The organism is Kutzneria chonburiensis (assembly GCF_028622115.1).
In the GTDB taxonomy this organism is placed as follows: domain Bacteria; phylum Actinomycetota; class Actinomycetes; order Mycobacteriales; family Pseudonocardiaceae; genus Kutzneria; species Kutzneria chonburiensis.
Window position 1 is genome coordinate 3,708,615 of the sequence record NZ_CP097263.1, and the last position, 56,898, is coordinate 3,765,512.

The 56,898-nt window shown below is 69.8% G+C and carries 54 protein-coding genes and 1 pseudogene (2 of these 55 running past the window's edge); 25 read left to right on the forward strand and 30 right to left on the reverse strand.

The window, feature by feature from the left end:
• Positions 1–913, forward strand: the 3' portion of a protein-coding gene (locus M3Q35_RS16555; RefSeq protein ID WP_273942699.1) for a family 2 encapsulin nanocompartment cargo protein terpene cyclase. 311 nt of this gene lie to the left of the window's left edge; 913 of the gene's 1,224 nt are visible here — the last part of the coding sequence; the start codon falls outside the window, past its left edge; the stop codon is at positions 911–913.
• 93 nt (positions 914–1,006) lie between these two features.
• Here the strand turns inward: M3Q35_RS16555 and M3Q35_RS16560 are convergent, their stop codons facing one another.
• The 3 genes from M3Q35_RS16560 to M3Q35_RS16570 form a co-directional block, all read right to left on the reverse strand.
• Positions 1,007–1,855, reverse strand: coding sequence for a geranyl diphosphate 2-C-methyltransferase (locus tag M3Q35_RS16560; RefSeq protein ID WP_273942700.1), 849 nt, complete (start codon positions 1,853–1,855; stop codon positions 1,007–1,009).
• 463 nt (positions 1,856–2,318) lie between these two features.
• The gene (locus M3Q35_RS16565) at positions 2,319–4,085 is read right to left on the reverse strand and encodes an HSP90 family protein (RefSeq protein WP_273942701.1); all 1,767 of its coding nucleotides are present in this window, start codon (positions 4,083–4,085) and stop codon (positions 2,319–2,321) included.
• A gap of 47 nt (positions 4,086–4,132) precedes the next feature.
• A complete protein-coding gene (locus tag M3Q35_RS16570; RefSeq protein WP_273942702.1) occupies positions 4,133–4,687 on the reverse strand; it encodes a TetR/AcrR family transcriptional regulator in 555 nt (184 codons plus the stop codon).
• 74 nt (positions 4,688–4,761) lie between these two features.
• On the opposite strand from M3Q35_RS16570, the gene M3Q35_RS16575 reads away from it, so the two are divergent.
• Genes M3Q35_RS16575 through M3Q35_RS16585 form a run of 3 tightly spaced genes read left to right on the forward strand, consistent with a single transcriptional unit; the run spans position 4,762 to position 7,729 of the window.
• Positions 4,762–5,889 (forward strand): FAD-dependent oxidoreductase, encoded by a 1,128-nt coding sequence (locus M3Q35_RS16575; protein ID WP_273942703.1) that lies wholly within the window; start codon positions 4,762–4,764, stop codon positions 5,887–5,889.
• A gap of 1 nt (position 5,890) precedes the next feature.
• Positions 5,891–6,589 carry an SDR family NAD(P)-dependent oxidoreductase gene (locus M3Q35_RS16580; protein ID WP_273942704.1) on the forward strand — a complete coding sequence of 233 codons (699 nt, stop codon included), beginning with the start codon at positions 5,891–5,893 and terminating at the stop codon, positions 6,587–6,589.
• Between the two features lie 21 nt (positions 6,590–6,610).
• On the forward strand, positions 6,611–7,729 hold the full coding sequence (locus M3Q35_RS16585) for a glycosyltransferase family 2 protein (protein WP_273942706.1): 1,119 nt from the start codon (positions 6,611–6,613) through the stop codon (positions 7,727–7,729).
• On the opposite strand, the gene M3Q35_RS16590 is transcribed toward M3Q35_RS16585, so the two are convergent.
• Positions 7,726–8,610, reverse strand: coding sequence for a hypothetical protein (locus M3Q35_RS16590; RefSeq protein ID WP_273942707.1), 885 nt, complete (start codon positions 8,608–8,610; stop codon positions 7,726–7,728). The genes M3Q35_RS16585 and M3Q35_RS16590 overlap by 4 nt on opposite strands.
• A 105-nt stretch (positions 8,611–8,715) precedes the next feature.
• Here M3Q35_RS16590 and M3Q35_RS16595 point away from each other — a divergent pair, with 105 nt between their 5' ends.
• Complete coding sequence (locus M3Q35_RS16595) at positions 8,716–10,377, forward strand: acetolactate synthase large subunit (protein WP_273942708.1); 1,662 nt, start codon at positions 8,716–8,718, stop codon at positions 10,375–10,377.
• Positions 10,378–10,384: 7 nt separating this feature from the next.
• Here the strand turns inward: M3Q35_RS16595 and M3Q35_RS16600 are convergent, their stop codons facing one another.
• From M3Q35_RS16600 to M3Q35_RS16610, 3 genes are read right to left on the reverse strand one after another with little or no spacing between them, the layout of a single operon-like run.
• Positions 10,385–11,680 carry a dihydrolipoamide acetyltransferase family protein gene (locus M3Q35_RS16600; RefSeq protein ID WP_273942709.1) on the reverse strand — a complete coding sequence of 432 codons (1,296 nt, stop codon included), beginning with the start codon at positions 11,678–11,680 and terminating at the stop codon, positions 10,385–10,387.
• The gene (locus tag M3Q35_RS16605; RefSeq protein ID WP_273942710.1) at positions 11,680–13,344 is read right to left on the reverse strand and encodes an alpha-ketoacid dehydrogenase subunit alpha/beta; all 1,665 of its coding nucleotides are present in this window, start codon (positions 13,342–13,344) and stop codon (positions 11,680–11,682) included. Before M3Q35_RS16605 ends, M3Q35_RS16600 begins: the two co-directional genes overlap by 1 nt.
• Positions 13,257–13,829: a thiamine pyrophosphate-dependent enzyme gene (locus tag M3Q35_RS16610; protein WP_273942712.1), complete on the reverse strand. Its 573-nt coding sequence runs from the start codon at positions 13,827–13,829 to the stop codon at positions 13,257–13,259. The genes M3Q35_RS16605 and M3Q35_RS16610 overlap by 88 nt, the downstream gene beginning before the upstream one ends.
• Positions 13,830–13,925: 96 nt before the next feature.
• On the opposite strand from M3Q35_RS16610, the gene M3Q35_RS16615 reads away from it, so the two are divergent.
• From M3Q35_RS16615 to M3Q35_RS16625, 3 genes are all read left to right on the forward strand, one after another.
• Positions 13,926–14,426 (forward strand): VOC family protein, encoded by a 501-nt coding sequence (locus M3Q35_RS16615; protein WP_273942713.1) that lies wholly within the window; start codon positions 13,926–13,928, stop codon positions 14,424–14,426.
• 13 nt (positions 14,427–14,439) lie between these two features.
• Positions 14,440–15,093, forward strand: coding sequence for a GntR family transcriptional regulator (locus tag M3Q35_RS16620; protein WP_273942715.1), 654 nt, complete (start codon positions 14,440–14,442; stop codon positions 15,091–15,093).
• A 75-nt stretch (positions 15,094–15,168) separates the two neighbouring features.
• Positions 15,169–16,059, forward strand: a complete 891-nt coding sequence (locus M3Q35_RS16625; RefSeq protein WP_273942716.1) for a substrate-binding domain-containing protein — start codon at positions 15,169–15,171, stop codon at positions 16,057–16,059.
• Between the two features lie 30 nt (positions 16,060–16,089).
• Here the strand turns inward: M3Q35_RS16625 and M3Q35_RS16630 are convergent, their stop codons facing one another.
• The 4 genes from M3Q35_RS16630 to M3Q35_RS16645 form a co-directional block, all read right to left on the reverse strand.
• Positions 16,090–18,327 (reverse strand): exo-beta-d-1,3/1,6-glucosidase, encoded by a 2,238-nt coding sequence (locus tag M3Q35_RS16630; protein WP_273942718.1) that lies wholly within the window; start codon positions 18,325–18,327, stop codon positions 16,090–16,092.
• Positions 18,305–19,576 (reverse strand): MFS transporter, encoded by a 1,272-nt coding sequence (locus M3Q35_RS16635; RefSeq protein WP_273942719.1) that lies wholly within the window; start codon positions 19,574–19,576, stop codon positions 18,305–18,307. Before M3Q35_RS16635 ends, M3Q35_RS16630 begins: the two co-directional genes overlap by 23 nt.
• A 332-nt stretch (positions 19,577–19,908) precedes the next feature.
• Positions 19,909–20,418, reverse strand: coding sequence for a DinB family protein (locus M3Q35_RS16640; RefSeq protein WP_273942720.1), 510 nt, complete (start codon positions 20,416–20,418; stop codon positions 19,909–19,911).
• Positions 20,419–20,433: 15 nt separating this feature from the next.
• A complete protein-coding gene (locus M3Q35_RS16645; protein ID WP_273942721.1) occupies positions 20,434–21,393 on the reverse strand; it encodes an SDR family NAD(P)-dependent oxidoreductase in 960 nt (319 codons plus the stop codon).
• Between the two features lie 64 nt (positions 21,394–21,457).
• Here M3Q35_RS16645 and M3Q35_RS16650 point away from each other — a divergent pair, with 64 nt between their 5' ends.
• Positions 21,458–21,658 (forward strand): GNAT family N-acetyltransferase, encoded by a 201-nt coding sequence (locus M3Q35_RS16650; protein WP_273942723.1) that lies wholly within the window; start codon positions 21,458–21,460, stop codon positions 21,656–21,658.
• 16 nt (positions 21,659–21,674) lie between these two features.
• Positions 21,675–21,836: pseudogene (locus M3Q35_RS48900) on the forward strand (GNAT family N-acetyltransferase); the annotation flags it as partial.
• A gap of 138 nt (positions 21,837–21,974) precedes the next feature.
• Here the strand turns inward: M3Q35_RS48900 and M3Q35_RS16655 are convergent.
• Positions 21,975–23,120, reverse strand: a complete 1,146-nt coding sequence (locus M3Q35_RS16655) for a RidA family protein (RefSeq protein ID WP_273942724.1) — start codon at positions 23,118–23,120, stop codon at positions 21,975–21,977.
• Positions 23,114–23,875, reverse strand: coding sequence for an SDR family NAD(P)-dependent oxidoreductase (locus tag M3Q35_RS16660; protein WP_273942725.1), 762 nt, complete (start codon positions 23,873–23,875; stop codon positions 23,114–23,116). Before M3Q35_RS16660 ends, M3Q35_RS16655 begins: the two co-directional genes overlap by 7 nt.
• Positions 23,876–24,041: 166 nt before the next feature.
• On the opposite strand from M3Q35_RS16660, the gene M3Q35_RS16665 reads away from it, so the two are divergent.
• The gene (locus M3Q35_RS16665) at positions 24,042–25,106 is read left to right on the forward strand and encodes an alkene reductase (RefSeq protein ID WP_273942726.1); all 1,065 of its coding nucleotides are present in this window, start codon (positions 24,042–24,044) and stop codon (positions 25,104–25,106) included.
• A gap of 471 nt (positions 25,107–25,577) precedes the next feature.
• Here the strand turns inward: M3Q35_RS16665 and M3Q35_RS16670 are convergent, their stop codons facing one another.
• Genes M3Q35_RS16670 through M3Q35_RS16680 form a run of 3 tightly spaced genes read right to left on the reverse strand, consistent with a single transcriptional unit; the run spans position 25,578 to position 28,942 of the window.
• The gene (locus M3Q35_RS16670) at positions 25,578–26,909 is read right to left on the reverse strand and encodes a M24 family metallopeptidase (RefSeq protein ID WP_273942727.1); all 1,332 of its coding nucleotides are present in this window, start codon (positions 26,907–26,909) and stop codon (positions 25,578–25,580) included.
• Between the two features lie 30 nt (positions 26,910–26,939).
• Positions 26,940–27,989: a sugar ABC transporter substrate-binding protein gene (locus M3Q35_RS16675; RefSeq protein WP_273942728.1), complete on the reverse strand. Its 1,050-nt coding sequence runs from the start codon at positions 27,987–27,989 to the stop codon at positions 26,940–26,942.
• Positions 27,986–28,942, reverse strand: a complete 957-nt coding sequence (locus M3Q35_RS16680; RefSeq protein WP_273942729.1) for an ABC transporter permease — start codon at positions 28,940–28,942, stop codon at positions 27,986–27,988. The genes M3Q35_RS16675 and M3Q35_RS16680 overlap by 4 nt, the downstream gene beginning before the upstream one ends.
• 169 nt (positions 28,943–29,111) lie before the next feature.
• Between M3Q35_RS16680 and M3Q35_RS16685 the strand changes: the two genes are divergently transcribed.
• Complete coding sequence (locus tag M3Q35_RS16685; protein ID WP_273942730.1) at positions 29,112–29,801, forward strand: helix-turn-helix domain-containing protein; 690 nt, start codon at positions 29,112–29,114, stop codon at positions 29,799–29,801.
• A gap of 4 nt (positions 29,802–29,805) precedes the next feature.
• Here M3Q35_RS16685 and M3Q35_RS16690 read toward each other — a convergent pair whose 3' ends face one another.
• Positions 29,806–31,284, reverse strand: a complete 1,479-nt coding sequence (locus M3Q35_RS16690) for a sugar ABC transporter ATP-binding protein (protein WP_273942731.1) — start codon at positions 31,282–31,284, stop codon at positions 29,806–29,808.
• Positions 31,285–31,396: 112 nt separating this feature from the next.
• Between M3Q35_RS16690 and M3Q35_RS16695 the strand changes: the two genes are divergently transcribed.
• The 6 genes from M3Q35_RS16695 (at position 31,397) to M3Q35_RS16720 (ending at position 36,903) form a co-directional block, all read left to right on the forward strand.
• Entirely contained in the window at positions 31,397–32,308 is a 912-nt protein-coding gene (locus M3Q35_RS16695; protein ID WP_273942732.1) for a class I SAM-dependent methyltransferase, read from the forward strand.
• A gap of 71 nt (positions 32,309–32,379) precedes the next feature.
• Positions 32,380–33,063: a hypothetical protein gene (locus tag M3Q35_RS16700; RefSeq protein ID WP_273942733.1), complete on the forward strand. Its 684-nt coding sequence runs from the start codon at positions 32,380–32,382 to the stop codon at positions 33,061–33,063.
• A 175-nt stretch (positions 33,064–33,238) separates the two neighbouring features.
• Positions 33,239–33,910, forward strand: coding sequence for a DUF4166 domain-containing protein (locus tag M3Q35_RS16705; protein WP_273942735.1), 672 nt, complete (start codon positions 33,239–33,241; stop codon positions 33,908–33,910).
• Between the two features lie 69 nt (positions 33,911–33,979).
• The gene (locus M3Q35_RS16710; protein ID WP_273942736.1) at positions 33,980–34,969 is read left to right on the forward strand and encodes an aldo/keto reductase; all 990 of its coding nucleotides are present in this window, start codon (positions 33,980–33,982) and stop codon (positions 34,967–34,969) included.
• A gap of 211 nt (positions 34,970–35,180) precedes the next feature.
• Entirely contained in the window at positions 35,181–35,999 is an 819-nt protein-coding gene (locus M3Q35_RS16715; RefSeq protein WP_273944365.1) for a helix-turn-helix transcriptional regulator, read from the forward strand.
• 19 nt (positions 36,000–36,018) lie between these two features.
• Positions 36,019–36,903: an SDR family NAD(P)-dependent oxidoreductase gene (locus M3Q35_RS16720; protein WP_273942738.1), complete on the forward strand. Its 885-nt coding sequence runs from the start codon at positions 36,019–36,021 to the stop codon at positions 36,901–36,903.
• A 44-nt stretch (positions 36,904–36,947) separates the two neighbouring features.
• On the opposite strand, the gene M3Q35_RS16725 is transcribed toward M3Q35_RS16720, so the two are convergent.
• Positions 36,948–37,832, reverse strand: coding sequence for an aminoglycoside phosphotransferase family protein (locus M3Q35_RS16725; RefSeq protein ID WP_273942739.1), 885 nt, complete (start codon positions 37,830–37,832; stop codon positions 36,948–36,950).
• 267 nt (positions 37,833–38,099) lie between these two features.
• On the opposite strand from M3Q35_RS16725, the gene M3Q35_RS16730 reads away from it, so the two are divergent.
• A complete protein-coding gene (locus M3Q35_RS16730; RefSeq protein WP_273942740.1) occupies positions 38,100–38,936 on the forward strand; it encodes a glycosyl hydrolase 2 galactose-binding domain-containing protein in 837 nt (278 codons plus the stop codon).
• Positions 38,933–40,858: an FxLYD domain-containing protein gene (locus tag M3Q35_RS16735; protein ID WP_273942741.1), complete on the forward strand. Its 1,926-nt coding sequence runs from the start codon at positions 38,933–38,935 to the stop codon at positions 40,856–40,858. Before M3Q35_RS16730 ends, M3Q35_RS16735 begins: the two co-directional genes overlap by 4 nt.
• Before the next feature lie 3 nt (positions 40,859–40,861).
• On the opposite strand, the gene M3Q35_RS16740 is transcribed toward M3Q35_RS16735, so the two are convergent.
• Together M3Q35_RS16740 and M3Q35_RS16745 are read right to left on the reverse strand one after the other, a co-directional pair.
• A complete protein-coding gene (locus M3Q35_RS16740) occupies positions 40,862–41,704 on the reverse strand; it encodes a class I SAM-dependent methyltransferase (protein WP_273942742.1) in 843 nt (280 codons plus the stop codon).
• A 13-nt stretch (positions 41,705–41,717) separates the two neighbouring features.
• The gene (locus M3Q35_RS16745; protein WP_273942743.1) at positions 41,718–42,371 is read right to left on the reverse strand and encodes an HAD family hydrolase; all 654 of its coding nucleotides are present in this window, start codon (positions 42,369–42,371) and stop codon (positions 41,718–41,720) included.
• A gap of 119 nt (positions 42,372–42,490) precedes the next feature.
• Between M3Q35_RS16745 and M3Q35_RS16750 the strand changes: the two genes are divergently transcribed.
• Positions 42,491–42,646: a hypothetical protein gene (locus M3Q35_RS16750; RefSeq protein WP_116180367.1), complete on the forward strand. Its 156-nt coding sequence runs from the start codon at positions 42,491–42,493 to the stop codon at positions 42,644–42,646.
• A gap of 37 nt (positions 42,647–42,683) precedes the next feature.
• Positions 42,684–42,944: a DUF4235 domain-containing protein gene (locus M3Q35_RS16755; RefSeq protein WP_273942745.1), complete on the forward strand. Its 261-nt coding sequence runs from the start codon at positions 42,684–42,686 to the stop codon at positions 42,942–42,944.
• A gap of 3 nt (positions 42,945–42,947) precedes the next feature.
• On the opposite strand, the gene M3Q35_RS16760 is transcribed toward M3Q35_RS16755, so the two are convergent.
• Both M3Q35_RS16760 and M3Q35_RS16765 read right to left on the reverse strand, forming a co-directional pair.
• Positions 42,948–44,003 (reverse strand): alpha/beta hydrolase, encoded by a 1,056-nt coding sequence (locus M3Q35_RS16760; protein WP_273942746.1) that lies wholly within the window; start codon positions 44,001–44,003, stop codon positions 42,948–42,950.
• A gap of 9 nt (positions 44,004–44,012) precedes the next feature.
• Entirely contained in the window at positions 44,013–45,284 is a 1,272-nt protein-coding gene (locus tag M3Q35_RS16765) for a cytochrome P450 (protein ID WP_273944366.1), read from the reverse strand.
• A 239-nt stretch (positions 45,285–45,523) separates the two neighbouring features.
• Here M3Q35_RS16765 and M3Q35_RS16770 point away from each other — a divergent pair, with 239 nt between their 5' ends.
• Positions 45,524–46,339 (forward strand): SAM-dependent methyltransferase, encoded by an 816-nt coding sequence (locus tag M3Q35_RS16770; RefSeq protein WP_273942747.1) that lies wholly within the window; start codon positions 45,524–45,526, stop codon positions 46,337–46,339.
• On the opposite strand, the gene M3Q35_RS16775 is transcribed toward M3Q35_RS16770, so the two are convergent.
• From M3Q35_RS16775 to M3Q35_RS16790, 4 genes are read right to left on the reverse strand one after another with little or no spacing between them, the layout of a single operon-like run.
• Entirely contained in the window at positions 46,336–47,250 is a 915-nt protein-coding gene (locus M3Q35_RS16775; protein WP_273942749.1) for an NlpC/P60 family protein, read from the reverse strand. The two genes, M3Q35_RS16770 and M3Q35_RS16775, sit on opposite strands and share 4 nt — an antisense overlap.
• Positions 47,251–47,260: 10 nt before the next feature.
• The gene (locus M3Q35_RS16780; RefSeq protein WP_273942750.1) at positions 47,261–47,743 is read right to left on the reverse strand and encodes a poly-gamma-glutamate biosynthesis protein PgsC/CapC; all 483 of its coding nucleotides are present in this window, start codon (positions 47,741–47,743) and stop codon (positions 47,261–47,263) included.
• Entirely contained in the window at positions 47,740–48,915 is a 1,176-nt protein-coding gene (gene pgsB / locus M3Q35_RS16785) for a poly-gamma-glutamate synthase PgsB (RefSeq protein WP_273942752.1), read from the reverse strand. The genes M3Q35_RS16780 and pgsB overlap by 4 nt, the downstream gene beginning before the upstream one ends.
• A gap of 8 nt (positions 48,916–48,923) precedes the next feature.
• Positions 48,924–50,981 (reverse strand): HAMP domain-containing protein, encoded by a 2,058-nt coding sequence (locus M3Q35_RS16790; RefSeq protein ID WP_273942753.1) that lies wholly within the window; start codon positions 50,979–50,981, stop codon positions 48,924–48,926.
• Positions 50,982–51,168: 187 nt separating this feature from the next.
• On the opposite strand from M3Q35_RS16790, the gene M3Q35_RS16795 reads away from it, so the two are divergent.
• Complete coding sequence (locus tag M3Q35_RS16795; RefSeq protein ID WP_273942754.1) at positions 51,169–52,062, forward strand: hypothetical protein; 894 nt, start codon at positions 51,169–51,171, stop codon at positions 52,060–52,062.
• Here the strand turns inward: M3Q35_RS16795 and M3Q35_RS16800 are convergent.
• Together M3Q35_RS16800 and M3Q35_RS16805 are read right to left on the reverse strand one after the other, a co-directional pair.
• Positions 52,046–53,221: a CU044_5270 family protein gene (locus M3Q35_RS16800; RefSeq protein ID WP_273942756.1), complete on the reverse strand. Its 1,176-nt coding sequence runs from the start codon at positions 53,219–53,221 to the stop codon at positions 52,046–52,048. The two genes, M3Q35_RS16795 and M3Q35_RS16800, sit on opposite strands and share 17 nt — an antisense overlap.
• The gene (locus M3Q35_RS16805) at positions 53,214–53,795 is read right to left on the reverse strand and encodes an RNA polymerase sigma factor (protein WP_273942757.1); all 582 of its coding nucleotides are present in this window, start codon (positions 53,793–53,795) and stop codon (positions 53,214–53,216) included. The genes M3Q35_RS16800 and M3Q35_RS16805 overlap by 8 nt, the downstream gene beginning before the upstream one ends.
• A gap of 49 nt (positions 53,796–53,844) precedes the next feature.
• On the opposite strand from M3Q35_RS16805, the gene M3Q35_RS16810 reads away from it, so the two are divergent.
• Complete coding sequence (locus tag M3Q35_RS16810; protein WP_273942758.1) at positions 53,845–54,336, forward strand: pyridoxamine 5'-phosphate oxidase family protein; 492 nt, start codon at positions 53,845–53,847, stop codon at positions 54,334–54,336.
• 71 nt (positions 54,337–54,407) lie between these two features.
• Here the strand turns inward: M3Q35_RS16810 and M3Q35_RS16815 are convergent, their stop codons facing one another.
• Together M3Q35_RS16815 and M3Q35_RS16820 are read right to left on the reverse strand one after the other, a co-directional pair.
• Entirely contained in the window at positions 54,408–54,851 is a 444-nt protein-coding gene (locus M3Q35_RS16815) for a GNAT family N-acetyltransferase (protein ID WP_273942759.1), read from the reverse strand.
• A protein-coding gene (locus M3Q35_RS16820) for an AfsR/SARP family transcriptional regulator (RefSeq protein ID WP_273942760.1) crosses the window boundary here: on the reverse strand, positions 54,848–56,898 show its 3' portion. 655 nt of this gene lie beyond the right edge of the window; 2,051 of the gene's 2,706 nt are visible here — the last part of the coding sequence; its start codon lies off the right edge, out of view; it ends in the stop codon at positions 54,848–54,850. The genes M3Q35_RS16815 and M3Q35_RS16820 overlap by 4 nt, the downstream gene beginning before the upstream one ends.

The following is a 56,898-nucleotide window of genomic DNA, read 5'->3' on the forward strand; positions in this document are numbered from 1 at the left end:
CAACCCGGCGCTCGGCGAGGAGGTCAACGAGCGCATGGTGCAGTGGGCCGGCGAGGTCGGCATCTACGAGGGCCGGCTGGACCACCTGCGCTCGTGCGGCTTCGGCCGGCTGATCATGCTCACCCATCCCGGCACCGACGACGCCGACCGGCTGCTGGCCGCGGCCAAGGTGGTGGTGGCCGAGTGGGCCTCCGACGACTACTACCTTGACGAGGAGGAAATGGGCGCGGACCCGGCGATGGCCGCGGCCCGTTTCGGCGTCCTGTACGGCGTCGTGGACCCGGTGACACTGCCGCAGCGCTACCGGCACGAGCTGGAGCGGTTCATCAAGGAAGAGCCGATCGCGCTGGCCTTCCGCACCGGCATGGAGCACCTGGCCCAGTACACGACCGTGGCGCAGATGGCCCGGTTCCAGCACCAGATGGCCATCCTGTTCCAGGCGCTGGACCAGAACGCCAGCTGGCGGCAGACCGGGCGGCGGCCCGCGGTGTGGGAGTACTACATGCACCGCTACCACAACAGCTATCTGCCGCCGATGATCCTGGTCGACGCGGTCGCCGGCTACGAGCTGCCGGCGCAGGAGTTCTACCACCCGCGCCTGCGCCGGGCGTTCTGCATGGCCGGCATGGCCGCCGTGCTGATCAACGACCTGCACTCCATGGACAAGGAGGCCGATGACGACATCAGCCTGCCGATCGCGCTGATGGAGGAGGAGGGCCTGTCCCGGCAGCAGGCGGTGAAGCGCACGGTCGAGATCCACAACGAGCTGATGCACGGTTTCGTGACCGAGGCGGCGGGCATGTACCTGGAGGGAACGCCCATGCTGCAACGGTTCCTGGCCGACACCTGGGCCTGGTGCGGCGGCAGCCGCGAGTGGCACGCCACCAGTCTTCGTTACCACAAGGGCGAATGACGGATGAGGCCCACACCCCAACGGGGTGTGGGCCTTTTCCATGCCTGAAGGCCCGTGCCCCGGCGGGGCACGGGCCTCGATTCCCTTGCGGGGCTAGGCGATACGGTCCGCGGCGATCAGCAGGTAGTGGAAGCTGCCCTCGCGATAGGCCTGAAGGAACGGCGCCTCGACGCCGGTGGCGACCGAGGAACGCTCACGCAGCTCCCAGTACGGGATGGTGTCGGCGGTCAGGTCGACCACCGCGATCGGCACGAGCTTGTTGGCCGCCATGGCCTTGAAGTACTCGCTGCGCGGGTGGATGTTGCACGTGTAGTGCTGGTCGATCTGGCTGACCGCCTTGGACCGGCCACCGGTGACGTCGTTGTAGCAACCGGTGATCGTGACATAGCGGCCGCCGATCTCCAGCTGCCGGGAGTGTTCGGCGAACAGCTGGTGCAGATCGACGTACATGGTGCTCTCGTTGTTCCAGATGGCCTTGCGGCTGGCGTCCTCGAAGCCGGTGTCGAGCATGTTGCGGAAGTGGTAGCGCACCTTGTCCGAGACGCCGCGGCGGCGGGCCTGCTCGTTGGCGAACTCCATCTGGGTCTCGGAGATCGTCACCCCGTCGGCGTAGCAGCCGAACCGCTGGTTGGCCATGATGCTGCTGCCGCCGCGTCCGCAGCCGGCGTCCAGCACCGCGTCGTTGGGACCGACATCACCTAGATGGTCGAGCAGGACCTCGGCCTGGGCTGTCTCCAGCCGGTGCATCTCCGCGATCACGGCCTCGTCCGGCCCGTCCAGCACGGCCGGGTCGTAGGCGCCGAGCCCGTAGTGGTGGTGGTAGAGGCCGTCGACGTCACCGAGCCGCAGGTTGACCGGATCCTTCTCGTTGTTCCAGTACTCAGCGACGGAACGCTGGTAGTCGCTGCGAAGAACCGGCCGTGCGCGGTGGGTTGTCGTCATTGCGCGAGCTCCTTCAACCGTGCGGACGTGCGCCATCGTTGATCGGTGGCAGAAGAGGACTTCCCGGAGTCGGGCCCGTGGTGGAGAGTCGGACCTGGGTCGACGTCAGCGGGAACCGTGCGGTGGCCGGCCGGCCCAGCCGAGGCTAGCACCGGTTTTCGCGGCCTCCACAGTCCCTCAACAGGGTGGTGTGCCTGCACTCCGTAGTGGACACGCGCTGCGTAGAACTCGTTGCTCCGTGCGGGTGATAAGCCCTGACCCGGACGTGCGGCGGTCGATGAGCGTTGCTCCAAAAGGGAAAACCCGCGTCCCCGATCGACTGGTCCGATCAGTGTGTTGCCGGACAAGGGAAAACCGCGCTGTCGCACCAATGGAGCAAGGGGCATGGCCCGTGCCGACCGACCCCTCCGGCGGCCGGCGCGGGCCATGCGCCCACAGTGCTCCCATCATCCGATGGAAGCCGTTATCCTCGGTCTTCGACCAGACCGAGGACGACGTCGTCGAGCAGGCTGAGCTCGCGGTCGTGCAGCGGGTGGTGCCCGAGCAGCAGCGCCTGCACGTACAGCAGCTCGACCGCCCGCCGGACCCGCATGATCTGCCCCTGCCGGGCCTGCCGGGCCAGCTCCCGCACGGCGGCGTTGGCGAAGTTGAGGCACAGCTGGGCAGCCGGTGCCGCGGCCACGGGACCGTCCACAATGGACCCGGTGAACTGTCGGCGAACTCGGCAGTCCTCGCCGGCGATGAAGGTGGCGTGCATCACGGTCGGCGCGAACGCCCGGATCTGCACGCCGACACCGTGGTGGCGCAACGCGCTCTCCGCGAGCCGGACCAGGTCGGCGACCTCGGCCCGCTCGGCCACGGTCAGGTCGGCGAACGAGTCGACCACCTCGGTCGGGTCCAGCTCGGCGATGTCGCGCTCCGGGCGCAGCCCGGCCAGCCGGTCCAGCAATGTGGACACATTGGCCGGGCCGCCGTTGACCACGCACCGGCCCTGCGCGGCGGCGATCGGCGCCACCTGGCGGAAATCGTCGCAGCGGCGCACGAAACGCAGCTCGCCGAAGCGGCGGGCGTGCTCCCCCAGCGTCATCCGGCCGAGCGAGGTGTCAACCGGCAGCCAGTCGGCGAACAGCAGCAGGCACTGTTCGTCGTGGACGGCCAGCGCGGAGATGCCGGCGTGGTGCACGGCGACGATGCGGGCCAGCCGGGACGGCCACATCCGGGCCAGGTCGGCGAGGTGGTCCCGGATGCACCGGCCGAGTTGTTCGCGGACGGTGTCCAGCCGCGCGTCCTCGGCGAAGCCGTCACGCGCGGCGTTGGGCTGCAGGCTGTCGGCGTCGATCACGCAGCGGACGAAGAACGCCCAGTCCGGCAGCAGGCGGTCAGTGGAGTCGGACAGCAGCATTCGACGGAGGTAAACACGGTGGTCCTGACGGGCGGCCGGGCTCGGCTCGTAGGGCAGCACGAAGGCCAGGCCGCGGACGCCGTCGGCGTGCAGCGGGATGGCGTCCAGTGGGTCGAGGTCCAGCACGCGGCGGGCGTATGAGAGAGCGTTTTCCCGCTCCTGGTCCATGGTCAGCGCCGGCAGCTCCCACGGCGGCAGCTCGTCGTTGACCACCGTGGAACCCAGTCGTACAGGCAATGGCAGCAGACCGCCGTAGCGATGGGTCAGGCGCAGCACATGGCCGCGGCTGAGCCGGTGCTCGGCGCCGGGCCGGGCCCGCAGGTGCACCTGGGTACCGGCCGGGAGAGCGCTCTCCACAGGTGAGATGTCGTACGAGCCGTCGGACCGCCCCTGCCAGCGCAGCGCCTTCCCGTCCGGGTCCTTGGCCGACCGGGTGGTCACCGTGATCTCGTCGGCGACCAGGAAGCAGGCCAGCAGGCCGATGCCGAACTGGCCGATGTAGTCCCGGTGCGGCGACAGGTCGCCGCGCTTGGAGCTGCGGCCGATGGTGGCCAGCAGCTCGACCAGCTCGGTGCCGGTCAGGCCGATGCCGTTGTCGGTGATGATCACCTCCGGCGCCCCGTGCGCCGGCTCGACCACCTCGATCTCGACCGCGCCGGCCACCCCCGGCTCCAGCCGTCGCCGGGCGGCGACCGCGTCCACCGCGTTCTGGAGCAGCTCGCGGATGTAGACGTCGGGGCTGCGGTAGAGGTGCCGGGACAGCAGGTCGACCAGGCCGCGCAGATCTACCTGGAAGGTCCCGGGCATGGTGGGGTACGGGGTGCGCACGCGCCGATTCTGGGGCGGCGGACCGCTCCCTAACATCGGTGAAACCCCTACCCTTGGACGAGTCCTGGCGCCTCGGCCAGCCAGTCGGCCAGCCCGTCGGGGTTGTCGCGCAGCTCGGGTGACGTCGTCGTGCGGACGATGCCGACGAGCTGGATCGCGTGCAGCCGCACGGCCGGGGTGGGCGCGGTGCCGGCCTCGGCGGCGAGCTGCTCGACGATCCGGTCCTCGAACTCGGCCCACATCCGCAGCAGGCCCGAGCGCAGCGCCGGGGATTCGCCGTATGCGCGGTGATAGCGCTCCAGACCGCCGGCGGATTCGCCGGCGGCGGCGATGAGCACGTCGGCCACGGCCCGGGCGGGCGGGACACCCTCGGCGCGGGCGGCGATGCCGGCGACGAGACGATCAAGCAACTCGGTGTCGGCGAAGACCAGGTCCTCCTTGGACCGGAAGTAGACGAACAGCGTCTTGACCGAGACGTTGGCCGCGTCGGCGATCTCCGCCACGGTCACCTCGTCGTAGCCGCGCTCGGCGAACAGCCGCTCGGCGGCATCGCGGATGCCGCGCCGGGTGATCGCCTTCTTGCGTTCGCGCAGCGACTCCATGACCGCCATCATACCTCCTTGACTCACTAAGGTAAGTCACTTACGTTTTATAGCGAGTTACCTTAGGAGGCATCATGACCGACATCGCGATCCTCGGCGCCGGGCCGGCCGGCCTGGCCCTGGCGCGACTGCTGCACCTGCGCGGCATCGCCTGCGCCGTGTACGAGCGCGACGCCGACCGGCGGGCCCGAACCCAGGGCGGATCGCTGGACCTGGGCTCGGAGAGCGGTCTCCGAACGATCACCGCCTGCGGGTTGACCGAGGAGTTCCGGCGCTACGCGCGGCCCCAGGGCCAGCACACCAACTACTTCGACCGACATGGCACGTTGCTGCTGGAGACGGACGAGCGGGACGAGGGTGAGGCACGACCGGAGATCGACCGCCTGGAGCTGCGGACCATGCTGCTGGACTCGCTGCCCGCCGACACCGTGCGCTGGGGCCGCGAAGTCACCGGGGTGTCGAGGGCCGGGAGCCGGTGGCGGATAGCGCTCTCCGACGGCGATCACGTCGAAGCCGATCTGGTGATCGGCGCCGACGGCATCAACTCGCGGACCCGGCGGCTGGTCACCGACGTGGCCCCGGCCTACACCGGCGTGACACTGATCGCCGGTGAGATCGCCCGACCGCGGCCCGGTTCGTGTGCCGCCGAGCTGGTCGGCGAGGGCGCCGGCCTGGCGTTCGCGGCCGACCAGGCGTTTCTCTTGCAGCGCAACGGCGACGGCTCGATCCAGGTGTACTTCACCCAGCGCCGGGCCGAAGACCCGCGCCGGGCGGTCGGCACCGTGCTGCAGGATCCAGCGTTCATCCGCGCTGAACTCGACCGTGAACTGGCCGACTGGTCGCCGCGAATCCGAGGAGTGCTCGACGAAGTCGAGATGCCGTTCGTATGGTGGCCGCTGTACGTCGTGCCGACCCGACAGACCTGGCACGAGCACTCCGGCGTCACGCTGATCGGCGACGCCGCCCACGTGATGCCGCCCTATTCCGGGCAGGGCGTCAACATGGGGCTGCTGGACGCGCTGGAGCTTGATGGAGCGCTCTCCGAGCACGCCGATCCGGACGCCGCCATCGCCGCCTACGAGAAGTCGATGCTGGCCCGGATGGAACCGATCATCGCCGCCACGACCACGTACGAGAACCTCGTGCTGAATCCCGACGGTCCGCAGGCGCTGCTGGACCTCGTGCGGACCGGAGGTCGCTGACATGGCGCTGGTCGGGAAGACCGCCGTGATCACCGGCGGCTCCAGCGGCATCGGCCTCGCCACCGCGCGGCTCTTCGCCGCGGAAGGGGCCGCGGTCGTGGTCGTCGGACGAGACGAGGAACGCTTGCGCCGCACCGGTTTCGACTACGTCGTCGCCGATCTCTCGCACGGCGCGGCACAACTGGCCGCCGGCCTGCACGATCGGACGGTCGACGTGCTGTTCTGCAACGCGGGCGCCTCGAACGCGCCGGAAGTGTTCGACACCACCGAGAAATCCTTCGACGCGGTCGTGGACGTGAACCTGAAGAGCGTGTTCTTCACCGTGACCGAGTGCTTCGACCGGCTGGCCGACGGCGCGTCGGTGATCCTCACGTCGTCGGTCGGCTTCCACCGCGGCTTCAACAGCGATCCGCTCTACAGCGCGGCCAAGGCCGGGGTGCGGACGCTCGGCCGGGGCTTCGCCGCGCAGCCCGAGTTCCTGCGCCGCCGCATCCGGGTCAACACCATCAGCTACGGCGCGGTGGCGACCCCGATGACGGATCACCCGCTGCTGCGCGAATGGGCCGCGTCGAACGTGCCGATGGGGCGGGTCGCCGATCCCGCCGAGGCGGCCGCACCGGCGCTGTTCCTGGCCGGCGCCGGGTCGACGTACATGACGGGGGCGGAGATCGCTGTGGACGGCGGCCTCACCCAACTCTGACGGCTGTGGCAGCCTGGGGGCATGGGCAAGGGGGCGATTCTCGGTTCGGCGGCGTTGGCCGCGGTGTCCACGATCCGCGCGGCGCGCACGGTGGCCGCGTGGCGGACGGTGGAGCCGTTGCCGGACATGGCGTTGAACAAGGGCAAGGTCAGCGTGGTCATCCCGGTACGGGATGAGGAGCGGACCATCGACGGCTGCCTGGCGTCGCTGCGCACGCAGCGGCACGGCGACCTGGAGATCGTGGTGGTCGACGACGCGTCGACCGACCGGACCGTCCAGATCGTGCAGGAGCATGTGGACGCCGATCCGCGGGTGCGGCTGGTCCGCACCGACGGGCCGCCGCCGGGCTGGGCCGGCAAGGTACACGCCATGTACCGAGGCGTGGCCGAGACCAGCGGCGACTGGCTGCTTTTCGTCGACTCCGACACCGAATCGGCCCCCGACCTGGTCGGCAAGCTGCTGGCCGCGGCCGACCGCGACGACGCCGACCTGATCACCACGCCGGGCCGGCCGACCGTGCCGAACAGCGGCTGGTGGCTGCTGCTGGCCCCGACCAACGTGCTGCTGTTCGACGGCGCCAGCCCGGACGGGAGTCGAGGCAGGGCCGTCGGCATCGGGCACTGCATCCTGGTCAGCCGGGCCGCGTACGACAAGGCCGGCGGTTGGAGAGCGCTCTCCAACGAGCGGGCCGACGACGTCGCCTTCGCCACCGCCGTGCGCGACGCCGGTGGCCGGACCCGGCTCGTGGACGGGCTGGACTCGCTCACCTCGTCCGGGTTGGACTCCTTCGGCGCGGTCTGGCGGTCCCAGCGCAAGAGCTGCGTGGCCGGCGGGGCCATGATCGGCGGCCCGGTGGCCGGCGCCGCCGCGCTGGGCTTCGCCGGCCTGCTGCACATCGGCTACGGCTTCGCACCGATGCTGATGTCCTTACGCGGCAAGGGCTTCTCCCGGCTCGCCGGGCTCGCTGCCTGGGCCGCTCAGTCCGCTGCGCACCGGTCGTACATGCGGGCCTGCCACATGTCCACCGCCACCTCGGTGCTCGCCCCGGCCGCCAATGCCGCGTTCGGCGTGCTGCTGTTGGACTCCGCGTGGCGCTCCCTCCGCGGCGGCGACCTGTGGAAAGGTCGCGACATGCGCTAGTGCCAGGTGATCAAGCTGTCCATACGGGCCAGCATCTTCGGGATCCGCTTGGCCATGAGGTTCACCCGCAGCGCGCCGCTGCCGTGCACGTTGTACGTGTTCGGCGGTCCGGGCAGGACCATGAGCAGGCCGCGCAGGTACTCGAAGGCGTCCGAGTCGGGGTCGTGCGGGTCGGCCAGCCGCACGTCCACCGTCCGCCGCGGCTCGAAGTCCGGCGCGTCCGCCGGCCACCACGAGGCCTCCCGCATCTGGTCCGTGCCCGGCGACCGGACGTACTGCTCCAACGCCGCCACGTTGTGGAACAGCACGACCTGGTCGAAGTCGCCGAGGAACGCCTGCGCCTCGGGCTCGGTGTCCCAGAACCCCTTCGGGGCCACCAGCGTCACGCCGCTGCCGGACGGCACCGTCAGCCGCACCGGCTGCACGTGCCGGCCGATCCAGTAGTCGGCGTCCGCATATCCCGGCTGCTCGAAGTCCTCCCGGACCTTGATCAACGCCGCCACCTCGGCCGCGGCGTCCTCCACCGTCGCCGGCTCGCCGAGGCCGCAGCCGTCCACCAGCAGCAGGCAGTTCCGCCACAGCTTGGCCGCCACGTGCGGGGCCAGGTTCTGCTTGTCGCGCAGGTAGACGAAATCGGCGTCGACCTGCGGCTCCTCAGCAGCCAGATCGACGCCGTCAAGCCGGCCTTCGAGGCTGTGCGACTCGCCGGAAGCCAGGAAGTCCGCCAGCCCGCCCCGTGTCGGGAACAGGTGGACACCGCGATCAGGGCCGAGCACCCGCACCGAGCCGTCGTCCTCGATCTCCACGATCGTGAGGCCGGACATGTCGTCCAGCGTCACGTACACCAGCCACAGCCCGGCTTGAAGACCCTCGTCGGTCACCCGTGAATGCTAGGACGGGCCAGGCCCGCGCGTGGTCGGATTACCGAAGTGTGAAAGGGGGCTCACCGGCGGGTTCTCGGCTCGGCGGAGTGGTAAGCCTGAGGTATGTCCGAGGAGCGTGACGGCCGGACGGCCGCCGATCTGATCGTGGAGTGCCTGCTGGCCGAGGGTGTCGAGGTCGTGTTCGGCATACCGGGCGAGGAGAACATGCGGCTGACCAACGCGCTGGACGACTCGCCGATCCGGTACGTGCTGACCAGGCATGAGCAGGCGGCGTCGTTCATGGCCGAGATGTACGGCCGGGTGACGGGCAAGGCCGGCGTGGTGTCGGCGACGTTGGGGCCGGGTGCGATCAACCTGCAACTGGGCGTGGCCGACGCGACGACGAACTCGACGCCGCTGGTGGCGTTGTCGGCGCAGGTGGGCCAGTTCCGGGAGTACAAGGAGTCGCACCAGTTCGTCGACCTGGTGAGCCTGTTCGCACCGATCACGCAGTTCTCGGCCAGCGTGCCGTCGGCCGCCGCGGTGCCGGAGATGCTGCGCCGGGCGTTCAAGACGGCACAGAGCGAGCGGCCGGGCGCGGTGTACCTGGCGGTGCCGGAAGACGTCGAGGTGGAGGCCGCCCCGCCGACGCTGAAGCCGTTGCCGCTCAACGTGGTGCACCCGGAAGCGCCGTCGGCCAGCCAGGTCGAGCGGGCGGCGGCCATCCTGCGCGAGGCCAAGAATCCCGTGCTGCTGGCCGGCCACGGCGCGGCTCGCAACCACGCCGGCGCGGCGCTGGCCCGGTTCGCCGAGCACACCGGCGTGGCCGTCGCGACCACGTTCCACGGCAAGGGAATCCTGCCCGACGACCACCCGAACTCCATGGGCACCATCGGTTTCATGCGCCGCGACTACGCCAACTTCGGCTTCGACCAGGCCGACGTGATCGTGGCCGTCGGCTACGAGCTCCAGGAGTTCGACCCGGTCAAGATCAACCCGGACGGCGACAAGCAGATCATCCACATCCACCGGTTCGCGGCCGAGGTGGACGCGCACTATTCGGTGGCGGTGGGCATCGAGGGCGACATCAGCGCCTCACTGGACGCCCTGCGTGAGGCGGTGCCGGCCCGGCCGCCGCACACCGGCGCGGCCAAGATCCGCGAGCTGGTCGCCGACGAGCTGGTCCGCGGGCAGCAGGACGACCGTTTTCCCCTGTCGCCGCAACGTATCGTCGCCGACACCAGGGCCGCGCTCGGCCGGGACGACATCGTCCTGGTCGACACCGGCGCGGTCAAGATGTGGATGGCCCGCCTGTACCCGACGTACGCGGCCAACACCTGCCTGATCTCCAACGGCTTGTCCACCATGGGTTTCGCGCTGCCCGGCGCGCTCGGCGTGCACCTGGCCCGGCCCGACCGGCGGGTGCTGGCCGTGACCGGCGACGGCTCGTTCCTCATGCACTCGCAGGAGATCGAGACCGCCGTGCGGGAGCACCTGCCGCTGACCGTGCTGGTGTGGGAGGACAGCGGCTACGGCCTGATCGAGTGGAAGATGCGACTGGAGACCGGAAAGGTGTCCAACGTGCGCTTCGCCAACCCGGAGATCACCCAGTACGCGGCCAGTTTCGGCGCCACCGGCTACCACGTGACGCAGGCGGCCGATCTGTTGCCCACGCTGCGCAAGGCGTTGGACGACGACGGTGTGTCCATCGTCGTCGCGCCCGTCGACTACGCGGAGAACATCAGCCTGACCGATCACCTGGGGGCACTCACCGACCCGCTGTGATCGGTGTCTAAGCCACCAGCCGCAACGGCTCCTCCACTGCTGTGACCAGCGCCGCCATCCATTGGGCGGCAAGGGCTCCGTCGATGGCGCGGTGGTCGACGGACAGCACCAGCGTGAGCTGAGTGGCCACCTGGAGCTCGCCGTCGACCACCGTCGGGCCGGGCTTGCCCGCCCCGACGGCGAGAATGGCCGACTGCGGCGGGTTGATGATCGCCGTGAACTCATCGACGCCGTACATGCCGAGATTGCTCACGGCGATCGTGCCGCCTTCGAGATCCCGTTGCAGCAGGCGGCCTTCGTCGGCCTGTTGGGCAAAGGTCTTGACCTGGGCGGAGATCGCGCTGAGGGACAGGGCGGAGACGTTGCGCAGCACCGGGGTCACCAGCCCTCGCGCCGAGGCAATGGCCACGCCGATGTCCACCGTGTCGTAGCGGCGCATCGCGTCGTCCGTCCAGATCACGTTGGCGTCCGGCACGGCCACGTGGGCCACCGCGACCGCGCGGATGACCAGGTCGTTGACCGAGATCTTGGCCGGCGACACCGCGTTCAGCTGCCGGCGGAGATCCAGCAGGGCGTCGATACGGGCCGTTCGGCGGACGTAGAAGTGCGGCACGGTCTGCTTGCTCGCCGTGAGCCGGCTCGCGATCACCGCGCGGACCCGGGAGTGTGGCACCTCGGTGAACCCAGCCCCCGGCCGCTTGGCCGGCGCAGCGTCGGCCGGGGCAGTGGGCGGCCCGGAGGCCGGTGGGGTTGCTGCTGGCAGGACCGTGGCCGACGGCATTGCGGCCGGCGGCGTTGCGGCGGCGGTGGCCGCGGCTTCGTATCGGGCGATGGCCGCTTCCACGTCCTTGCGCACGATGCGGCCGTTCGGACCGGTGCCGGCCACCGCTTCCAGCGGAATCCCAGCTTCCTTCAACAGCTTTCGGGCCAATGGACTGGCGAAGATCCGCGCGGGAGCCGCCGGATCGGCGGCGGTACCGCCCGCGGCCCCTGCGGCCCCCGCCGCTGCTGTCACCGCTGCCACATTTCCGCCGAGCTCGGCCAGCACGGCCGACACATCCTCTCCCACCGCCCCCAGCACGGCGATGGGCGCGCCAACCTCCACAGTGGACCCGCCATCCACCAAATGCCGTAGCAGCACGGCGGACGTCTCCGCTTCAACCTCGACCGCCGCCTTGTCGGTCTCCAACACGGCGAGGGCGGCCCCGGCCTCGAAGGGGCTGTTCTCGGACACGAGCCACTCGGTCAACACGGCCTCGGTGGAGCCGGTGGCGACCTCGGGCACCCGCAACAAGATGGCCATCACAGGCTCCTCAGGGCAGCGACGACCTCTTCGGTCCGCGCGATGGCGGCCCGTTCGAGCACCTTGCTGATGCTGGGCGACGCCTCGCCGCCGGTGACGCGGGCGACGGGGGCGTCGAGCCAGTCGAACAGCCGGTGCTGGATCTGGTCGGCCAGCCGACCGCCATAAGACGTGCCGACAGCGCCCTGTTCGACGATGAGCACCCGGTTGGTCTTGCGCACGCTGCGCTCGATGGTGTCCCAGTCGAGGCTGGCCCAGTCCAACCACCGCAGGTCGATCAGGTCGGCGCTGACGCCGGTCTGGTCCAGGGCCTCAAGACAGTGCCCGACCATGGACAGATAGCTGATCACCGTCACGTCGTCACCAGCGCGACGCAGTGCGGCCTTGCCGACCGGTAGCCGGTAGTCGAAGTCCGATACGGGGGCGGTTCCCTTGGTGCCGTACAGGTCCACGTGTTCCAGCACGACCACCGGATCATCAAGGGCCACGGCGGTGTTGAGCAGCCCGACGTAGTCGAAAGGATTGGACGGCGCGACGACCCGGAGCCCGGGGGCGGTGGTCAACACGCCGGCGGGATCCATGGAGTGCTGGGAGCCGTAGCCGGTGCCGGCGGCGAGCTTGCTGCGCAGCACGAGCGGCACGCCGCCGTGCCCGCCGAACATGTGCCGCGCCTTGGCGACCTGGTTGAACAGCTGGTCGGCGGCGACCCACATGAAGTCGGCGTACATGAACTCGACGACGGGACGGCGGCGGCCGTCGATGGCCATGCCGGCGGCCAGCCCGGTGAAGGCGTTCTCGCTGATCGGAGTGCCCAGCACCCGGTCGGGAGAGCGCTCTACGGAGGCCTTCGTGGCCCCGTTCGTGCCGCCCTTGAGCCGGTGCACGTCCTCGCCCAGCACCACCACCCGGGAATCGCTCTCCAACCGGCGGGCCAGCGTGTCGCTGACGACGTCGATGAACCGCCGCTCGGCCAGCTCACCCGAGAAGCCGTCCGCCTCCTCGTAGCGGCTACCGTCCAGTTCGGACAGATCGCCGCGGATCCCGACGTCGACGAAGGCCGGATCGGGCCAGGCCGACTCCAGAATCGCCCGCCGGTCCGGCGTCAGGAACGAACCGCCGATCTCGTGCAACACAGCGACGATCTCGTCCCGGAAGGCGTCGATGTCCGATGCGGAAGCCAAGCCACGGCGCTCGACGTGTCGACGCAGCAGGTCGATCGGATCGCGGTCGCGCCACGCCTGCTCCTCGGCCTTGGTCCGGTAGCCGAAGGCGCTGCCGGGATAAGGGCCGTTCTGGTGGAAGTACCGGTACAGGTCGGCCTCGATGATCGTCGGGCCGCCGCCGGTCCGCATGTGATCGAGCGCTTCGGTCATGGCCAGGTGCACGGCCAATGGATCCATGCCGTCGACCCGCCAGCTCGGGATGTTGAACCCGAGCCCGCGGGCGGACAGCCTGGGCTCGGCCGTGGACTCGTCGACGTTGGTCGACACCGCGTAGTGGTTGTTCTCGATGAAGAAGCACAGCGGTAAACGCCACGCAGCAGCCAGGTTGAACGTCTCCAGCACCGACCCGATGTTCACCGCCCCGTCCCCGAAATACGTAACGGTGACAGCGTTACTACCGGCGTGGAGCTGGTTCCAGGCAAACCCGGCGGCCTGCGGCACTCCCCGCCGACGATGGCGTTGGTGCCCATCGCCCCGGCCTCACGCCACTGGAGGTGCATCGAGCCGCCGCGGCCGCTGCTGTAGCCCTCGGCCAGGCCGCAGATCTCGGCCAGCGTCCGCCGCAGCACGGTCCGTACATCGTCGTTCAACGCCGGCAGTTGACCTGGCTTAACGGTGCCGGCGTGCCCGAACGCCTTGGCCAGGAACTGGTGGTGGCCACGGTGCGAGCCGTTGACGAAGTCGTCGCTGCGCAGCGGCAGCACGGAACCGACCGCGCCGCCCTCCTGCCCGATGCTGGAGTGCGCGGGCCCGTGCACCAGACCTTGGCCGGCCAGCTCCAGCACGTACTCCTCGAAGGACCGGATCCATTGCGCCTGCCCGACCAGCCGCAGCAGCACGTCCCCGTCGGCCTCGTCCCAATCCTGCTCGGTGGCCCGCAGCTCGACCCAGGGCGCACCGGCGGTCAGGTCCTCACGAACGGGCATGCTCGCCTCCATTGGATCCAATTGGCCCGGCTTGCCGTACACTATGCGAGGTAGACCGCGAGAGTGCAAGCCCGATTGGATCCAATGGAGGTCGGAGTGCCCATCCCCGGACTGACCGGCGTCGACCACATCGGCATCACCGTGCCCGACCTCGAGCAGGCCCACGAGTTCTTCGTCGACGTGCTGGGCTGCGAGTACATGTACCGGCTCGGCCCCTACCGGCACGACGACAGCTGGATGAGCGAGCACCTCGGCGTCGACGACCGGGCCGTGATGCGCGAGCTGCGCTTCTACCGCCTCGGCGGCCGGGCGATCTTCGAGGTCTTCCGCTACGAGGCGACGGACCAGGCCACCCGCCCGCCCCGCAACTCCGACATCGGCGGCCACCACATCGCCCTGTACGTCGAGGACATCGACGCCGCCGTGGCCGACCTGCGCCGACGTGGGCTCACGGTGCTCGGCGAGCCGACCGCCAGCAAGGGGCCGAGCGAGGGCCAGCGCTGGGTGTACTTCCTCGCGCCCTGGGGCCTGCAGTGTGAGCTAGTGTCCTATCCCGACGGAAAAGCCTTCGATCACCGCCCGGAGGCGTTCGACTAGAAGGGATCCGAGCGTGGCCGTACCGGCCGAGGTGGCCAGCCAGCGCGTCGCCGACGAGCTGCGGGCGCGGATACTGGCCGGCCGGCTGGCCCCGGGCACCCGGATCATCCAGGACGAGCTGGCCGAGGAGCTCAACACCAGCCGGCTGCCGGTCCGCGAGGCGCTGCGCATCCTGGAGTCGCGCGGCCTCGTCACGCTGCGGGCCAACCAGGGCGCCTGGGTCACCTCGATGGACGTCCGCGAGTGCGAGCTCAGCTACAAGATCCGCGAGCGACTGGAACCGTTGCTGCTGGCCGAATCGGCGCCGCGACTGTCCGATGAGGACATCGACGCGATGGTCGCCGTGCAGGAGCGGATCGAGGCGACCGAGGACGTCGAGGAGTTCCTCGTCCTTGACCGACAACTGCACTGGGCGGTGTACCAGCATCACGACGCGGCCGACCTGGCGACGATCGTGAACCGGCTGTGGGACACCACGCAGCACTACCGGAGAGCGTTTACCCGGCTGGCCGGCGAGCGCAGGCGGTGGATCATCAACGGCGAGCACCGGCTGCTCATCCAGGCCCTGCGGGACCGCGACCACACCTCGGCCGAGCGGATCCTCGGGCTGCACATCCGCCGCACCCGCGTGGAACTGGCCAAACATCCTGAATTGTTCAGCCACTGAGGGCAATCGTTTGAACGGCCGCCGGCCCGGCAATACGCTGGATCGGAGCAGATCGATGGTAACGAGGTGCGATCGGTGCGGGAGCTCAGGCTGGGCACGGTCAGTCCGTCGGCGTTGCTCGAGGTCGCGGCCAGGACCGGCGCGTTCGACGCCGCCGGGCTGCGGATCGTCGAGGTGCCGGCCGGCTCGTCGCGCGAACAGTTCGCGGCGCTGCTCGACGGCGACCTCGACGCCATCGTGACGAATCCGGACAACGTGGTCGCCTATCGCTGCGTGCCCGACAATCCGCTGGGCCGACTGGGCGATGTGCGTATTCTGGCCGCCCTTGACCGCGGGCTCGGCCTGTCGCTGTGCGCCGCGCCCGGCGCCACCGAACTGGACGGCGCCATCCTCGGCGTCGACGTGCCCGGGTCGGGGTTGGCCTTTGTCGGCTACGAATTGTTGGAGCGCCTCGGCATTCGCTACGCCGTCACCGCACTCGGCTCCACGCCGCGCCGGGCAACCGCTCTCCTGACCGGCGGCTGCGCCATGACCGTGCTCAACGCCGGCAACGAGTTGCGGGCCGAACACCAGGGCGCACGCCGGATCGCGTCGGTGGCCGACATCGGGCCGTACATCGGCGCGGTGCTCGCCACGACCGGCGATACCCTGTACCGCAACGGTTTCGACCTGCGCAGCCTGGTCGGCGTGCTGCTGCGGACGGCCAGGGACATCGTCGCCGGCCGGCGGCCCGAACTGCTGCTCGCGGCCGTGCAGGACCGGCTGGCCTTCGACGAGTACCTGGCCCGGCGGCACATCGCCGTGCTGCTCAGCCGCGGCCACGGCCTGACGCCGAACGGCCGGTTCCGCGACGCCGAGCTGAAAACCGTGCTGGCGTTGCGGAACAAGCACACCAAGGCCGAGCTGGACGCACGCAGCGTGCTGCGGCACGGCTTGATCGACACCTCGCTGCTGCCGGGGCAGTAGGGGCCCGGCCGCGCCGGGCCCCTTACCAGGTCAGGAAATGGTGAACTTGGCCGCCAGCAGGTCCCGCGACCGCGACGAGTGGCCGACCAGCAGCTCGAACTCGCCGGGCTCGACGATCCGGCGGCCGTCGGCGGTGACCAGCGTGCAGTCGGCCGCCGGCAGCTCGACCGACACCCGCACCGACTCCCCAGCCGGCACGTCAACCTGCTTGTACGCCTTGAGTTCCTGGTCGGCCCAGGTCACCGACGTGATCAGGTCCCGAAGGTAGACCTGCACGGTCTCGCGGGCCGGGCGGTCGCCGGTGTTGGACACCGTGACCTCGGCCCGGACCACGTCGGCCGGCCCGACCTCCGGCGTGGTCACGGCCAGGTCGGAGTACGACAGCGTGGTGTAGCTCAGGCCCTCGCCGAACGCGAACAGCGGGTCCTGGGTGAGGTCGGCGTAGCGGTGCCCGTGCTGGCCACGGATCTGGTTGTAGAACACGGGTTGCTGGCCGACGTGCCGCGGCACGGTGATCGGCAGGCGGCCGCTCGGCTCGATCAGACCCAGCAGCAGCTCGGCGATGGCCCGGCCGCCCTTCATACCCGGGTTGAACGCCTGCACGATGGCGGCGGCGTTCTCGGCCGACGGCGGAAGCACCAGCGGCTTCGAGCTGATCACCACCACCACGAGCGGCTTTCCGGTCTGCGCCAAGGCATCCAGCAGCGCGATCTGCCCGCCGACGAGCTCCAGCGTTGCCGTGGAGCGGGCCTCGCCGACCAGGCCGATGGTGTCGCCGACGACCGCGACGACCACGTCGGACGCCTCGGCCGCGGCGACCGCGGCGGCGATCAGCGCCGGGTCGGCCGGTTCGGGGTGCACGACCTCGGGCGCGGGCTGACCGTCCGGCAGCACCGTGCCGTCCGGATCCGGGCCGAAGGAAGCGATCCGCGCGCCGAGCGCGTACTCGACCGTCCACTCAGGAGGGACGACTGCCCGCAGACCGTCGACCACGGTCTCGGTGAGGTGCCGCGGGTGACCGTCGGGCAGCCAGTCGACCTGGCCGGACGCGCCGGCCCAGTCGCCGAGCTGGGCGTCGACGTCATCGGCGTTCGGGCCGACCACGGCGACACGAACCCCGTTGCCGCCCAAGGGAAGCGTGCCGTCGTTGGACAGCAGCACCAGGCTGCGGCGGGCCATCTCCAGGTTCACGGCGGTGTGTTCGGCGCTGCCCACGTGCAGCTGCTGCCGTTCCTGGTCGGGCACCCGCGGGTTCTCGAACAGGCCGAGCTCGAACTTCAGCGTGAGGATGCGGCGCACGGCGGCATCAATGTCCTCTTCGGACAGAATGCCGCGGGCGACGGCGTCCTGCGCGCCCTGGAAGAACTCCGGCGTGGTCAGCACGAGGTCGTTGCCGGACCGCACCGCCAGCGCGGCCGCCTCGGCGTGGCCGGCCACGATGTGCTGCTCCCACACCATGCGGCCGACGTTGTCCCAGTCGGTGACCAGCGTGCCCGAGTACTTCCACTCGTCGCGCAGCACTTCCTTGAGCAGCCACTGGTTCGCGGTGATCGGCACGCCGTCGATGGACTGGTAGCCGATCATGAAGGTGCGGCAGCCCTCGCGGGCCACCCGCTCGAACGGCGGCAGGAACCAGGAGCGCAGCTTGCGCCGCGAGATGTCGGCCTCGGTGGCGTCGCGGCCGCCCTGCGTCTCCGAGTAGCCGGCGAAGTGCTTGGCGCAGGCCAGGATCGCCGTCGGGTCGGAAAGCCCGTCGCCCTGGTAGCCCTTGACCATGGCCGACGCGTACTCGCCGATCAGGAACGGGTCCTCGCCGAAGGTCTCGTCGACCCGGCCCCAGCGCAGGTCGCGGGCGATGCACAACACCGGCGAGAAGGTCCAGTGCACACCGGTGGTGGACACCTCGACCGCGGTCACCCGCGCCACCCGCTCGACCAGCCCGGGGTCCCAGGAGCAGGCCATGCCCAGCTGGGTCGGGAAGATGGTGGCGCCGGGCCAGAACGAGTGGCCGTGGATGCAGTCCTCGCCGGTCAGCAGCGGGATCCCCAGCCGGGTCCGGCCGGCCAGGTCCATCGCCAGCACCAGGTTCTCCGGCGAGGTGTGCAGGATGGCGCCGACATGGAAGTCGTCGATCAGCTCCCGGACGCCGCCGCGCGCGTCCAGGTGCAGCATCTGCCCGATCTTCTCCGGCAGCGTCATCCTGGCCAGCAGGTCGTCGATGCGCTCGGCGACGGGCAGGGCCGGATCACGGTAAGGCTGGTCGACCACCTGCGTTGCTCCTGTCTTCACTGGTTGTCGATGCTCCGGTGGCGGACCGGGCGAGCGGGCGGGTGGCCTGGGCCAGGCACAGCGCGACCACCTGCAGGGCGGCCACCGCGAGCAGGGCCCGCAGGATCGTCACGTGATCACCGAGCAGGCCGAGCAGCGGGGGCCCGGCGAAGCTGGCGATCTTCGCGACGGAGGACGCCACGGTGACCCGGCCGGCGGCGTGCGCCGGGTCGTCCGCGGCCGCGCTCATGCCCACCGGATAGCCGAAGGCCACGCCGACGCCCCACAGGGCGGCCCCGAGAAAGGCTAGCGGAACGACCGGCGCGAAGATGAACAGCAGCAGGCCGAGAACGGCCACCGCGCCCTGGATCCGCAGCACGGTCACGCGGCCGAAGGTGTCGAGCAGTCGTAGGCCGAACCAGCGGGTGGCGGTCATCGCGGCCAGGAAGGTCGCATAGGCGACGGTGCCCAGCGCGGGCGACGCGTGATAGCCGTCGATGAAGCTGACGCCGGTCCAGTCGTTGCCGGCGCCCTCGCTGAAGCCGGCGGCCAGCACGAACACGCCGATCATCAGCGTGCGAGGCTCGCGCCAGTAGCGCAAGGTGCTGCGCGGCTTCGGATTGTCCTCAGTGGACGGACGTTCGTCGGGCAGGAAGGCCCGCACGGCAGCGGGCAGCACGGCAGCCACCGCGACGGCCACGATGATCAGGTGCAGCGGCACCGGCACGTTCAACTGGATCACCGCGGCGCCCAGCAGCGCGCCCAGGACGGTGCCGATGCTGTAGCCGGCGTGGAAACGAGGCATGATCGACCGGCCCAGCCGCCGCTCCACCACCGTGCCCTGGATGTTCATCGCGACGTCCCAGGACGAGCTGAAGAAGCCGAACAGCAGCAGCCCGGTGACCAGGAACGGCACCCCGGCCACGTCGGACAGGCCGATCAGCACCAGGGCGACGCAGGAGGCGGCGGACATCCAGGCGACCGTGCGTCCCTGGCCCAGCCGCGTGACGACCCGTCCGGAGAACGGCCGCGAGACCAGTGCGCCGGCCGCGCCGGCCAGCAGGATCGCGCCGAGCTGGCCGGTGTCGAGGTGCAGGTCGTCCCGCAGTTGCGGAAGCCGGGACAGGCCGCTGGACAGCAGCACGCCGCAGCCGGCGAAAGCCAGATAGGTGGCCGTGGTGGCGGCACGCAGGTCTACCGGCCGCGGCGCGGTCGGTTCGGCATCGGTCATGGCGCGTCGCCCGGACACGGACCAATTTCTACCACATGGTCAAGATTCGTGGAAGCGCTCTCAAACGATGGTCGCGGCGGCCTGCACACAGTGTCCGACATGCGGGCGGGTTTCGTGGCGATCAGTGGCCGGAAGTCACACCTTCCGCCCAGTGATCCGGCCGGGACGGGAAGCTCCCCGCGCGGCCGACTGGGGTACCGGCCGCGAGAGGGAGCAGGTCTCGAGATCGCCGTGGCGACTACGCGTCCGACCGTAAGGTCGCTGGTCGGGCCGGACAACCGGGCCGGGTGAATCGGGCGGCGAGCCTGCCCGAACACGCGGAGAACTCCACGCCCCAAGGGGATTTCCGGTCAACTGGCCGATTCGCCGAGCTGGCCGCGGATGTCGTGCCGGTGATGCCGGGCCTCGTGCACGGTGTGCACGGCCACCCAGCGCAGCGAGGCCCGGTGCGGCTCCGGCCAGGAGTACACCATCTCGTTGTCCCAGTCCTCGCCGAGCCGGTCGAGCACGTTGCCGAACAGCAGCGCGGCGTCGGTCAGCTGCCGGGCCACGTCGGCCGGATCCTGCTCGGCGTAGCCCTCGTGCTCGACCCGGATGTCGCGGCCCATGGTCACGCAGGTGAAACCGTTGTCCCGTCGGGCCTGCAACACCCGCTCGCGCTGCACCAGGAACACGTCCCGCAGGTGGCAGCCGTACTCCAGCGGCGACCACAGCTCTGGTGCGCGCCGCTCGGCCAGCCGGTGGCCCGGCGTCCTGAGCACGGTCGCGACTTCGCCGGCCAACCGCCGGATGTCCTCGGCAGCGGCCGGCGCATCGGTCAGGTCGTAGCGGAAGCCGCACTCGGCGCAGAGATCATCCACGCCGTGCATGCTATTTCAGGCGAAGGCGTTGACCCCGGTCATTTCCGCGGACAGTGCCCACAGCCGCTCGGCCTGCACAGGGTCTGTTGCGTACGCCTTAACACCGCTCCACGTCGTCGCCGGGTCGGCGTCCTCGGCGATGGCCTCGGCCACGTCGCAGTCTTCGAGGTAGACGCCGCCGAGGCCGTCGAGCTGCGGCGAGGTCGCGGCGAACAGTGTGGTTGCGGCCCCCTGTTCAGGCGTCTTGAACTTGACCAGCTGGTTGCCGGCCTCGTCGATCCAGCCGCGCTCGATCTTCTCCTCGGTGGACAGGTGCCGCTGCAACGGCGTCCAGATGCCGCCCGGATGCACCGCGAAGACCTGGACGTCGGCGGCCAGCTTGTTCAGTTCGACTGCGAACAGGACATTTGCCGTCTTGGCCTGGCCGTAGGCCGCCCACTTCTCGTAGCCCTGGGTGAACTGGAGGTCGTCCCAGCGGACCGGCGAGAAGAAGTGACCGCGGGAGGACAGCACGACCACCCGCGCGCCGTCCGCGACCGCCGGCCAGATGCGGTTGACCAGGGCGTAGTGGCCGAGGTGGTTGGTGGCGAACTGGGCCTCCCAGCCGTTGGCGACCCGGGTCTCCGGGCAGGCCATGATGCCGGCGTTGGTGATCACCAGGTCGAGCCGGCGGCCGGTGGCCAGGAAGCGGTCGGCGAACGCCTGCACGCTGGCCAGGTCGCTCAGGTCGAGCTCGTCGATCTCCACGTTGTCGATGCCGGCCAGCGCCTCCTCGGCGGTGGCCCGGCGTCGAGCCGGCACGATCACCGTCGCACCGGCGTTGACCAGCGCTTTCGTCGTCTCGATGCCGATGCCGGAGTAGCCGCCGGTGACCAGGGCGAGCTTGCCGGACAGGTCGATGCCGGCCAGGACCTCGGCCGCCGTGCTGGTGGCGTCGAAGCCGGTGCCGATCTTGTGCTGAGCGGTCGTCGTCATGCCGAGAACGCTAGAAGCTGGAGTGCGCTCCAGCGCAAATCGCCGGCGTGGCTACAGTGGGTGCATGCTGGCTGGTGATCTTGTCACCCTGCGGCCCATCGAGCCCGACGACCTGACCACGCTGGCCCGCTTCGCCAACGACGTGGAGGTCTCCCTCCTGGTCGGCGGGCAGGCTCCGGTGCCGCAGCCGGTCGCGTCCGTGACCGCGCTGTACGAACGCCGGCGCGAACCCCGACGAGATCAACTTCGCCATCACCGCCAATGACGCCGACGGCAGGCTCATCGGGCAGTGCGGGCTGTTCCGGCATGACGCGGTCAGTCGCACCGCCGAGCTCGGCATCGCCATCGGCCTGCGCGACTACTGGGGCCGCCGCTACGGGCGGGAGGCGGTGGGGCTGCTGGCCGACTACGCCTTCCGGATCCGCAACATCCGCAAGCTGTGTCTGACGGTCAGCGCCACCAACGCGCGAGCCATCCGCGCCTACACCGCCGCCGGCTTCGTCGAGGAAGGCCGGCGGTCCCCAACACGTGTGGAACAACGGCCAGTACATCGACATCGTCCTGATGGCCCGCTTCGCCGCCTAGTCGAGATCGCCCGAAACCACTGCGGTCGCGGCGATCTCGTGCAGGTAGCCCTCCATCCACAGCCCCGGCACGGCGACGGCGGTCCAGGCCGGCCGGTTGTCGCCGAGGTAGCCGCGCGCCACGTCGAGGACGCCGGGCAGCGAGCGGGGATCCTTGTGGAACGAGCTGATCTCCACGACGTCGGCCATGGTCGCGCCGACGCCGGCCAGCGCCTCCCGCATGCTCTCGAAGATGTACACGGCCTGACGGTCGGGATCGCCGGCGGCGTGGATGCTGGCATCGGGATTGCACGCGACCTGTCCAGCGACAGTGACCAGTCGACCGCGACGCTTGCGGGCGGCGCCGGCGATGGGCAGCACGCCCTTCCACCAGATGCTGTCGGGCGTGCAGCCGACCCGGCCGCCGTCGGAGAGGTCGGCGAGGGCGTGGAACGAGCCGAGCACGCCGGCCCGGAACAGGCCGGTGGAGCCGAGATGGCTGGTGGTGGCCGACAACTCGGTGTCGATACCGGCCATGATCTCCGGGATGTAGACCTCGTCCATGGTCGGCAGCGCGCCGCGGATGTCCTCGTGGAACGAGGTGAAGTCGAGGACGTCGGCGAAGTCCGCGCCGGCTTCCTTCAGGCAGTCGAGCATGCCGGCATAGCATTCACGGGACTGTGCGACGTGATTGAACGGCGGCTCGACCGTGCCGTCCGGCCCGGTGGCGACCTGGCCGCTGACGAAGACCAGCGGACCCTTGATCACCGCGGCCGACATCGGGAACGAACGCCGCCACGCTTGCGCTTCTGTCGTCACACAGCGCTTCGGTTGCGGTCCGACGTGTGCAACCACACGAATCATCACCAGCGCGTCAGGCTCGACAGCACCGGTGACGCCGGCGAGGGTCCAGGCCGGCGGGTCGCTCGGGAGGAACGGCCGGGCGGCGTCGAGAACGTCCAGGCACCACCGCGGATCCTTGACGAAGGCGAACACGTCCACCACGTCCCGCAGGCTCGCGCCGACCGTGCCGAGCAGGTCGTCGATGCGACTGAACACCGCGGCCGTCTGCCCGGCGACGTCGCCACGGGCGGCGGTGTCGATCTGGCCGGCCACGTACACCAGGTCGCCGGCCCGGCGGACCTGGGCCATCTCGGTCAGCATGCGGCGAAGCCTCCGTCCACGACGAGGGAGGCGCCGAGCACGTAGCGGGACAGCTCGGTCGACATGAACACGACGGCGTTGGCGATGTCCTGCGGCTGACCGAGGGTGCCGGCCGGGGTGGCGTCCAGCGCCTCGCGTTCGAGCACGGGATCGTCCAGCCGCGCGGTCATCGCGGTGCGGGTCATGCCCGGGGACACGATGTTCACCCGGATCCGGCGCGGCGCGAGCTCGATGGCCAGCGACCGGGCCAGCGCCTCGATCCCGCCCTTGGTCGCCGAGTAGGCGGCCGTCTGCGGGAAGCCGACGGCCGTGACGTTCGAACCGACGAACACCACGGAGGAGCCGGGGGCCAGGTGGGGCAGCGCGGCCTGCATGAGCGCGAACGGCGCGCGGACGTTGCTGCGCCACTGGGCGTCCAGACTGTCCAGTGTGGTCTCTTCGAAGTTGTTGAACTCGAAGGTGCCGGCGTTGTGCACCAGGATGTCGATCTTCCCGAAGTGGTGCAGGGCGTGGTCGACCGCCCGCTGCGGGCCGTCCTCGGTGGTCAGGTCGACGGCCAGCGGCGCGGTGATGCCGCCGGCCGCCTCGATCCGGTCCGCGACGGCGCGCACCCGCTGCTCGTCCCGGCCGAGCGGCACCACCTCGGCCCCGCACGCGCCGAACGTCTCGGCGATGGCCACGCCGATGCCCGCGCTGGCGCCGGTCACGATCACCGAGCGGCCGTGCAGGTCGACGTGCAGACGTGGATCGGGCATGAACACTCCAGCAGGTTGATGGTGCTGCACACCACATGTTCAGCTGACATGAACATAGCACCGGTTCTCGCGGTTGTGTAGCACCCCGACCGCTTCTGTTGCCGGTTAATGTTCGATAGTATTGAACACACGTTGTTCGTCATTGAACACAACCGAGGAGAAGCGCATGCCCAGCCCCTTCGAGCCCGTCACCGTCGGCGGCCTCACCCTGCCGCACCGGATCGCGATGTCGCCGATGACCCGCAGCCGGGCCTACGGCCAGCTGCCCAGCGACCTGATGGCCGAGTACTACGCGCAGCGGGCCGGCGCCGCGATGATCATCACCGAGGGCACCCAGCCGTCCGCGGTCGGCCAGGGCTACCTGAACACGCCCGGGATTCACAGCGCCGAGCAGATCGCCGCTTGGCGCAAGGTCACCGACGCCGTGCACTCACGTGGCGGCCGGATCTTCCTCCAGCTCATGCACACCGGCCGGGTCGGTCATCCCAGCTTCCTGCCCGAGGGCCTCCAGCACGTCGGTCCGTCCGCCGTCGCCGCCGACTCCCAGGTCTTCACCGGCGACGGCATGCAGGCCATGTCCGACCCGGCCGAACTGTCCGATGAGGACATTGCTGCCACCGTCGAGGACTACGCCAAGGCCGCCGCCAATGCCGTCGAGGCCGGTTTCGACGGCGTCGAGCTGCATGGTGCCAACGGCTATCTCATCCACCAGTTCCTGTCTTCCAACGCCAACCGGCGCACCGACCGTTGGGGCGGCTCCCCCGAGAACCGCGTCCGCTTCGCCGTCGAGGTGGCCCGCGCCGTCGCCGACCGCATCGGCCCCGACCGCGTCGGCCTCCGCGTCTCCCCTGGCGTCACCAACAACGACATCCGCGAGGACGATCCCCACGACACCTACGCCGCCCTCTCCGACGGCATCCGCCCCCTCGGTCTCGCCTACCTGCACGTCTTCGAGGGGCCGCACCGGGACATCACTCTGCGGCTGCGCAAGGAGTTCGACGGCACCTTCATCCTCAACCCCTTCACGCCGGGCTCCCACACCGGCCCCGCCGAACTCGCCCTGCTCGAGGACGGCACCGCCGACATCCTCACCTTCGGCGCCAACTACTTGGCGAACCCCGACCTCCCCGAGCGTCTGGCCAAGGGCCGGCCCCTCAACACCCCCGACCCCGCCACCTTCTACGGCGGCGACGAGAAGGGGTACACCGACTACCCCCGCCACGCCGACTGAGCACCGCACCCGCCGCGAGGGGCGCCTCCCCACCGGGGAGGCGCCCCTCGGGCTTTTCGGGATATCGCCGGGCCGCACCCGCGTCGCACTGCCCGGCCCTCGGTCGCCTTGCACCACAACCAAACCGACCACAGCGGTCAAGCAGATGCCGCCGGCAGTTGGCCCAGCCGACCATGTCCGAGCGATGGCCACACCATGCGGTCCAGCCGCAGGAGCGGCCAAGTAGGTATGGCCGAACCAGCGGTCGCCGACCAGCAGCAACACCCATCGGGCCAGCCGCAGCACCACCCTGCAAGCCAGCAACAGAAATGGCTGAACGGCCAACGGTAACACCGAGCCGGCTGTCGCCGAGCCGCGGCCATGCCCGGAGGGCCGATTACAGCCGGGGGCGAATGGGCGCGGTATGCCGAGCCTGCTGTGGCCGAGCGGCAGCGCCGGGCGGCCGCCGGTGTGGCCGAGTGGCGGGAGGCGTCAGCTCGGCTCGCCGCGGCCGGCGGGGGTGTTCAAGTGGGACTGGGCCTCCCGCAACGAGTTCATCGGACCGTCCACTGTGTAGTAACGGCGGCCGCCGGCCACCATCAGGTTCTCGGCGGGGAACTTGGTGATCACCTCGCAGCCGTCGGCGGTGACGACGAGCTCCTCCTCGATCCGGGCGGCGCCGACGCCGTCGGCGGAGGGCCAATAGGTCTCCAGGGCGAAGACCATGCCCTCCTCCAAGGTCTCCGGGTGCTCGAGCGACACCAACCGGGAGAAGATGGGCTTCTCCCAGATGGACAGCCCGACCCCGTGTCCATATTGGAGCGCGAAGGCGGCCTCCTCGTCGGAGAAGCCGAACTCCTTGGCAGTGGGCCAAAGGCTCACGATGTCGGCGGTGGTCGCGCCGGGTTTCACGGCGGCGATGGCCAGGTCCATGTACTCGCGGGCCCGGGTGTAGGCGTCGCGCTGGGCCCGGCTGGCCGAACCGACGGCGAAGGTGCGGTAGTAACAGGTGCGATAACCGTTGTAGCTGTGCAAGATGTCGAAGAACGCCGGATCACCGGGGCGGATCAGGCGGTCGGAGTAGACGTGCGGGTGCGGGGAACAACGCTCGCCGGAAATGGCGTTCACGCCCTCTACGTACTCGGAACCCAGGTCGTAGAGCTTCTTGGCGACGAGACCGACGGTCTCGTTCTCCCGAACCCCGGGCCGCAGGAACTCGTACAGGTCCTCGTACGCGGCGTCCACCATGGCAGCGGCCTGGGTCAGCAGACCGATCTCCTCGGACGTCTTGATCCGGCGCGCCTCGAGGAACACCTGCTGGCCGTCGACGACGCGGATTCCCGCCTCCTGCAAGGCGAACAGCACCGGCGGCTCCACGACGTCGATACCGAGCGGCTCGCCGGCCAGGCCGGCCGCGTCCAGCTCCTGCTTGATCTTGGCGGCGACCTCCTGCGCGATCCCGGCGTCCGGGTGGAACGCCCCACGCAGGGTCGAAATACCCGCCCTGGCCCGGGGTTCGCCGTCCATCAGCCATGGATTGTGCTGCTGGTGGTGCTTCGCGGCCGAGCCGAAGTCCCACGAGATCGGCTCGCCGGTGCGGGTGAGCAGGCTGAACCGGATCAGCTTGTCCACCGCCCAGGTGCCGATGTGAGTGGCCGTCATGTAGCGGATGTTGGCGAAGTCGAACGCCAGCACCGCGCCCAGCTCGGAGCGGTGGAGCTGGGCGCGGAGCCGGGCCAGCCGGTCGCGCCGCAGCCGGTCGAAGTCGATCCGCTGCTCCCAGTCCACGGCCATGGTGCCGGTCGTGCCGGTGATGCTGCTCAAAGTATGCCTCTTTCGTACGGGGAAAGACCCTCAGTGGCTTGCCGATACGGTGTATCCGTCGGGATACAGGTCCGCGTCGGCGGTCGGCGACCCGATGTCGCCCTTGCCGAGAGTGGGCGCGGGCAGGCAGGTGGTGGCCGGCGGCTTGTCGCCGTTGAGCACGCTGACCGCGCGGGCCACGGCCAGGTAGCCGATCTTCACGTTCTGCACGGACGCGGTGGCGGTCAGGCTGTTGTTCTGCAACGACTTGATCGCCGTCGGCTCGTACCCGGTGGTGATGAACGGGATTCCCTTGAACTGCGCGGGAATCGACTCGGGCAGCAGCTGGTAGTAGTACACCGAGTACACCCACTTGATGCCCGGGTTGGCCTGCGCCGCGTTGGTGAAGTCCTTCAGCCCCTGGGCCGGGTCGACCGGCTGCGTCGGCGCGGCGACCACCTTCAGGTTGGGGTACTTGGCTTTCAACTCGTCCTGGAAGCCGGCGACGCGCTTGAGCGACCAGGTGGCGTTGCCCGGCCCGGCGATCAGGATGCCCGGCCCGCCCTGCGGCACCGCCTGCGCCAGCTGGTCCGCGCCGATCTTGCCCAGCGTGTAGTCGTCCTGGATGACGGAGGCGGCCGTGTCCTTCGAGGCCAGCTGGGTGCCCAGCACCACCACGGGCACCTGGCGCGCCTTGGCCTTGTCCACGACCGGCACGGAACCGTTGATGTCACTGGGGAACAGCACGATGGCGTCGGGGTCACGAGCCAGCACACTGTCCACCTGGGACACCTGGAGGGCCGGGCTGGCGTAGCCCTGGCCGGCGGTGGTGGTCAGGGTGACGCCGGCATCCTTGGCCGCCTGCTCGGCCCCGTACACGTTGGCCTGGTAGTAGTAGCCGGCCAGGCTGACCTCCATCAGACTGATCTTGTACGGCTTCTTGGCCTTGGGCGCCTTGAACGCCAGCACTTCCTGCTGGCTCAGACTGGAATCGCAGGCCGCGGCCTGGCCGAGGGTCGTGGCCGTCTCGGCCTTGGGGGTGGCGGTGCAGGCGGTGGCCACGACGGCGGCCGCGCAGAGGGCGATCAGTGGTCTTCTCATGACTGTTCTCCGGGGACGGCACTGGACGTCCGGCCGAGCCGGACCCGACGGCGGGCCCGCGACTGGGCCAGCAGGACGGCCAACACCAGCACGCCGCCCGTGATCATCTGTTGGGTGAACTCGTCGACCGCCCCGATGTCGAGGCCGGTCGTGAGCACCGTGAACAGCGTTACCCCCAGCACCACGCCGAACAGCCGGCCGGTGCCGCCGCCGATGGCGACGCCGCCGATCACCGCCGCGGCGATGGACAACAGGTCGTAGTTGAGGCCGAGCGCGGCCTGCCCGATGCCGACGCGGGCCGACAGCAGCAGCCCGGCCAGCGCGGACAGCCCGCCGCACAGGCAGTACGCCGCCGCCTGCACGGCCGGGACGGGCACACCGGCCAGCTTGCTGGCCTCGGTGCTGCCGCCGACGGCGAACAGGTAGAGGCCGAAGCGGGTGCGCGCGGTGATCACCCAGGCCAGGGCGAGCACGATGATCGCCACGCCGAGGCCGGCCGGCAGGAATCCCCAGTCACCGCTGCCGAGATAGGTGGTGAACACCGGGTCGAGCCCGGACACCGACTGGCCGCCGGCCAGCAGGTTGGCGTAGCCGGTGAGGAAGGTCAGCATGCCGAGCGTGGCGACGAACGGGCTGATCCGGAAGTACGCGATCAGCACCCCGTTGACCGCGCCGATCAGCACACCGCAGCCGACGCCGGCCGCGATCGCCGGGCCCGGGGCGGCTCCGCCGTGCATCAGCAGCGCCGACACCGTGCTGGCGAAGCCCATGGTGGCCGCCACCGACAGGTCGAAACCACCGACGACCAGCGCGAACATCTGGCCGACCGACACCACCAGCAGGATGCTGCCGACCCGGGCCATGCTGTCCAGGTTGGTCAGGTCGGCGAACATGGCGCCCTGGCCGACCGTGAACACGCCGGCCAGCACCACCAGCGCGACGAAAATCTGCACCTCGGCGCGGCCGGTCGTTAAAATACGTTGAACACTCCCCCAGGGTTTCGGAGTGCCACTGTCCATCATGGTTGAACACCATGCAGCTGTGTACGATAAAAGTCAACGGTTCGGGCCGTCCCGGGTTCGGACCACACCGGCCGACCGCGCGCGAGCAGGGGAGACGACTGTGCAACCGTCCCGAACAGTGGGTGAGCAGGCCGATCGCGGCAGCGCACTGGACGACATCGGGGTGCGGCTGCGCCGCGGCCGCACCGAAGTCGGCATCAGCGTGCGGGAACTGGCCCGCAAGGCCGGCGTGTCGGCCAGCCTGGTCAGCCAGATCGAGAACGGCAAGGCGCGGCCGTCGGTGGCCACCCTGTACGCCCTCGTTCAACACCTCAACCTGACCGTCGACGAGCTGTTCGAGGGCGACGGGCCGAAGCCCATCGTGGTGGCCGAGTCGATCAGCGGGCCGTTCGACGGCGTCGAGCCTTCCCCCGCTTCGGTCGCCGCCATCCAGAAGCTCATCGGCGCCCCCATGGTGCAGCCGGCCGAGTCGCGCGGCACGCTTCGGCTCGAGGGCGGCATCACCTGGGAGCGCCTCACCCCGTGCGACGTGCCCGGCGTCGACTTCCTCAAGATCACCTACGACGTCGGCGGCGCTTCCTGCGCCGACGGCCTCCGTCAGCAGCACCAGGGTCATGAGTTCGGCTACCTGCTCAGCGGCCGCCTCGGCGTCACCGTCGGCTTCGACACCACCGAGATCGGCCCCGGCGACTCGATCTACTTCGACTCCTCCACACCGCACCGCCTGTTCAACGCCGGTGAGGAGCCAGCCATCGGCATCTGGATGGTCCACGCCCCCTTCGAACCGTGACTCCTCACGGCAGGGCGTGGTGGAGGACCTCGCCGTAGTCGGTGCGGCGACCGTCCAAGCGGGCCACGACGCGGCCCGAGCGCATCACCAGGATGTCGTCGGCCAAGCCGATGAGGTCCTCGAACTCCGACGCGGCGATCACCACGGCGCGGTCCGTCGCGGCGTGTCTCAGCAGCGCCCGGATCTCGGCCTTGGCCCCGACGTCGACGCCCTGCGTCGGCTCGTCGATCAGCAGCACCTTCGGGTCGGCGGCGAGCGCGCGGGCCAGCGAGACCTTCTGCTGGTTGCCGCCGCTGAGCGTGCCGGCGTGCTGGCCGACGTCGCTGCACCGCACGCGGAAATCCCGCACGTAGTCGCGAGCCAGCGCCGCTTCCCGGCGTAGGAGCCTCAGGCCCAGGCGTCGCGTGCCCGTCGACCTGGTCGGCAGGGCCAGGTTGCGCTGGATCGACATCCGGCCGACGATCCCGGCGCCGCGCCGGTCCGCCGGCACCAATGCCAGCCCGGCCCGGTAGGCCCGGACCACCGACCCCCGACTGATCGATTGCCCGCCGACCAGCACTTCTCCACTGTCGTAGCCGTCCTGGCCGGCGATGGCCGCCAGCAACTGCCCCTGCCCCGAACCCTGCACGCCGGCGATGCCGAGGATGCGGTGTCCAGCCACGGTGAACGACACGTCCTCGAACCGACCGTCGGCGGCGAGCTGACGGACTTCCAGCACCACCGGCCCCGGCGGCGCGGATTCCGTTTGCGGCACCAAGGTTTCCTCGGACCGCTTGGTCATGACCTCCACGATCGTGGCCCGGTCCAGGTTGCCGCGGTCGAAGCGGCCGGCGACCTGGCCGTTGCGCAGCACTGTCACGACATCGGCGAGGCGGGTGACCTCGCTGAGGCGATGGGAGACGTAGACGATGGCCTTGCCGTCGTCGCGCAGTGCTTCGAGCCGGGCCAAGAGGTGATCAGCGTCGGCGGCGGAGAGCGCGGCGGTCGGTTCGTCCAGGACGACGATCTGGCCGGTGCCGATCAGTGCCCGGGCCAGCTGGGCCAGCCTGAGCTGCGGCACGCTCAGCGCGGCCGTGGGCACGGTGGCGTCGAAATCCGCTCCGACCTGGGCGAGCGCCCGCTCGACCACGTTCCGCTCCGCCGCCGACAACGTCGTCTTCCGGGCCAGTCGGTTTTCCAGGCCCAGCAGCACGTTCCGGCCGATCGGCAGCTGGGGCACGAGGACGACGTCCTGCGGCACCGCGGTGATGCCGACTTCCCGTGCCGCCCGCGGCGTGTGCAGCTTCAGTGAACGCCCGTCAACCACGATCTCGCCGGCGTCGGGCTGGACGACCCCGGTCAACACCTTGATCAGCGTCGACTTGCCGGCCCCGTTCTCGCCCAGCACCGCGTGCACCTGACCCGGTTCGACGTGCAGCGACACGTCGTGCAGGGCTCGAACACCGCCGAAGCGCTTGCCGATGGCCCGTAGTTCGACGTCCATGCCCGCCTCCTCCTGCAAATGTTCAGCGAGACTGTACGTCTGTGTTTCAGCAGGGTCAACGCTCGCCCGCACCGGGGCCGGAGTGTCAGAGGGCGCTGGCATAGTCGCGGCCATGACTTCCACCAGGCGCGACGGTGACACATGGGACCTGGCCTCCAGCGTCGGTTCCACCGCCACGATGGCCGCCGCCGCCCGAGCCATCGCGAGCCGTCAGGATCCGGCGCTGTTCAACGACTCGTTCGCCGAACAGCTCGTCCGTGCAGTGGGCGTGGACGCCATCACCCGGTTGGCCACCGGCGAGGTGCCGCCCGGCGACCTGGTCGAACAGGTGTGGATCGACGTGGCCAAGATCCGCGGCCGCTTCTACGACCAGTTCTTCCTCGACGTGGCCGCCGCCGGCGTCACCCAGGTCGTGATCCTGGCCTCGGGTCTGGATTCCCGTGCGTACCGACTGGCCTGGCCGGCCGGGACCATGGTCTACGAGGTCGATCAGCCGTCCGTCATCGAGTTCAAGTCCCGTGCCCTGGCTGAACTCGACGCCTCCCCCACTGCCGACCGGCGCGTCGTCGCCGTCGACCTCCGCGAGGATTGGCCCGCCGCCCTGCGCGCGGCCGGGTTCGCCCCTGCCCTCCCCACCGCATGGAGCGCCGAAGGCCTGCTCGGCTACCTGCCGCCCGAGGCGCAGGACTCCTTGCTCGACACCATCACCGCCCTGAGCGCGCCCGGCAGTCGCGTCGCCACCGAGAGCCGGCCCAATCCTCGTCCCGGCCAGGAGGAGCAGACGAGGGAACAGCTCGACCGCATGTCGGCACGCTGGCGGGCGCGGAGTTACGACACCGACATGGCCAAGCTGCGCTACTTCGGCGAGCGCAACGAAGCCGAGCCGCACCTGGCCGGCCTCGGTTGGGCAATGACCGGTGACACCATCCGAGACCTGTTGGCCGCCAACGACCTTGCCTCCCTCGGTGCCGACGAGATGCGCATGGGTGACATGCGCTACGTCCGCGGCATCCTCACCAGGTAGCCGATTGAGCGTCCGCTCAAATTCCGCTAACCTCCCGTTTGAGCGATCGCTCAAACGGGAGGGGAGGCCCGATGACGCGGCGGCTGTACGTGGAGACGATGATCCGCACCAACCTCGACGAGGTGTGGCGGCGGACTCAGGATCCCGGGCTGCACCAGCGGTGGGACCTGCGCTTCACGCGCATCGACTACCTGCCGAAGACCGGTCCTGAGCAGCATTTCCGATACACCGTGCGGGTTTTTCCCGGCCTGGTGGTCGGCGGCACCGGCGTCACCGTCGGCGAGCGCACCAGGCCCGACGGCTGTCGAACCTCGGCCCTGCGGTTCAGTTCGGCCCATCCGCTGTCCTTGATCCGCCGCGGGTCGGGCTACTGGCGGTACGAGCCGATCAGCGCCGGCATCCGTTTCGCCACCGGGTATGACTACCAGCCAGGCTGGGGCCGACTTGGCCCGCTGGCCGATCTCCCTTTCCGTCGCCTGCTGGGTTGGGGCACCGCTTGGTCGTTCGACCGGCTTCGGCTGTGGCTCGAACGCGGCGTGCCCCCGGAGGCATCCCTGCGGTGGGCGTTGCTTGACGCCGCCTGGCGGGTCGCCCTCAGCACCTCCGCCTGGCTCACCGCGCCTGCGCTACTCGCCGCCGCCATCACGCTCGGCTGTCTACTGCTCCCGCCAGCACCTTCCACGCCCGCAGCCCGGCGATGCCGACGACGTCCTCCAGACCGCACGCCATCCAGCCACCCTGCTGAGCGCCACTAACGTGCAGACACCGGAGGGCACGTCAGCAGAAGGTGCTGGCGGCAGCCGCTGGGACCGCCGCTCGGCAACGGCGCAGGGACGGCGGCGACTGGATCGGGCCGGGGTGGCCATGGTTCACACAATGCCGGCCTCGCAGGTCGGCGGGGTCGGAGAAACTCGAGACGTTGGAGCGGGTATGACATCGATCTTTCAGCGGGCGCTGGGTAATGACTTCGGGCGGCTGCATCCGGAAATGCAGCGGCGGTTCGGGTTCGGGAGTGGGGATGGGGTCGCGTGCGTGGGCAAGGGAAGGATGGAGCGGGTGTGGCACGGGAACGGGTTTACCCGGCCGTTTCTGTGGTTGGGGGCCAAGCGGAACATTCTGCTGCCGACCGGGGGCACGGACATCCCGTTCACCATTGAGAACTACGCCTACCGCGACACGCGAGGGCGGGAGACGGTGACGTTCGTCCGCACGTTCGAGTTCGAGCGTCCGCGGAGGTGGGACGCGACGATGATCTACAGCGCGGAGCGGGGGTCCATTGTGGACTATCTGGGGACGCATCAGCACGTGTCGGTGGATCTGGGGATGGAGGTGGACGGGCGAGGTGGGCTGGTGATCAGGAGTGGGGAGCAGCGGTTTCACCAAGGGGCGCTTCACGGTCGAGTGCCGGAGTGGGTGACGGGGAGGGCGGAGGTGCGGGAGAGCTACGACGACGAGCTGGGGCGGTTCCGGATCGACGTGAAGGTGGTCAACCGGAGGTTCGGCCCGTTGTTCGGGTATCACGGGACGTTCACGTGCACGTACCCGGAAGGAGGAGGGGTGCCGGCGGCGATCCGGCCGGTTCGGGAGCAGGCGAAGGTTTAGCGTCGTCCTCGTAAGACGGGTCCAAGGTGGACGTTCACCGCGACTGAACAGCGGTGCAGGCTGGCAAGCATGAAGACGCACGAGGTGGGCAGCCAGGGCCTGACGACGTCGGTCGAAGGACTGGGCACCATGGGCATGACGGCGATGTACGGCACGCCGAACGACGTCGAGTCGACGGACACGATTCGGCGGGCGATGGAGCTGGGCGTCACGTTGTACGACACAGCGGACATGTACGGCCCGTTCAGTGGGGAGGAACTGCTGGGCCGGGCGGTCAGGGGCGACCGGGACCGAGTGGTGCTCGCGACGAAGTTCGGCGGCGTGACACTGGACGAGGCGGGCCGGATCACCGGCGGCCCGAACGGGCGTCCGGACTACGTGCGACACGCGGTGGAGGGTTCGCTGCGCCGGCTGGGCAGCGACCACATCGATCTGTACTACCAACACCGGGTCGACCCGAACGTGCCGGTGGCGGAGACCTTCGGCGCGCTGGCCGAGTTGGTGGCCGAGGGCAAGGTCCGCTACCTGGGCATCAGCGAGGCGTCGGCGGAGAGCATTCGAGCGGCCCACCGTGCGGCGCCGCTGTCGGCCGTGCAGACCGAGTACTCGCTGTTCACCCGCACTGTGGAGACCAACGGCGTGCTCGACACGGTTCGGGAGCTGGGCATCGGCTTCGTCGCCTACGCGCCGCTGGGGCGAGGTGTCCTCACCGGGCAGCTGCGCTCGCTGGACAGTCTGCCGGACAAGGACTGGCGGCGCACCGCTCCCCGTTTCGCGGGCGACAACCTGGCCCACAACCTCGTGCTGGCCGACCGGGTGCGGGCGATCGCCGACCGACACGGTGTCACGCCCGGACAGTTGGCGCTGGCCTGGGTACTGGCCCAGGGTGCGACGGCGATTCCCGGCACCAAGCGACGGTCCTATCTGGAGGAGAACGTCGCCGCCGCGACAGTGGCACTGAACACCGACACGCTGGCCGAACTGGACGCGGCGATCCCGGCCGGCGAGGTGGCGGGCGAGCGCTACGTTCCGATGGCGATGCAGGCCATCCAGGAGTAGTCGTGAACCGCGTCAGGGGGCCGTGCGGCGGTGAACGGCCGGACTGCAGCTGCTGGAGGTGCGGGGCGGAGGAACGGGTGAAGCGCAACGACATGGGGAGCTTTCTCAGGGCACGGAGCAATGCGGGGCCGCCTGGTGGTGAACGGCGCGACTGCCGCAGGTGCAGGGCGCAAGCCGAACGGGGCAGGAGGAAACCGTGAAACACAACGACGTGGGGAGTTTTCTGCGGGCGAGGCGGGAGGCGCTGAGGCCGGGGGATGTGGGGCTGCCGGCTGGGGGTCGGCGGAGGACGCCGGGGTTGCGTAGGGCGGAGGTGGCGATGCTGGCGAATGTGTCGGTGGACTATTACGAACGGCTGGAGCAGTCGCGTAATGCGCATCCGTCGCAAGCGATGCTGGCGGGGCTGGCCAGGGCGCTGAGGTTGTCGGTGGACGAACGCGACCATCTCTACCGGCTGGCGGGGTACGCCCCGCCGGTGTCGGGGGCGGCGGGTGAGTATGTGGATCCGGCGATGATGTTTCTGCTTGACGCGCTCACCACCGTGCCGGCGCACGTGATCGACGACCTGACGACGATGGTGGCGCAGAATCGGCTCAGCCAAGCGCTGTTCGGCTCCTGGCAGCTGGGGGACGACCTCGAGGGAAACGTGACGTGGCGCTGGTTCACGGACCCGGCGTCGCGGGCGCTGAACGTGGTCGAAGAGCACGAGGGGATCGGGCGGGCCTACGTGTCGGACCTGCGAGCAGGTACGGCGCGGCGGGGCGGGGACAACGCGGCTGAACGGCTGGTGGCAGACCTGCTGAACACGAGCCCGGAGTTCACGAAGCACTGGGACGACATGGCGGTGGAACCGCTGCGATCGGCCCGCAAGAAACTGCTGCATCCGCATGCCGGCCCGTTGGACGTGCAGTGCGACATCGTGCTGAGCAGCGCCACCGGACATCGCCTGGTGATCTTCCGGCCGCAACCCGGCTCGACCACGGCCGCCGACTTCGCGTTCCTGGACGTGCTCGGTGAACAGACCTTCTGACCCGGCTGGAGAAACGAACGTGACCTCCGTAGTTCTGATCACCGGCGCGGCGACCGGGATCGGCAATCTGACTGCTCGGGCGCTCGCGGCGGCGGGGCACACCGTGTACGCCAGCATGCTGGATGTTGCGGGCCGCAGCAGGGAGCATGCCCGGGAGCTGGAAGACACCGCGAAGAGCGAAGGCTGGGATCTGCGCGTGGTGGAGCTTGACGTGCAGTCGCAGCGGTCGGCCGAAACGGCGGTGGCGACGGTGCTGGACGAACGAGGCCGGCTCGATACTGTCGTGCACAACGCCGGCCATCTCTATATCGGCTACGTGGAGGCGTTCACTCCGGCTGACGTCCAGCGTCTGTTCGACATCAACACTGTCGGCATCCAACGGGTCAACCGTGCAGTGCTGCCGCACATGAGGCATAACCATGGCGGCACACTGCTGTATGTCGGCAGCACGACCTCCGTGGTCCTGCCGCCGTTCCTCGGACCGTACGTGGCGTCCAAGATCGCCGCGGACGCACTGGCCCAAGCCACCGCGTATGAGGTGGGCCAGTTCGGCATCGAGACCACGATCGTGATGCCGGGGCCGTTCACGCAGGGTACGGACCACTTCCCCAATGCCAGTCGGGCCGGCGACGAACAGCGCAGTCACGCCTACGCCGCCCTGGACGACCTCGTCGCCAGCCTGGGCGGCGCCGTCGAGGCACTGTTCAGCACCGATGCACACCCACGTGCAGTGGCCGACGAGATCGTCAGGATCCTCGCGCTGCCGCCGGGCACGAGGCCCTTCCGCAGTGTCGTCGACTTCACCGATGCCGGGGTCGAACAGGTCAACGACGTGCTGTTCGAGGCCCAGCGGCGGTTCAACAACCGTCTCGGCTTCGGGGATTTGATGCCGAATTGGGCGTAACGTCCGGAAAGGGCGATCCAGCGGCCGAGTCCTCCCGAGGCTGATCAGAACGCCAATGCGCGGTCGAGGGCGGCGTAGCCGGCCGGTTCCCAGGTGGGCTTGCCGCCGGGCCGGCCGAGGCGGCCGTTCTGGCCGATGCTGATGAGCACCAAGGACTTCAGCACGGCAAGGCCACGGGCACGGGTGATGGTGGCGTCGTCGGCGTGCTGGTAGGCGTCGAAGAAGGCAGGGGCGGCGCCGGCGGGGAGCAAGATCCACGCGGCGGCGAGGTCGGTGGCGGGGTCGCCGGTGCACAGCTCGCCGAAGTCGATCACGCCGGTGAGCTGGCCGGACCGGACGACGACGTTGGCGGGGTGGAGATCGGCGTGCAGCCAGAGCGGAGCGCCGGTCCACGGTGGGGCGGCGACGGCCTTTTCCCAGATCTCCAGGGCGTTGTCGACGCGAGGATAGTCAGCGATGTGCGAGAACCAGCTGGCAGCCCCCTCCGCGATAGCAGCCAACGGGACCCCGCGCACGGGATTGACCGGAGCATCGGGCGGGGACGGCAGGTGCAGCGCGCGAAGGAAATCGGCGAGCACCCCGGCGGCGTCGAGCCGGGTGATCGGCGCGTGATCGGCCGGCTCGCCCTCGATCCAGCGCATGATCGTCCAGGTGTGCGGGAACAGGCTCGACGGTTCACCGACGCGAACCGGACGAGGGACGGGCAGGGGCAGCCGGTCGCACAACGCCGGCAACCATTTCTGCTCGATGCGCAGCTGCTCCGGAGCGCCTTCGGTGCGCGGCATCCGGACGGCGAGGTCCTCCCCCAGCCGCCACAGCTGGTTGCCCCAACCGCCGTCGACGTCCCGCAGCTCGAGGTCGGCCAGGTCCGGATGCTGCTCGCGCAACAACGCCCGCACCAGGTCCGGCGAGAAACGGAAGTCGGCCATCGGCGATCCTTTGCTCGGGGACGCCGAAGAATAGTCGATCCGCCCGAACGGCCCTCGACAGTCCACTGTGGACACGGGCACAATCGGTCGAAGAAAAGCGTGGGAAAACGGGCAAAGTGCCCGAACACGGCCGGACTATTGACAGCGATCGCCGGCAACCGCAAGGCTGTGCGGTTATTAGGAAGGAACCTTTCCTAATACTGGGCCAAGCAGCGGAATGCCGCCACCGCCGCTCGTTCGTGTCACGTCGTCCGCAAGGAGCTGACCATGAAGCGAGTACTCGGCGCGACGCTCGTCGCCGCGCTCGCGCTGGCGGGAGCGTTACCCGCCTGCGCGGCCGTCTCCCCGCCCGGCCTGACCACCCTGGGCACCGCGGGCTGGACGGTGCTCAGCAGCGCGACCGCGACCCAGGGCGGCGCCAAGATCTCCACGCCCGGCTTCGACACCTCGAACTGGCTCAAGGTGCGGCCGGACGACGCGGGCGCGCCCGGCACCGAGATCACCGCACTGGTGCAGAACGACAAGTGCCCGGACGTGTTCGTCGCGGACAACATGAAGAAGTGCTTCGGCACGCAGAAGAAGAACTCCGGCCCGGTGACCACGGCCCAGTTCGCCACCCCGTGGTGGTTCCGCACCGACTTCACCGCATCCCTCGGCTCCGGCCAGACGGCGTCGCTGGTGGTCAACGGCGTGGTCGGCAAGGCCGACGTCTGGGTCAACGGCACCGAGGTCGCCACCTCGGCCACCGTGACCGGCGCGTACACCAGGTTCAGCTTCGACGTCACCGGCACGCTGAAGTCGGGCAATAACTCGCTGGCCGTGGAGATGTACCCGAACGACCCGTCCAAGATGCTGACGCTGGACGACGTCGACTGGAACCAGCTGCCGCCGGACAACAACACCGGCATCCAGTTCCCGATCCAGCTGCTGGTGGCCAGCGGACTCAGCGTCGGCAACGCGCACGTGGTGCAGAGCAACGCCACCGACCTGAGCAGCTCCAAGCTGACCGTGAAGGCCGACGTCACCAACGCCAGCGGCAGCAGCCAGACCGGCACCGCGACGGCGACGATCACTCCCCGTCCGGCGGCACGCCGATCACGGTGAGCCAGAACGTCACGGTGGCCGCGCATTCCAAGTCCACGGTCACGTTCCCGGTGCAGACGATCTCGCACCCGCAGGTCTGGTGGCCGTACCAGATGGGCGCGCAGCCCATGTACACATTGGACACCACGGTCAGCGGCGGCAACAGCACGCACGAGCAGTTCGGCATCCGCACCATCACCACCGCGCTGGTCGGCAAGGCGCCGAGCGCGCCGGACGGCGTCCGCCAGTACTCGGTCAACGGCGTGCCGTTCGTGGTGCGCGGCGGCGGTTTCGCGCCGGACCTGTTCCTGCGCTACAGCTCGACCGACATCTCGCGGCAGGTCGCGCTGCTGAAGAACATGGGGCTCAACGTGATCCGGCTGGAGGGGCACCTGCCGCCGGACGACTTCTTCCAGCAGATGGACAAGGCCGGCATGCTGATCGACTCCGGCCAGCAGTGCTGCGACTTCTGGGAGACGCCGGGCACGGCCACCGCCACCATGAACCTGCTCACGCTGTCGGCCCAGACCATCGGCGAGAACGAGCGCGACCACCCCAGCGTGTTCACCTACAGCTGGAGCGACAACGAACCCAGCGCCGCGGTGGAGACGGCCGAGCTCAAGGGCTTCAAGGCGGCCGACTTCAGCCAGCCGATCATCTCCTCGGCCGAGTACAAGAGCAGCCCGCAGCTGGGCGCGTCGGGTGAGAAGGAGGGCCCGTACGACTACGTGCCGCCGAACTACTGGTACGACACCAGCCACTTCGACAGCGGCGACGACCGGACCAACGCCGGCGGCTCGTGGGGCTTCGACAGCGAGGAGAGCGCCGGCGACACGGTGCCGACGCTGGACTCGATCAACCGCTTCCTCAACGCCTCCGACCAGGCCCACCTGTGGCAGAACCCGGACTTCAACCAGTACCACGCCAACTACGAGACCGGGCACGGCGGCTACAAGTTCGGCACGCTGTTCACCTTCGACACCGCGCTGACCAACCGCTACGGCAAGTGGACCGACCTGGCCTCGTACGTGCAGGAGGCGCAGGTGCAGAACTACGAGAACACCCGCGCCCAGTTCGAGGCGTTCCTGGACCACTCGACCAACGCGGCGGCCCCGTCGACCGGCACGATCTACTGGCAGGCCAACAAGGGCTGGCCGACGCTGCTGTGGGACCTCTACAACTACGACGGCGACCAGGCCGGCAGCTTCTTCGGCGCGAAGAAGGCCAACCAGCCGCTGCACGCGCTGTTCGCCATCGACAACAACACGGTGACGCTGGACAACCTGTCCGGGACCACGCAGTCGAACGTGTCGGTGGAGGCGAAGGTCTACGACACCAACGGAAAGGTGCTCGACGACCAGGGTGTCAACGGTCTTTCCCTTGCGCCGCAGCAGGTGCGCAACGCGGTGGTCAAGCCCAAGGTGCCGACCAGCACCCCGGGCAACGTGTACTTCGTCGAGCTGCTGGTCAAGCAGGACAACGCGATCGTGGACCGCAACGTGTACTGGCAGCCGACCAGGCAGGACGCGGTGAACTGGTCGTCCACGCTGGGCAATCCGCAGGCCACGATGACCACGTACGCCGACCTGACCGGCCTGCAGTCGCTGGCCGCGGCCAAGGTCTCGGCGACCGCCACGACGACCTCGGCGGCCGGGCCGGACGGCGCGGACCGGGTGACCAAGGTGACGGTCACCAACACCTCGACCACGCCGACGGTCGGCTTCTTCCTCCGGGCCGACGTGCGGCGCGGCACCGCGAGCGGCGGCGAGCAGGCCGGTGACAACCAGGTGACCTCGACCCTGTGGGACGACAACGACATCACGTTGTGGCCCGGCGAGTCGCAGACCCTGAGCGTCACCTGGAAGTCGGCCGACCTCAAGGGTGCGACGCCGGTGGTCAGCGTGAGCGGCTGGAACGTGGGCAGGTTCGACGTGAAGGCGTAGTGCTCACTCGGCGGTGAGCAGGAAGGCCGGCGACGACCAGTAGTCGTGCAGTGTCACGACGGAAACACTGGCGTAGCCGGCCTTTTCCAGTTGTTCCCGCCAGGCGGTGGCCGGCTGCTCCCAGGTGACCCGTGACGCGCGGGAGGCCAGTGCCCCAGGGGTCAGCTGGCCCACCAGCACCGGCATCAGGAATCCCTGCGCAACAAGGTCTCCTGTGTACTCGGACAGGCCGCGTTCGTACGTCTCGGCCAGGAAGCGCAGGTGTTCCGGTCCCCCGTGCTCGACCGCCGGCACGTCGAAGTCGACGATCACCAGCCGCTCGGTGCGATGCCGCAGCGTGGCAAGGACCTGCGTGCGTTCGACGTGCGGGATGGTGTGCATGGCGAAGGTCGACTCGACCAGATCGAACTCGGCGTCCACTTCGGACAGAAAAGCCTGCACGGTGCCGGCGTAGGCCCGCGAAGGGGTCAGCGCCCGCACGGCCTGGGCCAGCAGCGCGGCCGACGGCTCGACCAAAGTCAGCGAGTCCGGCAGATGTCCACCAAGTGCCAGGGCATTGCCGATCACCCGACCGTCACCGCAGCCGATGTCGGCCAGCCGCAACGGTGCCAGCTCACGGTACTGGTCGGCCAGCGCGGCCTCGACCGCCGCGTACAGGCCGACATTCCCACCACCGCTGATGAAAGCCTCGAACGCGGCCGGCTGGTCGTACACCGAACCGGTGTCCTCGGTGTCCAGATAGGTCGCCAAGGCTTGGGCCAGCAGGGATGTGCCGCGCAAGGCCAGCTCCCGCGCCTGCCGGCGGTCGCCCCGCGTGAGTGCCGTCAACGCGTCGACATCAGTCATGCCGGCGATGATGTCAGACGAGCTCCAGCACGTCCCGGAGCGCGGCCCGCAGCGCCGAAGGGTCCTCGTACACCCGCACCGCGCCGGCCTCCCGCAGCTCGGCCTCGCCGAAGCCGCCGGTACGCAGGCCGACGGTGGGAATGCCCAGCTTGCCGGCGGCCTCGCAGTCCCAGACCGAATCGCCGATCGCGAGGGCCCGCTCGGCCGGCACCTTGTGCAGCGCCACGCCCAACAGGTCCGGCGCCGGCTTGGTCTTGTCCACGTCCTCCGACGTCGTCCAGCCGTCGACCAGATTGCGGGCGCCGAGCAGATCCAGGTAGTGGTCGACGTGCTCCGGCTGGCCGGAACTGGCCAGCACCAGACCGCAGCCCAGCCGCTTCACCTCGAGCAGCAGGTCCCGCGCGCCGCTCAGCGGGGCGATCTCCGGCAGCAGGGGCTTGACCTGCTCGGCCCACGCCGCTCGCACGTCGTCACCGTGCAGCAATTCCACGCGGTCGCCGGCGACGGCCTCCACGAGCTGGTCGCCACCCATGCCGATGGCCCGGTGGATCCGCCAGATCGGGACTGTGACGCCACAATCGCGGAACGCACGGGACCAGGCCAGGGCATGGTGGTAGTTGCTGTCGACGAGCGTGCCGTCGACGTCGGCAAGCACAACGGTGTCCACCTCAAGGGATTACCGCGGGTGACGACCGTTGAAACTCCTGATATTGGTCCGAATGGCCGGTTTCACGACCCGATCGGGCGGTCATCCGGTTGTCGACAACGAATGAAGGAGGTCGAGCCGTGATCACCCTTGGCGTCATCCTGTTGATCGTCGGCTTCATTTTCGGCATACCGACGCTGTGGACCATCGGCATCATTCTGGCCGTGATCGGCGCGATCCTGGCCATCGTCGGCGGCACCGGCCGTCGTATCGGCGGCCGCGCGCACTGGTACTGACGGTTTCGAATGACACCCAGGGTGGCATCCGGCCGCCATGGGCAAACTCGGGTACAGGGCAATCGGAATGCTGTTGAGTGTGCTCGCCGGGGCCGCCGCCGGAGCCGTGTCGAAACGGCTCTGGCGGGTGGCCACCGGCGAGCACGACGCTCCGACGGCGACGGATCGTGAGCAGGGCTGGGGCCGCGTGCTCGTGGCCGCGGCCATCCAGGGCGCGGTGTTCGGGCTGGTCAAAGCGGCCACCGACCGCGCGGGCGCGAAAGCGTACGAGCGGGTCACCGGTGAGTGGCCCGACTAGCCGTCAGATGCCCAACGTGGAGTCGAGCCAGGCGCGGGTCGCGTCCCGGTACAAGCCGGCATTGCGGTGCAGCGCAAGGGAATGGCCCGCGTTGGGCAGCACGTACACCGACAACTTCGCGGCGGCCGAGTAGAACGGGGCCTCCTGCGCGCGCAACGACGCCGACGAGGAGCAGTCCCGCAAAGCCAGCAGGCCGCAGAACAACACGTCATCGGAGCCTACGGCCTGCAACACCGGCACGTTGATGCCCAGCGTGACCGGCACGACGATGCCGAACACGGCCACGGTTCCCATACCTGGCACGGAAACCTGGTCCTTGGTCGCCTCATCGGCGGCGATCACCGCCGGGTCGGCGTCGGCCGAGTTGTAGAACAACGGGCCGCGGGCACCGGGCTTGGTGGTGAAGTACAGCGGGTCGCCGGCGTTCTTCACCGACGACAGGAAAGCCGGCACCAGACCGAGCGCCGCGCCCAAGCCCAATGCCGGGATGGACGGGATGTGCGTGACACCGGTCAGGATCACGCCGTCGACATCCTTGTACGTCGAGGCTTCCGAGGCGACGATGCCGGAACCGACGGAGTGCCCGACGATCACCACCTTGCCGAACGGGATACCGCCGACCGCGCCGCCGCGCAGCTGCCCGATGACCTCGTGCAGCGCCTCGGCCTCGGCCCACACCGTCAACGGCAGGCTCAGCGGATGGCTGCTCTGCCCGGCCCCGAGCACGTCGACCGCGAACGTGGCGTAGCCGTGCTTGGCCATATCCCGTTGGTACGAATACTGATCCGGCTGATACGGCAGATCCCAGTACGCGCTGTTGTACGTGCCGCCGTGCACCAGCAGCTGCACCGCCGAAGGCGCGGCCCCATCCGGCAGGCACAACTGCCCGTGAATCGTCGCCGGCGAAGAGAACAGCGGCAGCACGTCCGGCGAGCGCACCGGGAGATCGGCCGGCGAGCAGTTGGCGGCCGACGCGACGGCGGCCGGCGGCGCGACCGCCCCGCTCAACCCGGCGACACAGGCAAGCACCAGCACGGCAAGCTTGCGCACAAGCTTCACGACATCTCCTCAGTGGCGTGGCAGAACTGTCATCGGCAGCCGGTTGGGCTGCATGGTGGCGGCCAGTCGCGGCTTCACCGTCGTGCCGGGCACCGGCACGAGCCGCCAGCGGGCGGCGATGGTGGCCGCGACGACCGCGATCTCGGTCTGGGCGAGCAGGTGTCCCGGGCACAGCCGGGCCCCCGCGCCGAACGGGATGAACGCGCCGCGTGGCAGCTTCTCGGCCCGTTCCGGCAGCCAGCGGTCGGGGTCGAACCGGTCGGGATCGGGGAACCAGCGCGGATCCCGGTGCAGCGTGTGCTGGCTGACCGCGACCTCGGTGCCGGCCGGGATGCGGACCCCGCCGAGCGTGGTGTCGGCCCGGGCCCGGCGCATGAGGATCAGCGGCGGGTTGCGGCGCAGGATCTCGTTGACAATCCGCTGTGTGTACTCGAGTCGGGGCAGGTCGGCCATGGTCGGCGGCCGCCCGGCCAGCACCCTGTCGAGCTCGCTGTGGAACCGGTGCTCGATGTCCGGCTGCTGGGCGATCTCGTGGAAGAACCAGGCCAGTGCCACGGACGTGGTCTCCGCGCCGGTGGTGAGGATGGTGACGACCTCGTCGTGCACCTGCTCGTCGGTCATGCCCTCGCCGGTGTCCTCGTCACGGGCCAGGAGCAGCATGGACACCAGGTCGCCGTGATCGGTCCCGGCCGCCCGCGCGGCCAGCACGGCCCGCGGGATGACGTCACGCAGCCGGGCCGCCGCGGCGTCGAACCTGCGGTTGCCGGGGATCGGCAGGCGTTCCACGAACCGCGGCGAAAACGCCCGTACCAGCACGTTGTCCAGCAGATCGGGCACGCTGCGCTGGATCTCGTCGAGCACGTCCTGGCCGAGCTCGGTGGCGAACAGGGTGCGGCCGGCGATGCTCATGACCAGGTTCTGCATGTGCTCGTCGACCGCGACGACCTGGCCGGCCCGCCAGTCGGTGATCGACTCCTGGGCCAAACGGGTCATGGTGGTCTCGGCGTAGCTCGCGATGCGCGTGCGGTGGAAGGCCGGTAACACCAGGCGGCGCTGGCGTTTGTTGAAGTCCCCGTTGGAGGTGGCCAGGCCGTTGCCGAACAGCGGGCGCATCTTGTCGAAGACGATGCCCTTGTCGTAGTTGTCGGCGTCGGCGGCCAGCAGCCGCATGGCCAGCTCCGGGCCGGTCACCATGTACACCGGCAGCGGCCCGAGATAGATCTTGACGACCTCGCCGTAGGCCGGCAGCGTCGACAGGAACCGCAACGGTCGTCGCAGCATGGCGGCGGTATGGCCGATCACGGGACGCCGCCCGGGCACGACCGGCGCGTCTTCCGTCACGTTCTGGTTGGCGGACAACCCTTCCCACCCCACGATCGGTTCGCGGCCGGTTCACGATAGGGGTGTAGCACCGCTACGGCGAGTGGCCGCGCCCAGGACCACCCGATCGGGTTGCGGTAGCCCTGGCCGGGGCCGCCGTCTACGCTCGATCCTTCGGGCCGTGGACGGTGAGGTGGGGCATGAACGGTGACCTGAGCTGGGTGCCGCCGGAGGTCGACCCGACCATCCCCCATCCGGCCCGGGTCTACGACTACTGGCTCGGCGGGGCGTCCAACTTCGCTGCCGACCGCGAGCTGGCCGAGAAGATCAACAAGATGATGCCCGGTGTCCCCCAGGCGGCCCGGTTCAACCGGGCCTTCCTGCGCCGGGCCGCCATCTTCATGGTCCGGTCGGGCGTGCGGCAGTTCCTCGACGTCGGCTCCGGCCTGCCGACCTCGGGCAATCTGCACGAGATCGTGCAGCAGCAGGACCCGTCCTGCCGGGTGGTGTACGTCGACCGCGACCCGATCGCCGTGGCGCACAGCGAACTGCTGCTCCGGGGCAACGACAACGCCGCCGTGGTGCACGCCGACGCCCGCGACCACGCGAACATCCTGGGGTCGGACGAAGTCAAGCGGCTGCTGGACTTCTCCCAGCCCGTCGGCCTGTTCATGTTGCTGCTGCTGCACTTCATGCCGGACGAGTGGGACCCCGCCGGGGTGGTCGCCGGCTACCGCGACGCGATCCCGTCCGGCAGCTACTTCGCCGCCTCGCACGTGGCCGCCGACGGCGACGTGCGCAACCTCGGCGACGCCGTCAAGGTGTACGACCAGAACACCCACAACCAGCCCTTCCCGCGCACCCACGCCGAGGTGCTGCGGTTCTTCGACGGGTTCGACCTGGTCGAACCCGGTGTCGTCGGCTGTCCGATGTGGCGGCCGGACGGCATGGGCGGCATCTCCGACGACCCGGGCATCAACTCCCTTCCCTACGCCGGGGTGGCCATCAAGCCTTAGAGGCGACGGATTCCCCACAACCCGGCCGCGTACGGGCCGTCGTCGTCCAGCACGCTTCGCCCGCTGGAGTCGCCGAAACTGGGGCCGTTGGGCGTGCCGCGCGAGGCGATGAAACGCTGCTGGCCGGCGTCGTCGACCCCGAGGTAGATGCCGACGTGGTCGACGGTTCCCTTGTTGCCGTCGGTGCTGAACAGCAGCAGATCCCCGGGCTGGGCCAGATAACGGGTCTGGGGCTGGCCGACGGCGTTGTCGGCGATGGCCGCGCCGAGCGGGGCCTTCGGCATCTCCGGCGGGGTGCGCGGCAAGCCGTTGTCACCGATCGGGTAGCCCATCCGGTAGCCGTAGACCAGCCGGACGAAGCCGGCCGAGTCGACGTCGCCGAAGCGATCCTTCCTCGGTTTCACGCCACGGTTGGAGATGCCGAGGAAGTCGTTGTAGTCGGCGGCATCGGCGTAGTGCGCGGAAGCGACGTACTGCGTTGCCACGGCAAGGATATCGGGACTGCGGTCGCCCAGCGCCTGCTCCAGCCACGGCCGGAACCAGGATTCCTTCTCGGCGCCGGATTTCCACGCCTGCGGGGCCAGGCGAACCCAGTTCGACGTGGTGACCAGGGCGCTGGTCCGCTGCGGATCGGCGAAGGTCCTGCTCGGTCCACTGAGGACCGTCGTTCGTGCGCCGTCGGTGAACATGGCCACCAGCCGGGCATGTTCGTCGAGCACGGCGGTCCGCGCTGGCCCGTCAAGGCGTACGAAGCTGTAGTTGGTGCTGGATTGACGGGCCTGCGCGATGGCGACGACCGCCCCGTTGTCCCGGGCCCTCGTCGGCACGTCCTCGGCCTGGGCCAGATGCACGACCGCGGCGCCGGAGGTGACCAGCGTCGTCAGCAACACTGCTGCACGGATGTGTTTCACGGCAAGGCTCCTACGAGGTCGGGATCAGACCGACCAGCACACCGCTGGCCAGCACTCCGTACGAGGCGAGGGCGACGGACCCGGTGGCCAGCACGGTCACCGCGGGCGGCTGGCGAACCAGTTGGTAGGCAATGAGTCCCGGCACCACGAAGCCCAGCGTCTCGTGCACGTACAGCAGCGGATAATGGTCCTGTATCAGCACGAACACTGTTGTCTGCAAGAGAACCCCGAGTAGCACGACCGCGGCGAACTGCCGTTTGCCGTACAGGATCACGATTTTGCTCAGGCCGACGGTGGCCAGATACGTCAGCGCCGTGGTGAGCACCACGAGTGCGGCCCGACGGTAGTCCTCGACCAGGGTCAGGGCCAGCCAGCCCGGGGTGATCATGCCGCCCGGCGACAGGTTCGTGGTCAGGTAGCACAGCAGGGAGAACAACAACCCGATGGCCAACCCCAGGGTGGCCACCTCCGGCGACAGCTCCTGGCTGATCATAGCCGCTCCAGTGTTTCCAGTTGGGCGAGCAGCACTTCGCCCTGGCCGTGGATGTTGCCGATGGCCGCGAGCGAGGCCTGACCGTCGATGCCGGCGACGAGCGCGTCCAACAGCTCGGGCGCGCTGCGCCGGCCGCCGAGATCGACCACCCGCGGCCGCCACGAGGACGGGATGGCGGTCAGCGCGCTGCGGGTCGGCTCCCCGATCAGCAGCACGCGATCCGGTTGCAGCCGCGGGATCAAAGCGCCCATCTGCCCGTTGCGCTCGATCCGGTCCGGCCGGCAGTTGATCACGATGTGCAGCGGCCGGCCGATCGCGCCGTGGTCGAGCAGGTGCTCGATGTTCATCACGGTCGACTCGGGATCGTTGGCCGCGAACACGTTCGCGAAGTGCAGCCGCTTGCCGCCGGCGGCGTAGCGGTCCACCCGCAGCACGCCGGGATCGGGCGGCGCGGCCCACATGCCCTCCATCGCGGCGGCGCGGTCGATGTCCAGCAGCTCGGCCACTTTCAGCGCGATGGCCACGTTCTCCTTGAACGTGATCCAGTCGAACGCCGCCAGCTCCTGGTCGGTCACGTCCTCGGGATCGACGGCGATCAGCCGGCAGTTCCGCTTGTCCGCCTCTTCCTGGAGGATGGGTAAACGCTCGCGTTCAGCCGTGACACACACGCCGCCGACCGGCATCGACCGACACAGCGACCGGGCCACGTCGTCCAGCGTCGGCCCCATCTCGGCCAGGTGGTCCTCGCGCACGTTGCACAGCACGCCGATGTCCGAGCGGATCAGCTTGGTCTGGTTGATTTCCTGCAACGGCGGCGCGACGGCCATGCACTCCATCACCAGCACGTCCGGGTCGTAGCCGGCGGCCCGCCGCACGATGGCGATCTGCTCGACCACGTTGGCAATGTTGAACTTCCGGTGCACCGGCTCCTCTCGGGCGTCGGGATGGATGAAACGCGCGGCGGTGCCGGTGGTTTTGGCGACCGTCACCAGACCACCGCCCCGAAGCGCACCGGCGCACAGCCGGGTGATCGACGACTTGCCGCGGATCCCGTTGACCAGCACGCGATGCGTGATGCGGGCCAGGTTCTTGTCGTGCCGGCGCTGTTCGACGATGCCGCATACCAGCAGCGCCAGGCAGGACAGCGCGAAAACCGTGTAGAGGAAACGCATCCGTGCTCCTAGACCAGCTGGGGAACCGGGGCGGCGGCAGGGGTCCGCTGTCTGCGCGCGTCGTCGAGGCACTGGCTCAGCGTGCCGATCTCGTTGAGCCGCTCCGGATAGATCACGGTCTTCAGATCCCCTTGCTCCATCAGGTTCGCAGCGGCGGCGAGACGGCGCAGCGGCCGTACGAAGCACAGGTGGTACCAGCCGAGCAGCAGCAGCCCGGCCGCACCGGCGGCCAGCGCGGCGAACAGGGCGTAGCGGCGAACCAGGTTGTCCGGCAAGGGAAGCGTGGTCAGCGGCTGCTGGAGCACGACCGTCCAGCGCAGCGGATCGGTGCTGGGCGAACCCGTCACGGTGGCGGCCGCGACGACGTACCACTGGCCGTCGACCTGATCCGTGCCCGGCCGGCCGACACCGCCCAACGCGTCTGTTACACTTTGTTTCAGGGCCTGATCGGTCAGGGGATCAAAGGCCCGGTAGCCGTCGGCCGAGGCCAAGGTGCGCAGTCCGGAGTCGACGAGTTTGCCGTTTCCCGCGCTGCGCCGCAGGATCGAGGACAGCTTGGTCACGTCGAGCTCGCCGATCAGCACGTGCGTGCGGTCGGGCAGCGGCGTGCTGGCGTAGAGCACGGGGATGCGGCCGGCCGTGTTCTGTTGGTGCAGACCGGATCCGGTCGGTGGTCGCTCCACTGTGCGCAGTGGAGCGCGGCCGGCGTCGACCTGGACGGAGCCGTCCGCGTCGGTGACGTAGACGCTGCGGTAGCGCTTGTTCTGCGCGATCAGGTTGGCCAGCGCCGGTTTCAGCGAGTTGACGTCGCCGGTGGCCCGGGTGGCGAAAGTCCGAAGATCACTCAGGCTGGCCGACAGCTGATCCCGCAGCGCCCCGGCGGTCACCTCGGCCAGGCCGCGCTCGCCCTGCACGACCAGGTCCGGCACGGTCGGCACGGTCTCGCCGGCGACCACGCCGACCACGGCCGAACAGAGCAGGAGCGGCGCCACCGCCAGCAGGACGAACCGGCGCGCGGAAATCCGGCCACGCATGACCGGAAGGATCTCGTCGCGCAGCGCCGCCGACACCACGGCGGCCTCGAAAAGCCGGTACCGGCGGCGACGGTGGCCGCCCAGCGCCTCGGCCCGCAGCCGCCGCAACGGCACCACGAAGCCGAATCCCAGCAGCATCAGGCTGAGCAGCACCGCGGCCGCCAGCACCGCCGTCACCCAGGCGGTTTCCACCGGTGTCTGCACGTCCGCCTGTGCCGGCGCGGAGCCGACGAGGACCAGGTTGAGACCGAGTGGCCGTGCCGGTTCACCCGTCTGAATCGGGGCGTAGACGGCAATCGGCGTCGTCCGCGAGCCATTGACCACCGGCCCCTTGCCGGCGTCGCCGACCATGCTGCCGACCGTCGTCGAGCGCCCGCTGGCCGTGGTCACGAGCTGCTGGTAGCCGGGATCGAACCGGCCGCGGGACTTGACCACCTGGCCGTCGGGCGTGGTCAGCAGCAGGGCCTCGGCCGGGTCCCCCAACAGCGTGTGGGCCGGGATCTTCAGGCCGGTGGTGACCAGGACCAGCCAGTTGGTCCCGGTCAGCGGGGCCGCGGTGAGCACCACCGTGCCGCCGGCCTGGTCGCGCACCAGCGTGACGGTGATCCGGTCGATGTCCTTGTTCGGCAACGACTCCACCGGCACCGGTGCGCCGGTGCCGGCCAGCAGGGTGCCGGTGCCGCGCTGGACGAGGGCCAGGCCGAGGGCTTGCGGGGTGCCCCGGGTGATCGCGGCCAGCGTGCCGGCCGGCGACGGGTCCGGGTGCACGGTGTACAGGGCGCCGGCCGTGCTCAGGTCGCCGGCCACGTCGCTTATCGAATCGGCGGTGGCTCTGGCCAGGTCGTTCACGAGCAGTTCTTGTGATTGGGCCACGGCCGTCGGGCCGCCGCCGCCGCTGGCCGCGGCCGGCAACTGGATCACGCACCAGGCCACCAGCAGGACCAATGCCGCGCCGACAACTGCGAGCGGGGCTCGCAGTCCGCCCGGAAATCCACTCTCCACCGGCTCTGGGCCGGCCGAATTCGCCACCACGCGCGCGCTCCATGTTCAGGGTCCACAGAGGACGGTCAAACGCGGCGGCGGAGGTGCTGCGTTCCACTCGTACTGTCTACTTCATTGCCTATTAGAGTATGATCGGAGTCACAAGGCAAGCACTATTCGCAACGACACAACCGCGAGCGCCACCGCCAGGCAGCCCGAAACCCTCGGAGAATTCTTCTTGTCTGCACGGAATTGGCTGGTCACAGCGTTCGGGCTGGTCTGCGTCGCGGTGCTGGCGGTGATCAACATCCCGGACCGGATCCCCAAGGTCGACCTGGTCGAGCGAGCCTCACAGTTCGCCGCGGCCCTGCAATCGGACGCGCCGTACCGGCCACCTACGGTCCGTGAGGGAGAAACGGCCCTGTCTGGCCTGATTCCCCTGCTCACGGGCGGAAAGGACACTCAGAGTGAGCTGAAAACGCTTACTCCATTGGGTTTCACGCTGACCTCGGGCATCGATTCCACGAGCGGCCGTCGGTTCACCATGGCGGCGACCCAACCCGGCGACGAACAGGGGTGGGGCCTGTTCATCGGCGACTACGGTGCGCGAACGCGCCAGGTCATCGAGGTGCCGCACCCGAATTTCGATCTCAACACGGAAATACTCGGCGTCCAGTTGTACCGGGCGCTGCCCGGATCCGCGGTGCTCATCGCCGGGGCCCACCGGCGGGCGGCCAACGGCACCGCCGATGTCGCGCACAACGCGAACAGCCTGTTCAACCTGGTGGCCACCGAGCTGGCCCGCAAGGGCCTGCCCCAGGTCCAGCTGCACGGCTTCGAGGACAGCAGCCTGCCCGGCACCGACGTGGTCGTGTCCGGCGGCTCCACCCCGCACACGCGTCTGCACGAGCAGATGGCCGACCACGTGGAGGCCGGCGGCATGGCGGTCTGCCGGGCCTGGCAGCAGAGCTGCGGCAACCTGGAGGGCACCACCAACGTGCAGGGACAGGCCGCCGACTCGATGGGCACGGTGTTCGCGCACATCGAGTCGGACGGCTCCGTCCGGATGGACCCTCAGCGGCGCGACCGTCTGGTGGCCGCGCTGGCCGCCGCGATCACTGCTGGCCCATAGCGTCGACCACCTTGGTGGTCAGGGAGGTGCTGCTCAGCTGCGTGCCGGCCTTGATGCCGTGCCAGTCGGCGGTCAGCACCACGCGCGAGCCCAGGTACTGGCCGGTGGTGGTGTCGATGATCAGCTCCTCCAGCTGGGAGTCGTGCACCAGACCGAACGCCTGCCCGTGCCGGCCGTCCAGGTCGACGTCCTGGCCGACGACCTTGAGGTCGGGCAGGTAGGCCAGCGCCTGGAAGACCGCCTTGCGCAGGTCGGTCGGGATCAGGCCGGTGTCCAGCCCGAACTGGATCCGGCGCAGCAGCTCGATGCCTTCGTCGCCCGCGGCCTCGGCCCGCAGCTTCGTGTACAGCTGCTTCGGGTCGCGGGGCAGCGCCGCCAGGTAGGCCGGGGTGGGGTCCTCGAAGTTCGCCGCCTCCTTGTCACCGAAGAACGCTCCGTCACGGGCCTTCCAGTCGCCGAGCACCATCGGGTCCGGGATGGTCGTCGACAGGTCGGCGGCCGAGCCCTTCAGGAACGTCTTGCGGCCCGAGCTGGTCCGCCGGTGCTCCCAGGTCTGGGCCTGGTCGGCCGGCACCCAGGTCTCGTAGACCTCGTCCTGGAGGTAGAGGTACTTGACGTCGTCGCCGGGCCCGTTGCCGGAACCGCCGGAGATCGCGCGGTTGCGCACGTACAGGAACTGGCCCGGCTGGAGCACCACGTCCCCGGTCTTGCTGGCCGCCTGGCTCAGCGCCTCCGCCGCCACCGCGCTGCCGATCCTCGGCTCGGGTCCGTCGCCATGAGGCACGACCGAGGGGCCGACCAGGGCGACCACCATCACGCCGACCACCACTGCGGCCGCCACCAGCCACGCCACGTGCCCGCGCCGACGGCGCTGGAGCGGCACCACAGCGGCTGGGGCAGCCCCGGGCGCGGCCGCAGCTGCCGGCACGACCGGGGCACCCGCCACCGGCACGGCTGCCGGAGTTTCCGGCACTGCCGGAGTGCTCTCCGCGACTACCGGAGCGCTCTCCGCCTGCACGGGAGCCGTCTCCGGGGCGCGGCCCATCCGGGCCAGCAGCTTGGCCCGGCCGGCCGTGAAGGCCTCGTCGGACATCTCGGGCAGTTCCGACACCGCCCGCTTGACCACACCGTCCTCGGCCGGCCGCAGTCCGTCACGCATCGTCCTCACCCTCCTGTCCGTTGATCCGCGCGCGCAGTTTGCCCCTGGCCCGGAACAGCCGGGTCCGGACGGTGGCCACCGGGGTGTCCGTCACCTCGGCCACCTCGGCCGGCGACAGGTCGGCCCAGGCCACCAGCAGCAGCACGTCCCGCTCCTCGGGCCGCAGCCCGGCCAGCGTGTCGGCCAGGTCGCCGACCAGGCTCTCGGCGTCGATGACCGCGGCCGTGCGGTCGTCGAGCCGGTCGGCCACGACCCGGCGGCCGTGGTCGCGGGCCAGCGCCCGCAGCCGGCGGCCCTCGGACCGCACGTGCTGGCGCAGCATGTTCGTGGCGATGCCGTACAGCCAGGCCCGCAGGCTGGCCCGGCTCGGGTCGAAGTCGGCCCGCCGCTCCCAGACCACGAGGAACGCCTCCGACACGAGGTCGTCGGCGACCTGCGGATCCACCCTCATGGCCAGGTACCGGTGCAGCGTCCGGGCATGGTTGTCGTACAGCTCGACCAGCTCGTCGGCGTCGCGCAGCCCCGTCACCTCCGGCCCTCCCGTTCGCGCCAGCGGCGCCGTCTCACTGCTCACCGAACATATTGGCCGGTGGCCGTCCGCGCGTTCCCGTACCGTCGGACGGGTGACGACTTGGCAGGAGTTCTCCGAGGTCGCGCCGAAGATCGCCGCGATCTTCCACCGGCGGCACACCGCCACCGGCAACCTGTGCTTCCTGGCCACGCTGCGTTCCGACGGCGCACCGCGGATCAGCCCGATGGAACCCCGCATCTTCGAGGGACAGCTGTGGCTCGGGGGCATGCCCGGCACCACCAAGTTCCTGGACCTGGCCCGGGATCCCCGGTTCTGCCTGCACACAGCCACAGTGGACACCGACGTGTCCGACGGGGACGCCAAGCTGTGGGGCACCGTGTACGACGTGCAGGACCTCGACCTGCACGCCCGCTATGCCGAGAACCTGTTCCAGGAAACCGGCTTCGACCTGCGCGGGCAGCGGTTCAGCCCGTTCTACGCGGCCGACCTCACCAGCGCCTCGGCGGTCGAGGTCGGCGGCGGGCACATGGACGTGACGATCTGGCGGCCGGGTGAGCCCGAGCGGGTCGTCCGCAAGCACTGACGGCTCCTGACGGCATGCAGGGAAGGACGCCTTCACTGCATCCAGTGCAGTGAAGGCGTCCTTCCCTGCACTCAGAGCGTCAGCTTGAAGCCGAGGTGGCTGGCGGTGAAGCCGAGCTGCTCGTAGAACCGGTGGGCGTCGGTCCTGGTCGTGTCGGTGGTGAGCTGCACGAGAATGCAGCCCCGCTCGCGGGCCTGGTCGACCGCCCACGTGATCAGCTGCGAGCCGAGCCCGGTGCCGCGCTCGGTGGACCGCACCCGCACGCCCTCGATCTGGGCCCGCGTGCCGCCCTTGCGGGACAGACCGGGCATGTACGTCAGCTGCATCGTGCCGACCACCTCGCCGTCCCGGTCAGCCACCGCGAGGAACTGGTTCGGGTCGGCGTCGATGTCCTGGAACGCTTTCCGGTACGGCGTCAGGTCGTCCGGCGATTCCCTGGTCGCGCCGAGTGCGTCGTCGGCCAGCATGGCGACGATCGCCGGCACGTCTTCCTCGGTCGCCCGCCTGATCCTCACGGCGTCAAGGCTAGCCGCACCCTGGTCGCGTCGGCGTCGCGCCCCTGCGCCCGGTAGAGGTCCAGCGCCTCCGCCCACGCCGCCCTGGCCTGGGCGGACTCGCCCAGCGCGGTGTAGGCGTGGCCGAGGCGGTCGAGGGTGTCGGCGACCTGGTAGGTGTGACCGAGCTTGCGGCGGATCTCCAGCGCTTCCCGGTAGTGGTCGACAGCTTTCCCGTGCTGGTCGCTGTGATCGGCGATATAACCCAGACTGTCCAAAGTAGCCGCTTCGCCGAGGTCGTTGTGGTGCTTGCGGAACAGCTCCAGCGCGGCTTCGCAGTGCTCGCGGGCGCTGTCGTACTCGCCGACCTGGGCCGCGCACCAGCCGACCGCGTTGAGCGCCATGGCCTCCCGGCCGGGATTGGCCATTTCCCGATACACGGCAAGGGATTCCTGCGCACGGGCCAGGGCTTCACGGTGCTGGCCGAGCGCCGCGTGGCCGGACGTGAGCGAGCTGAGCGTGACCGCCTCCTGATGGCGATCTCCGTTGCGGCGGGCCAGGTCCAGGGCCACGTCCAGGTGCTCGATGGCTTCGTCCGCGCGGCGCAGGCGAATCAGGGCGTTGCCGAGGTTGCGGCGGGCCACGACCGTCGCATTGGGATCGTCGAGGTGCTCGGTGGCGGCCAACGCGATCTGCCAGATCGACCTCGTGTCCTCCATGTGGGCCTGAAGGTACTGGTACGTCGACAAAGCGCCGGCCAGCTGCCACGCCGTCCGGTACCAGCCGCGGGCGAACGCCTCCTGCTGGGCGGCCAGCAGGCACGGGTCCTCGGCGTCGAACCAGGCCATGGTCGCCCGGTCGCCGTCCAGCGACAGCGGCTGCGCGCCCGGCGCGGGGTCGTCGTGCTCGATCGGTGTGGCGTGCGGGTCGAGCACGTCGTGGCCGCTGATCGCGGTGTGCAGGTAGAAATCGATCACCCGGCGCAGCGCCTGCGGATCGGCCTCGACGTGCTCACGGGCGTACTGGCGGACCAGGTCGTGCATGCGATACCGGCCGGCGGTATCCCGCTCCACCAAGGAAAGCTGCTCCAGGGAGTGCAGGATGGCGCTGGTCTCGCCGCTGGGCAGCCCGGCGAGGGCGGTCGCGGCGGCATGGCTGATGTCAGGGCCGGGGGCGATGCCGAGCAGCCCGAACAGCGTGCGCTCGGCCGGCGCGAGCGCCCGCAGCGACCACGACAGCACCGCCGGCAGGCTGGTCGACGGGTCCTCGTCGTCCAGCGCGGAGATGCCGGACCGCAGGTCACCGGCCAGCTCCTTGAGCGACACGTCCGGATCGGTGTGGGCGCGGCCGGCGACGATGCCCAGGGCCAGCGGGAAACCGCCGCAGCAGGCCAGCAGCTCGGCCACGGCGTCCGGCTCGGCCTGGATGCGTTCCTCGCCGAGCCAGCTGATCAGCAGCCGGCGGGCCTCGTCCTCGGTCAGCACGCCCAGCCGCAGGTGGCCAGCGCCGTAGCGGGTGACCAGGCGGGTCAGCTGCCGGCGGCTCGTGATGACGACGACGCTGGTCGCGGTGCCCGGCAGCAGCGGAACGACCTGGTCCGGATCGGCGGCGTTGTCCAGCACGATCAGCAGCCGCTTGGCCGCGATGGTGCTGCGGAACAGCGCCGACTGCGCGGCCAGGTCGGCCGGGATCTTGCCCGGCTCGACGCCGAGCGCACCGAGGAAGCCGCGCAGCGCGACCGTCGGCGGCACCGGCTCGGCCGTCGGCGAGAAGCCCTGGAGGTCGACGAAAAGCTGGCCGTCGGGGAATTCTGCGACGTGCCGGTGGGCCCATTCCAGGGCCAGCCAGGTCTTGCCGATGCCGCCGGCGCCGGCGATGGCCGAGACGACCATGGTGCCGGTCGTGGCGGTCATGCGGTCCAGCTCGGGGCTGCGACCGGTGAACCACACCGGGGCGGCCGGCAGCTGCCGGGGCACCAGCGTCGAGCCGGGCGAGTCCAGCTCCGGGTCAGCGGTGAGAATGCGTTGGTGCAGACCCCTCAGCGCCGGTCCGGGGTCGGTACCGAGGC

Coding starts and splice junctions, on each gene's coding strand:
- M3Q35_RS16695 (WP_273942732.1), top strand. CDS start 31,397: ATGACTTCCACCAGGCGCGACGGTGACACATGGGACCTGGCCTCCAGC.
- M3Q35_RS16730 (WP_273942740.1), top strand. CDS start 38,100: ATGAAGCGAGTACTCGGCGCGACGCTCGTCGCCGCGCTCGCGCTGGCG.
- M3Q35_RS16780 (WP_273942750.1), bottom strand. CDS start 47,743: ATGATCAGCCAGGAGCTGTCGCCGGAGGTGGCCACCCTGGGGTTGGCC.
- M3Q35_RS16600 (WP_273942709.1), bottom strand. CDS start 11,680: ATGGCCATCTTGTTGCGGGTGCCCGAGGTCGCCACCGGCTCCACCGAG.
- M3Q35_RS16675 (WP_273942728.1), bottom strand. CDS start 27,989: ATGAGAAGACCACTGATCGCCCTCTGCGCGGCCGCCGTCGTGGCCACC.
- M3Q35_RS16725 (WP_273942739.1), bottom strand. CDS start 37,832: ATGGCCGACTTCCGTTTCTCGCCGGACCTGGTGCGGGCGTTGTTGCGC.
- M3Q35_RS16705 (WP_273942735.1), top strand. CDS start 33,239: ATGACATCGATCTTTCAGCGGGCGCTGGGTAATGACTTCGGGCGGCTG.
- M3Q35_RS16580 (WP_273942704.1), top strand. CDS start 5,891: ATGGCGCTGGTCGGGAAGACCGCCGTGATCACCGGCGGCTCCAGCGGC.
- M3Q35_RS16650 (WP_273942723.1), top strand. CDS start 21,458: ATGCTGGCTGGTGATCTTGTCACCCTGCGGCCCATCGAGCCCGACGAC.
- M3Q35_RS16690 (WP_273942731.1), bottom strand. CDS start 31,284: ATGGACGTCGAACTACGGGCCATCGGCAAGCGCTTCGGCGGTGTTCGA.
- M3Q35_RS16710 (WP_273942736.1), top strand. CDS start 33,980: ATGAAGACGCACGAGGTGGGCAGCCAGGGCCTGACGACGTCGGTCGAA.
- M3Q35_RS16770 (WP_273942747.1), top strand. CDS start 45,524: ATGAACGGTGACCTGAGCTGGGTGCCGCCGGAGGTCGACCCGACCATC.
- M3Q35_RS16655 (WP_273942724.1), bottom strand. CDS start 23,120: ATGCTGACCGAGATGGCCCAGGTCCGCCGGGCCGGCGACCTGGTGTAC.
- M3Q35_RS16740 (WP_273942742.1), bottom strand. CDS start 41,704: ATGACTGATGTCGACGCGTTGACGGCACTCACGCGGGGCGACCGCCGG.
- M3Q35_RS16700 (WP_273942733.1), top strand. CDS start 32,380: ATGACGCGGCGGCTGTACGTGGAGACGATGATCCGCACCAACCTCGAC.
- M3Q35_RS16560 (WP_273942700.1), bottom strand. CDS start 1,855: ATGACGACAACCCACCGCGCACGGCCGGTTCTTCGCAGCGACTACCAG.
- M3Q35_RS16575 (WP_273942703.1), top strand. CDS start 4,762: ATGACCGACATCGCGATCCTCGGCGCCGGGCCGGCCGGCCTGGCCCTG.
- M3Q35_RS16800 (WP_273942756.1), bottom strand. CDS start 53,221: ATGCGTGACGGACTGCGGCCGGCCGAGGACGGTGTGGTCAAGCGGGCG.
- M3Q35_RS16595 (WP_273942708.1), top strand. CDS start 8,716: ATGTCCGAGGAGCGTGACGGCCGGACGGCCGCCGATCTGATCGTGGAG.
- M3Q35_RS16585 (WP_273942706.1), top strand. CDS start 6,611: ATGGGCAAGGGGGCGATTCTCGGTTCGGCGGCGTTGGCCGCGGTGTCC.
- M3Q35_RS16765 (WP_273944366.1), bottom strand. CDS start 45,284: ATGCTGCGACGACCGTTGCGGTTCCTGTCGACGCTGCCGGCCTACGGC.
- M3Q35_RS16610 (WP_273942712.1), bottom strand. CDS start 13,829: ATGCCCGTTCGTGAGGACCTGACCGCCGGTGCGCCCTGGGTCGAGCTG.
- M3Q35_RS16665 (WP_273942726.1), top strand. CDS start 24,042: ATGCCCAGCCCCTTCGAGCCCGTCACCGTCGGCGGCCTCACCCTGCCG.
- pgsB (WP_273942752.1), bottom strand. CDS start 48,915: ATGCGTTTCCTCTACACGGTTTTCGCGCTGTCCTGCCTGGCGCTGCTG.
- M3Q35_RS16645 (WP_273942721.1), bottom strand. CDS start 21,393: ATGACGACGACCGCTCAGCACAAGATCGGCACCGGCTTCGACGCCACC.
- M3Q35_RS16660 (WP_273942725.1), bottom strand. CDS start 23,875: ATGCCCGATCCACGTCTGCACGTCGACCTGCACGGCCGCTCGGTGATC.
- M3Q35_RS16570 (WP_273942702.1), bottom strand. CDS start 4,687: ATGGAGTCGCTGCGCGAACGCAAGAAGGCGATCACCCGGCGCGGCATC.
- M3Q35_RS16755 (WP_273942745.1), top strand. CDS start 42,684: ATGGGCAAACTCGGGTACAGGGCAATCGGAATGCTGTTGAGTGTGCTC.